The sequence below is a fragment of the Aneurinibacillus uraniidurans genome (genome assembly GCF_028471905.1).
Taxonomy (GTDB): Bacteria; Bacillota; Bacilli; order Aneurinibacillales; family Aneurinibacillaceae; genus Aneurinibacillus; species Aneurinibacillus uraniidurans.
Window position 1 is genome coordinate 2836424 of the sequence record NZ_CP116902.1, and the last position, 57671, is coordinate 2894094.

The 57671-nt window shown below is 44.5% G+C and carries 64 protein-coding genes and 1 pseudogene (2 of these 65 running past the window's edge); 17 read left to right on the forward strand and 48 right to left on the reverse strand.

Translation table 11 applies throughout. From position 1 onward, the window contains the following. Window positions 1-10 carry the 5' end (the start) of an ammonium transporter gene (locus tag PO771_RS14155; protein ID WP_272560337.1) on the reverse strand. Its footprint begins 1340 nt before the window's first position, so 10 of the gene's 1350 nt are visible here — the first part of the coding sequence; the start codon lies at window positions 8-10; the stop codon falls past the left edge of the window. A 312-nt stretch (window positions 11-322) separates the two neighbouring features. On the opposite strand from PO771_RS14155, the gene PO771_RS14160 reads away from it, so the two are divergent. Continuing rightward, window positions 323-1222, forward strand: a complete 900-nt coding sequence (locus PO771_RS14160; RefSeq protein WP_272560338.1) for a phosphatase PAP2 family protein — start codon at window positions 323-325, stop codon at window positions 1220-1222. Window positions 1223-1266: 44 nt separating this feature from the next. Here the strand turns inward: PO771_RS14160 and PO771_RS14165 are convergent, their stop codons facing one another. From PO771_RS14165 to phaQ, 6 genes are all read right to left on the reverse strand, one after another. After that, on the reverse strand, window positions 1267-2058 hold the full coding sequence (locus PO771_RS14165; protein ID WP_272560339.1) for a hypothetical protein: 792 nt from the start codon (window positions 2056-2058) through the stop codon (window positions 1267-1269). A gap of 86 nt (window positions 2059-2144) precedes the next feature. Beyond that, the gene (locus PO771_RS14170) at window positions 2145-2501 is read right to left on the reverse strand and encodes a group I truncated hemoglobin (protein WP_272560340.1); all 357 of its coding nucleotides are present in this window, start codon (window positions 2499-2501) and stop codon (window positions 2145-2147) included. A gap of 98 nt (window positions 2502-2599) precedes the next feature. Continuing rightward, window positions 2600-3667 carry an S-methyl-5-thioribose-1-phosphate isomerase gene (gene mtnA, locus PO771_RS14175; RefSeq protein ID WP_272560341.1) on the reverse strand — a complete coding sequence of 356 codons (1068 nt, stop codon included), beginning with the start codon at window positions 3665-3667 and terminating at the stop codon, window positions 2600-2602. A gap of 376 nt (window positions 3668-4043) precedes the next feature. After that, window positions 4044-4487, reverse strand: a complete 444-nt coding sequence (locus PO771_RS14180) for a MaoC family dehydratase (RefSeq protein ID WP_272560342.1) — start codon at window positions 4485-4487, stop codon at window positions 4044-4046. An 85-nt stretch (window positions 4488-4572) separates the two neighbouring features. Next, the gene (phaP, locus tag PO771_RS14185) at window positions 4573-5145 is read right to left on the reverse strand and encodes a polyhydroxyalkanoic acid inclusion protein PhaP (protein ID WP_272560343.1); all 573 of its coding nucleotides are present in this window, start codon (window positions 5143-5145) and stop codon (window positions 4573-4575) included. 85 nt (window positions 5146-5230) lie between these two features. After that, complete coding sequence (phaQ, locus tag PO771_RS14190; protein WP_272560344.1) at window positions 5231-5650, reverse strand: poly-beta-hydroxybutyrate-responsive repressor; 420 nt, start codon at window positions 5648-5650, stop codon at window positions 5231-5233. 271 nt (window positions 5651-5921) lie between these two features. Here phaQ and phaR point away from each other — a divergent pair, with 271 nt between their 5' ends. The 3 genes from phaR (at window position 5922) to phaC (ending at window position 8387) form a co-directional block, all read left to right on the forward strand. Beyond that, a complete protein-coding gene (gene phaR / locus PO771_RS14195) occupies window positions 5922-6437 on the forward strand; it encodes a polyhydroxyalkanoic acid synthase subunit PhaR (RefSeq protein ID WP_272560345.1) in 516 nt (171 codons plus the stop codon). A 38-nt stretch (window positions 6438-6475) separates the two neighbouring features. Next, window positions 6476-7219 (forward strand): 3-oxoacyl-ACP reductase, encoded by a 744-nt coding sequence (locus PO771_RS14200; RefSeq protein ID WP_272560346.1) that lies wholly within the window; start codon window positions 6476-6478, stop codon window positions 7217-7219. Window positions 7220-7298: 79 nt separating this feature from the next. After that, window positions 7299-8387, forward strand: a complete 1089-nt coding sequence (phaC, locus tag PO771_RS14205) for a class III poly(R)-hydroxyalkanoic acid synthase subunit PhaC (protein ID WP_272560347.1) — start codon at window positions 7299-7301, stop codon at window positions 8385-8387. Between the two features lie 60 nt (window positions 8388-8447). On the opposite strand, the gene thiI is transcribed toward phaC, so the two are convergent. Further along, window positions 8448-9653, reverse strand: a complete 1206-nt coding sequence (gene thiI / locus PO771_RS14210) for a tRNA uracil 4-sulfurtransferase ThiI (RefSeq protein WP_272560348.1) — start codon at window positions 9651-9653, stop codon at window positions 8448-8450. 2 nt (window positions 9654-9655) lie between these two features. Continuing rightward, complete coding sequence (locus PO771_RS14215) at window positions 9656-10810, reverse strand: cysteine desulfurase family protein (protein WP_272560349.1); 1155 nt, start codon at window positions 10808-10810, stop codon at window positions 9656-9658. A gap of 316 nt (window positions 10811-11126) precedes the next feature. On the opposite strand from PO771_RS14215, the gene PO771_RS14220 reads away from it, so the two are divergent. Beyond that, the gene (locus tag PO771_RS14220) at window positions 11127-11288 is read left to right on the forward strand and encodes a hypothetical protein (protein WP_272560350.1); all 162 of its coding nucleotides are present in this window, start codon (window positions 11127-11129) and stop codon (window positions 11286-11288) included. A gap of 53 nt (window positions 11289-11341) precedes the next feature. Here PO771_RS14220 and PO771_RS14225 read toward each other — a convergent pair whose 3' ends face one another. From PO771_RS14225 to fabG, 4 genes are all read right to left on the reverse strand, one after another. Continuing rightward, window positions 11342-11692 (reverse strand): hypothetical protein, encoded by a 351-nt coding sequence (locus tag PO771_RS14225; protein ID WP_272560351.1) that lies wholly within the window; start codon window positions 11690-11692, stop codon window positions 11342-11344. Window positions 11693-11733: 41 nt separating this feature from the next. Next, window positions 11734-11952: a DUF1540 domain-containing protein gene (locus PO771_RS14230; protein WP_272560352.1), complete on the reverse strand. Its 219-nt coding sequence runs from the start codon at window positions 11950-11952 to the stop codon at window positions 11734-11736. 123 nt (window positions 11953-12075) lie between these two features. Then, a complete protein-coding gene (locus tag PO771_RS14235) occupies window positions 12076-13266 on the reverse strand; it encodes a M20 metallopeptidase family protein (protein WP_272560353.1) in 1191 nt (396 codons plus the stop codon). A gap of 83 nt (window positions 13267-13349) precedes the next feature. Next, window positions 13350-14090, reverse strand: a complete 741-nt coding sequence (fabG, locus tag PO771_RS14240) for a 3-oxoacyl-ACP reductase FabG (RefSeq protein WP_272560354.1) — start codon at window positions 14088-14090, stop codon at window positions 13350-13352. A 122-nt stretch (window positions 14091-14212) separates the two neighbouring features. Between fabG and PO771_RS14245 the strand changes: the two genes are divergently transcribed. Both PO771_RS14245 and PO771_RS14250 read left to right on the forward strand, forming a co-directional pair. Then, window positions 14213-15001 carry an SDR family NAD(P)-dependent oxidoreductase gene (locus tag PO771_RS14245; protein ID WP_272560355.1) on the forward strand — a complete coding sequence of 263 codons (789 nt, stop codon included), beginning with the start codon at window positions 14213-14215 and terminating at the stop codon, window positions 14999-15001. 48 nt (window positions 15002-15049) lie between these two features. Further along, entirely contained in the window at window positions 15050-15247 is a 198-nt protein-coding gene (locus PO771_RS14250; protein WP_422664954.1) for a DUF378 domain-containing protein, read from the forward strand. Between the two features lie 154 nt (window positions 15248-15401). On the opposite strand, the gene PO771_RS14255 is transcribed toward PO771_RS14250, so the two are convergent. The 3 genes from PO771_RS14255 to PO771_RS14265 all read right to left on the reverse strand — a co-directional run bounded on the left by PO771_RS14255 (window position 15402) and on the right by PO771_RS14265 (window position 18088). Then, the gene (locus PO771_RS14255) at window positions 15402-15524 is read right to left on the reverse strand and encodes a hypothetical protein (RefSeq protein ID WP_272560356.1); all 123 of its coding nucleotides are present in this window, start codon (window positions 15522-15524) and stop codon (window positions 15402-15404) included. A gap of 63 nt (window positions 15525-15587) precedes the next feature. Continuing rightward, on the reverse strand, window positions 15588-16964 hold the full coding sequence (locus PO771_RS14260; RefSeq protein ID WP_272560357.1) for a hypothetical protein: 1377 nt from the start codon (window positions 16962-16964) through the stop codon (window positions 15588-15590). A 380-nt stretch (window positions 16965-17344) separates the two neighbouring features. Next, window positions 17345-18088, reverse strand: coding sequence for a helix-turn-helix transcriptional regulator (locus PO771_RS14265; RefSeq protein WP_272560358.1), 744 nt, complete (start codon window positions 18086-18088; stop codon window positions 17345-17347). A gap of 150 nt (window positions 18089-18238) precedes the next feature. Between PO771_RS14265 and PO771_RS14270 the strand changes: the two genes are divergently transcribed. Further along, complete coding sequence (locus PO771_RS14270; protein WP_272560359.1) at window positions 18239-19174, forward strand: carbon-nitrogen hydrolase family protein; 936 nt, start codon at window positions 18239-18241, stop codon at window positions 19172-19174. Between the two features lie 317 nt (window positions 19175-19491). On the opposite strand, the gene PO771_RS14275 is transcribed toward PO771_RS14270, so the two are convergent. The 9 genes from PO771_RS14275 to PO771_RS14315 all read right to left on the reverse strand — a co-directional run bounded on the left by PO771_RS14275 (window position 19492) and on the right by PO771_RS14315 (window position 22710). Further along, window positions 19492-19698: a hypothetical protein gene (locus PO771_RS14275; protein WP_272560360.1), complete on the reverse strand. Its 207-nt coding sequence runs from the start codon at window positions 19696-19698 to the stop codon at window positions 19492-19494. Between the two features lie 62 nt (window positions 19699-19760). Next, window positions 19761-20066, reverse strand: a complete 306-nt coding sequence (locus PO771_RS14280) for a hypothetical protein (protein WP_272560361.1) — start codon at window positions 20064-20066, stop codon at window positions 19761-19763. A gap of 62 nt (window positions 20067-20128) precedes the next feature. Next, entirely contained in the window at window positions 20129-20446 is a 318-nt protein-coding gene (locus PO771_RS14285) for a DUF7957 family protein (RefSeq protein WP_272560362.1), read from the reverse strand. A gap of 42 nt (window positions 20447-20488) precedes the next feature. After that, on the reverse strand, window positions 20489-20842 hold the full coding sequence (locus PO771_RS14290; RefSeq protein WP_272560363.1) for a hypothetical protein: 354 nt from the start codon (window positions 20840-20842) through the stop codon (window positions 20489-20491). Window positions 20843-20876: 34 nt separating this feature from the next. Further along, a complete protein-coding gene (locus tag PO771_RS14295; RefSeq protein WP_272560364.1) occupies window positions 20877-21119 on the reverse strand; it encodes a 3'-5' exonuclease in 243 nt (80 codons plus the stop codon). A 43-nt stretch (window positions 21120-21162) separates the two neighbouring features. Beyond that, window positions 21163-21483, reverse strand: a complete 321-nt coding sequence (locus tag PO771_RS14300) for a hypothetical protein (RefSeq protein ID WP_272560365.1) — start codon at window positions 21481-21483, stop codon at window positions 21163-21165. Between the two features lie 78 nt (window positions 21484-21561). Further along, complete coding sequence (locus tag PO771_RS14305; protein ID WP_272560366.1) at window positions 21562-21948, reverse strand: hypothetical protein; 387 nt, start codon at window positions 21946-21948, stop codon at window positions 21562-21564. Window positions 21949-21996: 48 nt separating this feature from the next. Then, entirely contained in the window at window positions 21997-22314 is a 318-nt protein-coding gene (locus PO771_RS14310; RefSeq protein ID WP_272560367.1) for a hypothetical protein, read from the reverse strand. 138 nt (window positions 22315-22452) lie between these two features. Beyond that, the gene (locus PO771_RS14315; protein WP_272560368.1) at window positions 22453-22710 is read right to left on the reverse strand and encodes a DUF2651 family protein; all 258 of its coding nucleotides are present in this window, start codon (window positions 22708-22710) and stop codon (window positions 22453-22455) included. A 1030-nt stretch (window positions 22711-23740) separates the two neighbouring features. Here PO771_RS14315 and PO771_RS14320 point away from each other — a divergent pair. Next, window positions 23741-24190, forward strand: a complete 450-nt coding sequence (locus PO771_RS14320) for a hypothetical protein (RefSeq protein WP_272560369.1) — start codon at window positions 23741-23743, stop codon at window positions 24188-24190. Window positions 24191-24302: 112 nt separating this feature from the next. Here the strand turns inward: PO771_RS14320 and PO771_RS14325 are convergent, their stop codons facing one another. The 11 genes and pseudogenes from PO771_RS14325 to PO771_RS14375 all read right to left on the reverse strand — a co-directional run bounded on the left by PO771_RS14325 (window position 24303) and on the right by PO771_RS14375 (window position 33535). Next, window positions 24303-24617, reverse strand: a complete 315-nt coding sequence (locus PO771_RS14325) for a ferredoxin family protein (RefSeq protein ID WP_422664955.1) — start codon at window positions 24615-24617, stop codon at window positions 24303-24305. Further along, entirely contained in the window at window positions 24599-25894 is a 1296-nt protein-coding gene (locus PO771_RS14330) for an FAD-dependent oxidoreductase (protein WP_272560371.1), read from the reverse strand. Before PO771_RS14330 ends, PO771_RS14325 begins: the two co-directional genes overlap by 19 nt. Then, window positions 25887-26939 (reverse strand): electron transfer flavoprotein subunit alpha/FixB family protein, encoded by a 1053-nt coding sequence (locus PO771_RS14335; RefSeq protein WP_272563182.1) that lies wholly within the window; start codon window positions 26937-26939, stop codon window positions 25887-25889. Before PO771_RS14335 ends, PO771_RS14330 begins: the two co-directional genes overlap by 8 nt. A 135-nt stretch (window positions 26940-27074) precedes the next feature. Beyond that, window positions 27075-27218 (reverse strand): annotated as a pseudogene (locus PO771_RS14340) (4Fe-4S dicluster domain-containing protein); the annotation flags it as partial. A 2-nt stretch (window positions 27219-27220) separates the two neighbouring features. Continuing rightward, window positions 27221-28048: an electron transfer flavoprotein subunit beta/FixA family protein gene (locus PO771_RS14345; RefSeq protein ID WP_272560372.1), complete on the reverse strand. Its 828-nt coding sequence runs from the start codon at window positions 28046-28048 to the stop codon at window positions 27221-27223. A gap of 256 nt (window positions 28049-28304) precedes the next feature. After that, on the reverse strand, window positions 28305-28478 hold the full coding sequence (locus PO771_RS14350) for a hypothetical protein (protein ID WP_157738036.1): 174 nt from the start codon (window positions 28476-28478) through the stop codon (window positions 28305-28307). Between the two features lie 89 nt (window positions 28479-28567). Further along, window positions 28568-29419 (reverse strand): acetyl-CoA carboxylase carboxyltransferase subunit alpha, encoded by an 852-nt coding sequence (locus tag PO771_RS14355; protein WP_272560373.1) that lies wholly within the window; start codon window positions 29417-29419, stop codon window positions 28568-28570. Then, the gene (gene accD / locus PO771_RS14360) at window positions 29409-30260 is read right to left on the reverse strand and encodes an acetyl-CoA carboxylase, carboxyltransferase subunit beta (RefSeq protein WP_272560374.1); all 852 of its coding nucleotides are present in this window, start codon (window positions 30258-30260) and stop codon (window positions 29409-29411) included. Before accD ends, PO771_RS14355 begins: the two co-directional genes overlap by 11 nt. Window positions 30261-30263: 3 nt before the next feature. After that, complete coding sequence (locus tag PO771_RS14365) at window positions 30264-31448, reverse strand: iron-containing alcohol dehydrogenase (RefSeq protein ID WP_272560375.1); 1185 nt, start codon at window positions 31446-31448, stop codon at window positions 30264-30266. Window positions 31449-31476: 28 nt separating this feature from the next. Further along, complete coding sequence (locus tag PO771_RS14370; protein ID WP_272560376.1) at window positions 31477-32319, reverse strand: SDR family NAD(P)-dependent oxidoreductase; 843 nt, start codon at window positions 32317-32319, stop codon at window positions 31477-31479. Window positions 32320-32728: 409 nt separating this feature from the next. Next, the gene (locus tag PO771_RS14375) at window positions 32729-33535 is read right to left on the reverse strand and encodes a DUF169 domain-containing protein (protein ID WP_272560377.1); all 807 of its coding nucleotides are present in this window, start codon (window positions 33533-33535) and stop codon (window positions 32729-32731) included. Window positions 33536-33699: 164 nt separating this feature from the next. Between PO771_RS14375 and PO771_RS14380 the strand changes: the two genes are divergently transcribed. From PO771_RS14380 to PO771_RS14395, 4 genes are all read left to right on the forward strand, one after another. Beyond that, window positions 33700-35019, forward strand: coding sequence for a BaiN/RdsA family NAD(P)/FAD-dependent oxidoreductase (locus PO771_RS14380; RefSeq protein ID WP_422665011.1), 1320 nt, complete (start codon window positions 33700-33702; stop codon window positions 35017-35019). Between the two features lie 4 nt (window positions 35020-35023). Beyond that, window positions 35024-36931 (forward strand): DUF294 nucleotidyltransferase-like domain-containing protein, encoded by a 1908-nt coding sequence (locus PO771_RS14385; protein WP_272560379.1) that lies wholly within the window; start codon window positions 35024-35026, stop codon window positions 36929-36931. 225 nt (window positions 36932-37156) lie between these two features. After that, entirely contained in the window at window positions 37157-37510 is a 354-nt protein-coding gene (locus PO771_RS14390; RefSeq protein ID WP_272560380.1) for a DUF485 domain-containing protein, read from the forward strand. Between the two features lie 3 nt (window positions 37511-37513). Beyond that, window positions 37514-39046, forward strand: coding sequence for a solute symporter family protein (locus tag PO771_RS14395; protein WP_272560381.1), 1533 nt, complete (start codon window positions 37514-37516; stop codon window positions 39044-39046). Between the two features lie 280 nt (window positions 39047-39326). Here PO771_RS14395 and PO771_RS14400 read toward each other — a convergent pair whose 3' ends face one another. The 7 genes from PO771_RS14400 to trpB form a co-directional block, all read right to left on the reverse strand. Beyond that, on the reverse strand, window positions 39327-41546 hold the full coding sequence (locus tag PO771_RS14400) for a septation ring formation regulator EzrA (RefSeq protein WP_272560382.1): 2220 nt from the start codon (window positions 41544-41546) through the stop codon (window positions 39327-39329). 99 nt (window positions 41547-41645) lie between these two features. Next, on the reverse strand, window positions 41646-42269 hold the full coding sequence (refZ, locus tag PO771_RS14405; RefSeq protein WP_272560383.1) for a forespore capture DNA-binding protein RefZ: 624 nt from the start codon (window positions 42267-42269) through the stop codon (window positions 41646-41648). Window positions 42270-42297: 28 nt separating this feature from the next. Then, complete coding sequence (locus PO771_RS14410) at window positions 42298-42960, reverse strand: TVP38/TMEM64 family protein (RefSeq protein ID WP_272560384.1); 663 nt, start codon at window positions 42958-42960, stop codon at window positions 42298-42300. 109 nt (window positions 42961-43069) lie between these two features. After that, window positions 43070-44050 (reverse strand): MBL fold metallo-hydrolase, encoded by a 981-nt coding sequence (locus tag PO771_RS14415; protein WP_272560385.1) that lies wholly within the window; start codon window positions 44048-44050, stop codon window positions 43070-43072. A gap of 84 nt (window positions 44051-44134) precedes the next feature. Then, a complete protein-coding gene (locus PO771_RS14420; RefSeq protein ID WP_272560386.1) occupies window positions 44135-46411 on the reverse strand; it encodes a sensor domain-containing diguanylate cyclase in 2277 nt (758 codons plus the stop codon). A gap of 37 nt (window positions 46412-46448) precedes the next feature. Beyond that, the gene (locus PO771_RS14425) at window positions 46449-47051 is read right to left on the reverse strand and encodes a histidine phosphatase family protein (RefSeq protein ID WP_272560387.1); all 603 of its coding nucleotides are present in this window, start codon (window positions 47049-47051) and stop codon (window positions 46449-46451) included. Window positions 47052-47164: 113 nt separating this feature from the next. Beyond that, the gene (gene trpB, locus PO771_RS14430) at window positions 47165-48361 is read right to left on the reverse strand and encodes a tryptophan synthase subunit beta (protein ID WP_272560388.1); all 1197 of its coding nucleotides are present in this window, start codon (window positions 48359-48361) and stop codon (window positions 47165-47167) included. A 186-nt stretch (window positions 48362-48547) separates the two neighbouring features. Here trpB and PO771_RS14435 point away from each other — a divergent pair, with 186 nt between their 5' ends. From PO771_RS14435 to PO771_RS14450, 4 genes are all read left to right on the forward strand, one after another. After that, a complete protein-coding gene (locus PO771_RS14435) occupies window positions 48548-49462 on the forward strand; it encodes a DMT family transporter (protein ID WP_272560389.1) in 915 nt (304 codons plus the stop codon). A gap of 236 nt (window positions 49463-49698) precedes the next feature. After that, entirely contained in the window at window positions 49699-50295 is a 597-nt protein-coding gene (rpsD, locus tag PO771_RS14440; protein ID WP_272560390.1) for a 30S ribosomal protein S4, read from the forward strand. 93 nt (window positions 50296-50388) lie between these two features. Continuing rightward, window positions 50389-50835 (forward strand): MerR family transcriptional regulator, encoded by a 447-nt coding sequence (locus tag PO771_RS14445; protein ID WP_272560391.1) that lies wholly within the window; start codon window positions 50389-50391, stop codon window positions 50833-50835. Window positions 50836-50837: 2 nt separating this feature from the next. After that, window positions 50838-51995: an MFS transporter gene (locus tag PO771_RS14450; RefSeq protein WP_272560392.1), complete on the forward strand. Its 1158-nt coding sequence runs from the start codon at window positions 50838-50840 to the stop codon at window positions 51993-51995. 56 nt (window positions 51996-52051) lie between these two features. Here the strand turns inward: PO771_RS14450 and PO771_RS14455 are convergent, their stop codons facing one another. From PO771_RS14455 to PO771_RS14475, 5 genes are all read right to left on the reverse strand, one after another. Continuing rightward, window positions 52052-53113: an HD domain-containing phosphohydrolase gene (locus PO771_RS14455; protein ID WP_272560393.1), complete on the reverse strand. Its 1062-nt coding sequence runs from the start codon at window positions 53111-53113 to the stop codon at window positions 52052-52054. Between the two features lie 5 nt (window positions 53114-53118). Further along, window positions 53119-53823, reverse strand: a complete 705-nt coding sequence (locus PO771_RS14460; protein WP_272560394.1) for a sensor histidine kinase — start codon at window positions 53821-53823, stop codon at window positions 53119-53121. Between the two features lie 141 nt (window positions 53824-53964). Further along, a complete protein-coding gene (locus PO771_RS14465) occupies window positions 53965-54618 on the reverse strand; it encodes a response regulator (protein ID WP_272560395.1) in 654 nt (217 codons plus the stop codon). Between the two features lie 28 nt (window positions 54619-54646). Then, a complete protein-coding gene (locus tag PO771_RS14470) occupies window positions 54647-56737 on the reverse strand; it encodes a methyl-accepting chemotaxis protein (RefSeq protein WP_272560396.1) in 2091 nt (696 codons plus the stop codon). A gap of 128 nt (window positions 56738-56865) precedes the next feature. After that, window positions 56866-57671, reverse strand: the 3' portion of a protein-coding gene (locus PO771_RS14475) for a sensor histidine kinase (RefSeq protein ID WP_272560397.1). The gene runs 751 nt beyond the window's last position; the window shows 806 of its 1557 coding nt (coding positions 752-1557); its start codon lies off the right edge, out of view; the stop codon is at window positions 56866-56868.

A 57671-nucleotide genomic window follows, 5' to 3' on the forward strand; every position in this document is an offset into this window, starting at 1 on the left:
AAGCGTCCATATTCACGTCCCCTCTCCTGTAATGTTAACTTTCATGACATAAATATATGTTCATCTGTAGAATTGTGCAACTGATGTAATATAAATTGACATTAAATATCTCCAGAATCAACCGCTTACATCTGTTATTTCTTGATTTTTCTCACTTTTTTATTCATGTTAACTATCCTCTCCTAACCTAGATTAGAAGCCTAAAAATTCTTCATGAAAGTTAAAAAAAACAATAGCCAGCACGAAATGATTTTCAGTATAATGGGGTGAATATAAAACTTTATTAAAGATATCGTAAAGAAAGGGTTAAGAGGTGTCTTACATGCGGCGTGCGATTCTTGTCGTATTGTTTTTGTTACTAGGGGCAGTTGTTTGGCAAATTTCCACGGTTGAACACTGGATTATTTTCAACTGGATCTTTCTTGCTCTGCTTCTTCTGGATTTTCGTAAAGATCAAAAAGACATTGATCTCCTTACCTTCCTCCCTAAAGGAGTTGCGTTGCTGTTCTGTTTGTATTACGTGTATCAGCACGCACCTAAACTGTGGTACTACCTTGCTAGCTGGGAAACATCAAACGTTAAACACCTTTTCAACTGGAACGATACATTCCGGAAAATTCCGTTTAATAACGGGGCGATTTTCCGCCTGTACCAGCCTGAATGGTTTACGATTTTCATGCGCTGGGTATATGGCTATGGTTTTTCACTTGCACTTTGGGTAGCGGTCATCCGAAGCTTAATGACACGAGATTTGGCTAAAATGCTTCGCTATGTACTGTCTAGTCATACCCTGCAGTTACCGATCATCGTGCCATTTTATACGCTCGTCATGTTACAAGAAGTATGGTATGTACTCGGTGACCCGGATGGTATGGCACGCGGCTTCACACATAACCAAGCACTGCTCTGGGTTATGAACTGCTTCCCAAGCATGCACACATCTGTTTCTTTCGCGATTCTTCTGTTGGCACTCCGCGAGAAGGGCAGCATCTTCCGCTGGGTGATGGCAACCTACTGCGGCCTGGTTATTTTCTCTACGCTTTATCTGGAGATTCACTGGGTGCTTGATGTACTTGCCGGCATGGTGCTTGGGTACTCCACTGTTAAACTGACCGACTTCCTGTACGCTTTTGCAGCACGTCGAATGGAAGCTCGGAAAAAGAATGCGGAACTACTTCCGATTCCAACCGCCGCTTCTACACAGGATACATCGAATCTATAGTTTCTCTCATTCAAAAAGACTTTTCGCTCAAAGCGAAAAGTCTTTTATTTCTTCCTCACGATAAACCCATATACATCCGCTGGATACTCTTCAATCTCACATGTCAGCCTTCCTGCCTTACTAATCTCCAACTCACCATTACGGTTGCAGCACCGCTGCAGTAGCTCATATGACGCCTCTGCTTCTCGTTCTCCCTGATTGGCAATCCATAATTCGCCTCCACTCTCCGTCAATGCAAGCGCCCGATCATATATATCCTGTGGGCGGTATGCACCAAGAGACAACCCCCATAACAAAAGTGGCTCCGCAAATACAAACGGAAACAATAATGTCACTGTTCGAGCAGATGGCAGCTTCGCTTCGAGCACATCGCCTACCATATACGTACTTTCTGTCCGCGTCGCATGATACATCGCGTGATCATACCGACTATACCCATCTCGATATACCCGATAACCGTCCAGCTCAATACCAGAAAGTGCCGCAGATGCATCATCGCCTGCCACCTGCACTGCCCGAAAGGCATATGCATAGTCAAAATTTTTACTTCCAATATCTAGCCACGAACCCGACTGATGAACCCCTCCCGTCTGGCATCTAAATTGATCCAACCAATCTAGCACAAGTACATTACGTCGAAATAACGCCTCATCCATCTCCCGCGTCCATGCTTGTACCTCTGGATACGTCATACATAGCTGATCAAACCGGCGACGTGCTTCTCCTGTATAAGAGACATGCACTCCCGGATGCACAATCCGATAGCCTGAACGGCTCCAGCGTATACGTGAGCGCAGCGTAAAAAACAGCGGATTTAACAACCGATACAAAAACATTTCCTCACCTTCCTCCTCTAGGCCCATCTCCACAAAAAAACCGGAGGCGATATACGCGCTCCGGTTGCCTGCTTTCTATTATACAATTATTGTCCAACTATGGAAGGTTCCATCGGTGCAAGCTTTGCCACTAATTCCTGAATATCTTCCTCACCTACATTAAACTCTTTTAACGATGCGACAAGATGATTCACAATCGCCATAAAATGCTCATGTTGAATGTTCATACCTTTATGTGCCTTCTCCATACTTTGGCCACTGTATTGATTCGGGCCACCCGTTGCGAACGAGATAAATAACGCCTGATGTCGGCGCTGCTTCTCCATATCTGTGTTATCAAAAAAATGAGAGACAGTCTCATCAGCTAACACACGTTTATAAAAAACATCCACAACCTGCTGAATGACTTCCTGTCCACCGAGTCTTTCATATAAAGATGCCATCTATGATCGCTCCTTTTCACCGTTTACTATAGTGTTTACCTTTGTAGTGTACCCATAGAACCACATTTATACAGTGATATTTATCACACTATCGTAGCTTACGACTTCTGTCCAAACAAATGGCGCAAATTTTCCGCATACGGCGCACGGACAATCCCTTTTTCCGTAATAATCGCCGTCACATATTCATTCGGCGTTACATCGAACGCTGGATTATACACATTAATATCAGCTGGAGCGACCTGACGTCCAAGGCCGCGAATGATTTCATCTGCCTCACGCTCTTCAATCGGGATTTGCTCCCCAGTTGGGGTACCAAGATCAATAGAAGAGAGAGGGGCCGCCACATAAAATGGAATGTTATGTGCCTTTGCCAGCACAGCAAGCCCATATGTGCCGATTTTATTCGCTACATCACCATTTGCTGCCACACGGTCTGTACCGACAATAACTGCTTGCACCCAGCCGTTCCCCATGACTTTTGCCGCCATATTATCACAAATAAGCGTGACATCAATGCCAGCCTGCTGAAGCTCATACGCAGTAAGGCGTGCTCCCTGCAATACAGGACGTGTCTCATCCGCGAACACTTTAATCTTCCAGCCTTTTTCATGTGCGAGGTACATCGGTGCTGTTGCTGTGCCATATTTTGCTGTCGCAAGCCCACCCGCATTACAGTGGGTCAGCACCCCCATACCATCTTCGAACAACGTAAGTGCATGTTCTCCGATCGAGCGACACACCTCTTCATCTTCTTTTTGGATACGTCTTGCTTCCGCAAGCAGCGTCTCTTTCATCTGCTCCGGTGTTTGCCCTTCTGCCTGCGCCTGTTTGGCAGCCGCTGTCATACGGTCAAGTGCCCAGAACAAATTAACAGCGGTTGGGCGAGACGTAGCAAGATACGCCGCCTGCTTTTTCACCTCTTCAAGTAATGCCTCTGCTGTTTCTGCTTCACTCTCACGCACCGCGACGTATACGCCATAGGCTGCAGTAATCCCAATCGCTGGTGCACCGCGCACGTTTAGACGTTCAATCGCATCCCACACCTGCTTGACACTTGTAAGTGTCATGTAATCTGTTGTTTCTGGAAGTTTCGTCTGATCAAGCAGCACAAGCTCCCCATTCTCCCATTTAACCGACTGAAGCGGTTCGTATGTTTTGGTCATCGTAACTCCCCCTTCTTGTTTGCAAGTCTCTTTCTGCCTCTTCCTATCTGTACCTTTTTTCAGCAAAAGTGTATAGAATATGGAATAAAACTGACAAAAATGGGTAAACTACTATCAAGTACACTAGATGCAAATTACACCTAGATGAATTTCGTTTGTAGTCACCGTGCAGGTTTGTACTCAAATTGAGTATACGTTGATCTAAACTAGACTGCAAGAAAGGAGGAGAACCCATGACTTTAACAGAATGGAACGAATGGATTTTCCCAAGTGTATATGAAATTACACGCATCCTTGCAGAACACGCATAAAATATCACCCACAAAAAAGGCTCTCTCGCACATAACGAGAGAGCCTTTTTTTGTGGGTGTGTAGGCTATTCCATTTTCATAACCATCGCTTCACCTTCTACTACAACTTTGCCACTGCCATTGAGAACGTTCGTCTGAAGTTTAATCAACTTTTTATCATCGCGTTTCTCTACTACTTCCGCAACTACCGTAATCGTATCTCCAATTTTAACTGGTGCTTTAAACTTTAAGTTTTGCGACAAATAAATCGTATTTGTCCCTGGCAGTTGTGTCCCTAGTATCGTAGAGATATAACTCGCTGTCAGCATACCGTGCGCAATCCGTCCTTTGAAAAACGTTGTCTTTGCAAACTCATCATTCAGATGAATCGGATTTACATCTCCCGTCAGTTCAGCAAATGCCACGATATCTTGATCTTCAATTTTCCGTACAAACTCTGCTTTATCTCCTACATGAATGTCTGCATATAACTTCTCCACTACGTTTTTCGACTTTTCGTATATATTCATGTTCTCTCTCCTTGTTCCTATTTCTTAGACAAAATTCGACAAAGTGGCACGGAAAATCCCCCTGACTCTCAGGGGGAACTAGTTGTTACTTAAACATGTTTATTGTATTGTTTTTATTCGCTTCAAAAGACTCGATCAGGCCTTTTTGTGTTGATTTTACCTGGTTTAGAAAATTGTCCATCAGATTCTGAACTTCTTCTCGTGTGCGTTGCTGTTGTTCAATCAAGCTTTTCACAGACAATTCAACTTGTTCTTGAGATTTGTTAATCACATTGATGCTTGCTTTGCCTGGTGTCCATGTAAGTTGCTGAATACGTGCAGAGATTTCATCAAGACGTCCCAGCCAATCTTGAACGATCTGCCCTGCTTGCTCGCCCCCTACATTTTTTATGTTGCTCTGATAAGTAACTCGCGCTTCTTCCAGGAATTTTTTCAACTCCTGCTCAGTTTTTTCGATATTTTCTGCCGTCTTTGTCCATAGATCTTTTTGACGATCCAGCGTTTGCAGTGTAATATTCTCAATCTCACGCTGATATGCATAGATTGTCTTTACACTATTCATCCAACCATCCCACACCGCATCTACAATATTAGGGTTCTGTTGCACTGTCTCTTTCACGATAACCGACTCCTTCTCCGCTTTTTTGTTCACTGCCATCAGATTAAATCCTCCTTACTAAAATAAGTGAGTACTAACATGTATATGGTAACTGCAGCAAAGCTGCGGACCCGCGTATGGCGACTTACTTCTCTTCTTTCGACTGGTCTGGTTTCGATGGCATAAAGAACCCGGCATACATGTTGAAAAAACGATCCAGCATGAGCTGGTACTGCTCAAGTGATGATGCCCAGGTGTTCAAGTATTGTTCTCCAGCATCCGTCAGGGAATAAATTCGCTTAGCAGGCCCTCCGGTGGAAGTATCCCATTCTGACTTCACCATATTCTCTTTCTCCAACTGCCGAAGCGTCCGATATACGTTACCCTGATCAATAGAAGGGAAGCCAAACTTAATGAGTTGTTGAATCAATTCATAGCCATGCACATTCCAACCACGCAGACTAAGAAGAAGAAACGGAACCATCAAATTCTTCGGTGCACCGGTAATAGTTTTTTCTTCCTTGGCTGATCGATCAGGCTGAGCATTCTCTTCATGAGCTGACATGTGTATCACCTTCAAATCTGTAAATATCTCTTATGTGTAATTTACACCTATGGAGTGATTTTGTCAAACATTTCTAAGGAAAAATTATCTTTATTACTTTAGTCCTGTGTGTGACAAAAATGTAAAAATATATCGTAATTTATCGAATATTTTCATTTGAGTTGTCTTCCACCATTATCTATACTTTATATGAAAATGTTTTTTATACATATTTTCCCCTATCCCTCATACAGATAATAGGGTGAACCAATTCAGGAAAGGAGATGAAGAAGTGACCAACAAAATGCCGTTTGACCCGTTTGCCATGTGGAAAGACATGTACGACAAAACTGAATCGCATTGGAGTAAAGTTGTTGACGAGTCGATGCGCAAGGAAGATTTCTCCGAATGGATGGGGCAATTCCTTACTATGTATTTGCAGTACCAGAACATGATCAAGCAATCAACTGAGAATTATCTGGAACAGGCAAACATGCCATCACGCGCCGATATTTCTAATCTCGCTTCCCTTATTGTTAATCTGGAAGCAAAAGTCGATGACTTAGAAGAAATGATCGAGGAAGACCTTTCTCACCAGATTAACAACTTGAATGTAACCCGTGAAGTAAACCGTTTGAAAACTGATGTTAAAAACCTCGATAAAAAACTTGATGCGGTCATTGACCTGCTTAAGGAACACATGACCCGCGAACCTATCTCTCCGGAAGCAACAGAAGCTGCAATCGCAAAAGAAGCGGCAACAGCCGAAATTGCAGTTGCAAAAGAAGTAGTGCAGGAAGAAAAGTAGCGTAAGCATACAATTCATCTAAGGGGTGTTAATAAGTTATGGTGAAAATAGACGGTAAAGTAGCGATTGTAACAGGGGGATCCCGCGGTATCGGAAGCGCGATTGCAAAGGAGTTGGCGGCACACGGGGTAAAAGTGGTCATCAACTACAATAGCAGCAGCGTGGCAGCCGAAGCGGTTGTTAAAGAAATCGAGCAAGCGGGCGGTACTGCATTTGCTTCGCAGGCAGATGTAGCCGATCCGGCTCAGGCACGCGTACTTGTCGAAGAAACCATCAACAAATTCGGCCAGCTCGATATTCTGGTAAACAATGCGGGCATTACTCGGGACCGCACTTTCCGAAAGATCACCGAGGAAGATTGGAATAGCGTAATTGATACCAATCTGAGCAGCGTCTACAATACGACGGCTGCTGGACTTGAACACATTCAGAAATCAGATGCAGGACGCATTATTAATATCTCTTCTATTATTGGTCAGGCGGGTGGCTTTGGACAGACGAACTATGCCGCAGCAAAAGCTGGTATGATCGGCTTCACCAAATCTCTGGCATTAGAACTCGCACGCGGTACAACAACGGTAAACGCAATCTGCCCAGGATTCATTGATACCGAAATGGTACAGGCTATTCCGGATAACGTACGAGAACAAATCGTGGCCAAAATTCCGAAGCGTCGTTTTGGTACGCCAGAAGAAATCGCACGTGGTGTTCTCTTCCTCTGCCGTGATGGCGAATACATTACCGGACAGCAGTTGAACATTAATGGCGGCATGTACATGTAGTAAAATATTTTGGTTTATTTTTAATATTCTGGTATAGTTATAGAGAGAACTTATTTCCAGAGGTTGGAGGGAGTACCTAATGTCAACTCCAGTGTTGAAAGATTGGGAAGAGATCCTTAATTCTATGCCCGAGGAAGCAAAGCGTACATATCGCCGCTTCCAGCGTGCAACAGAAGTGCTGACAACCGAAGCAGAGCCACAGGTCGGTCTTACGCCAAAAGAAGTCATTTGGACCAAGAACAAAACAAAGCTGTATCGGTATATGCCAGCAGCGCCAAAACAGCACCGAATTCCGCTGTTAATGGTATACGCTCTAATTAACAAGCCTTACATCCTGGACTTATCCCCTGGCAATAGCCTCATTGAATACTTAGTAAACCAGGGATTTGATGTGTATCTGCTTGACTGGGGTACACCGTCTCTAGAAGATCGGAACATGAAGCTGGATGACTACATCATGGATTACATTCCGCGTGCTGTGCGCAAGGTGTTAAAAACATCCGGTGCCGATGAAATCTCGCTGCTTGGCTATTGCATGGGTGGAACGATGACATCCATCTTTGCTGCCCTGCATCCACAGCTGCCCATTCGCAACATTATTTTTATGACCAGTCCGTTTGATTTTGCGGATGCTGGTCTATTCACAAACTGGCTCGATGAGAAATACTTCAACCTTGATAAAATGGTTGATACGCTGGGCGTCATTCCACCGGAAATGATTGACTTCGGTAACAAAATGCTGAAGCCAATCGTAAATTTCTACGGTCCATACGTCAGCCTCGTCGATCGGGCGGAAAATGAGAGTTTCGTGAATGGCTGGAAGCTGATGCAGAAATGGGTAAATGACGGCATTCCGTTCCCGGGTGAAGCATTCCGCCAGTGGATTCGTGAATTCTATCAGCACAACAAGCTGCTGAAAGGTGAATTAATTGTCCGCGGACGTCCGGTTGACCTGAGCAATATTAAAGCAAATGTGCTTAATATTGCAGCAGAGCGCGACCACATTGCGATCCCGCATCAAGTAAAGGCACTAATGAATGTGATTTCCAGTGAAGATAAAACATATACTGAGATGCCAACAGGCCACGTATCTGTCTGCTTCGGACGTCAGGCAATCAACAAGACGTATCCGACTGTGGGCAACTGGCTAGCTGAGCGCTCACAATAAGAAAAAGAAAGGAGCTGTTTCAATCGTCTATACGACTGAAACAGCTCCTTTTCTATACTACTAGAAGAAATCATGCTCGGCTTCTGGTTCAGCCGGGTCAATCCACAGGCTCTCTACATTGTTAACCGCATCTTCTACCAGCTTCTCGACATCAAGCGGTACTTCACAGCGTTCCGCTACATCTACCTTTGGCTTTGTTACAGGTGATTTCGGTACGAACACCGTACAGCAGTCTTCAAATGGAAGAATTGATGTCTCATACGTACCAATCTTATGGGAAATTTCGATAATCTCTTCCTTATCCATCGCCACAAGAGGTCGAATAACTGGTGTGTCAATTACATGGTTAATTGTGTACATACTCTCCATCGTTTGCGATGCCACCTGCCCAAGGCTTTCGCCTGTTGCAATCGCAAGTGCGCCATTTTTCTCAGCAAGCTTCTCGGCAATGCGCATCATAAAGCGGCGCATAATCGTAATCGTATAATGTTCCGGGCAATGCTTGCGAATCTCCGTTTGGATCTCTGTGAACGGCACAATATGGAGCTTCATGCCACCGCTGTATTTAGATAGAATACGTGCCAGATCAATGACTTTCTGTTTCGCACGCTCCGATGTGAATGGGTAGCTGTGAAAATGTACTCCCTCAATCCGCACACCCCGACGCATCGTCTTCCAGCCCGCAACCGGACTGTCAATTCCTCCGGATAGCATTAACATCGCTTTACCGCCGCTGCCTGTTGGCAGTCCACCTGATCCCTTAATAGTACGGCAGGAAATAAAGGTACCGTCCGTACGAATCTCGACAATCAGCTCGACATCCGGGTTATGTACATCCACTTTCAAGTCTGGCATATTCCGGAGTACATAACCACCTACATGGCGATTCATCTCTTGTGAACGATGTGGGAACTGCTTATTCGGACGCTTCGTAATTACTTTAAATGTACGCGGAGCCGGATCAGCATCAAGCATTACATCAAGCGCTGCTTGTTGAATAGCTTCTAGCGCAAAATCTTCAACAAATCGGACCGGACTAAACGAGTGAATCCCAAAAATATTTTGCAGACGTTCGGCCACTTTTTCATACGGCTCACCATGCAAGGATAAATATAATCGGCCAAATGTACGCTCCACCTGTACATTTGGAAATGAGCCTTTCAAGTTTTTTCGAATATTGCGGACAAGCTGTGTTTCGAACTCTCCACGATTGCGCTTTTTCAACGCCAACTCACCATAACGGATTAAAATATGTTCATATTGCATCTTTATACCCTCATAATTTTCGCTAAATTTGGTACGACATCTTCGACTATTTTTAGAAAATAGTCGACTTCTGCTTCCGTATTATCTGCACAGAAGCTAACGCGAAGCGCACTCTTCGCACGTTCTTCTTCAATCCCTGCCGCAATCAAGACACGAGAGGGCTTATTCTGCTTCGACGAGCAAGCCGAGCGTGTTGACACATATATCTCATGCTTCTCAAGCGCATGCAGCACGACTTCTGCCTTTACACCCGGAAACGAAAAATTCACAATGTGCGGTGCTGCACATGTGTCATCACGCCCTGGACCATTCACCGTACAGTACGTAAGCGGCGTCAACCCATCAATCAAGCGCTGGCGCAGCTTTCTCATATGATTGGCGTGAGCGTCTATTTTATCGTGCTGCATACGCATCGCTTTCGCCATCGCTACAATCCCCGGCACATTTTCTGTACCGGAGCGGACTCCACCTTCCTGACCGCCTCCGATCACAAGTGGTGACAACGTAAGCCCACGTCGAATATACAATAGCCCACAGCCACGTAACCCATGAAACTTATGCGCGGATAATGACAACAAATCTATGCCCCATTGTCCCGGCTTAAGCGCTAGCTTACCGAAGCTCTGGACCGCATCCACATGAAAGATCACTTTTGGATAATCCGCCAGCAGCTTGCCAATCTCCTCAATGGGTTGTACAGTTCCAAGCTCACTGTTTACATGCATAATGGATACGAGAATCGTATCGTCACGCAGCGCTCGCTTTATATCCTCGACATGCACACGCCCCTTACCATCTATCGGCACATACGTAATACTGTATCCCATCTCTTCAAGCTGTCGACATGCTTCATACACAGACGCATGCTCAACTTGACTTGTAATAATATGCTTGCCACGCCCACGATACTGCCAGGCAATGCCCTTAAGCGCTGTATTATTACTCTCGGTACCTCCCGATGTAAAAACAATTTCACCTGGCTGTACACTTAGACAGTCGGCTGCTACTTTGCGAGCCTGCTCTAACAACTGAGCTGCCTTCCCGCCAAGATCATGCAAAGAGGACGGATTGCCAAAAAAACCGCTCGCCACATCAGCAAACGTACGAACGACATCCGGATGCGGCTTCGTTGTGGCACTGTTATCAAAATAAATCATTGCTTCTCCTTCTTTATGGCCAGCTTTTCTTACCTTAGTATAGCCGGAGTGTTTCAGAAAAAATTTCACCCTTTATCATACCATAATTTCTCGCTATAGGAAGTCACAAAGCAAATTCGACTCGATTGTATAATTGAAAAAAATTCCGCCATAATTGAAAACGATTACATCGTAAATTACTATTTACAATACAAAGTGCAACTGTTATTATAATTTTCAATCAATTATAAACATACATGTAGCTATGCCGCAAATTGAGCGGCTGCTCGCTATACTTATTTTTGTCAGAATATTATAACAAAAGGAGAGAGTACAAATGACAGTGATGGTGGAAGTAAAAAAACTGAAACAAATGGAAGAGGAAATCGCTCGCTTGCAACGAGAGTTACATGCGATGCAAGCCGCTCCGGCAAACGGATTTGAACCGCTCGAATCTGATCAATTTTTGACAGAAGCATACAATAAATTTCTTCGCTAGTATGAGGAATAGGCGACACCCTTACTCAAGGATGTCGCCTGTTTTTGCTCTTTTTAGTAAAATGGCCTAAGCAAAAATGTCAGCACCACTGCAACAGCAGACAGCCCCATTGTCCACCGCCCCAGTCCCGCTGATCCCCGACGTACTGCCACATATCCGAGCACAAATGCCGAGATGCCAAGCACAAACGGCATCATTAGAAAAGCTAACAGCGCCAGAATCAACCCGAGTGTCCCCGGCAGAGTTCCACCTTCCCGCTGCGCTTCATTTGATTCCGTATGTGTCCTTGATTCGAATTCACGCTCTGATCCGTACAAACGTGGTGTTATCTCACCAGCAATTTCTTCCCGGTATGGATAACGAAAAGGAATAACGTTGTTACGTCGTTTTCGGTGCTTCGCCACCGGTTTATCCCTCATTTCAGCTCAGGATCATGTAGATCACGTTACAAGCCACTTTTCGGTCTAAACGTATGACAACATGTCCCGCTTGAGGTACTTGCGAGTTCCTTGCGATCGGTAGAAACCCCAATATCACCGAATTCTTCCGTATAATTCACTCGTGCGTTCTGATCAGTATCGACCATAATCGCACTAGCCGCACAGCTATTCCCTTGCTTCCAGAAGTCACAATTTGATACGCTGCATTTAACGCCCTGTGGCATGCGCAATCCCTCCTCTATAATACCCCCTGAAAAGATAAGACAAACACAAGTAAGCCCCATCTCCTCGTACATAGAGTGTGTCGCCGTCTAGCTCAGCATGCGCTCATGTTATTCCCAATCTGTTTAGCTCCTGTTCGCACAGGTGATGCCTATTCCAGCCAACAGTTTACTTCCTACTGCAAGCATCGCCTCATCAATTGTAAAGCGTGGATGATGGTGGCTGTATGCTGCTTCTTCATTGCGAATACCCAGGAAAAAATAAGCACCCGGAACTTGCTGTAAATAATAAGAGAAGTCCTCTCCTGCCATACTTGGCACTGCTGTGTCCACTTTATCCGCTCCCATCACCGCATGCCCAACCTGTTCGACAATCGCATTCATCTCCGGGTCATTAACGACAGACGGATCACCTTTTACATATTCAAACGATGCGGACGCTCCGAATGACGCACAGGCCCCGTTCATCACTCGTTCAATCAAACCTGGAATCTGCTCCTGAACATCCGGATGAAAGTAGCGAACTGTTCCCTGAATCATCGCGGTGTCCGGAATAATGTTATACGTATCGCCTGCGTGTATCTGCCCGACACTAATGACAGCCGGATAGAGCGGATTTAGCGAACGACTTACAACCGTCTGCAATTGTGTGACAAGATGTGCCGCGATCACGATCGGGTCCGTCGTCAGATGCGGCATCGAGCCATGCCCCCCAACTCCTTGAATACGAATCGTAAACGAATCGGATCCCGCCATAATCGGACCTGGACATGCCTCCATCCGACCGCTGTCTACATTTTGCCAGAGATGAAGCCCAAAAATCGCATCTACGTCTGCAAGTACTCCCGCTTCTACAAGCTCGCGTGCCCCACCTGGCACCACTTCTTCCGCATGTTGAAACACAAGCTTAATGCGACCCGCAAAATCACCTTCCAGTGCAACAAGCGCTTTGGCTGCTCCAAGTAAAATCGCCGTATGTCCATCATGGCCACACGCATGCATCACGCCTGGTGTCTGTGAAGCAAAGGGGAGTCCTGTCTCCTCCTCAATCGGAAGGGCGTCAATGTCCGCCCGCAATGCCACGGTTTTACCGGGGCGATTGCCATCAATGTAGGCAATCACATCTTTGCCCGTATATGTGCTTGTCGTAAGTCCCATGCTCTCAAGCTGCTCCCGGATATATACCACTGTTTTCGATTCCTGATGCGACAATTCCGGGTAGCGGTGAAGATAACGACGTACCTCTGTAATCCATTCTTTATGTTCATTTACTACTTTCTCAATCCGAGCCTGTACATCTTTTATTGTCTCTGTCATAAGAAAAACCTCCATCCATTTTCTTTAATAGTAGTGGATGGAGGCCGACTTGAAAAGCATATAGGGCACATCATTATGAATTTTTATAACACAAGACCACCGTCTACAGACAATACCGCTCCATTAATGTATGAGGAAAACGGGGAGGCGAGGAATGTATAGGCACGTGCGATATCTTCCGCTTCGCCTAAGCGTTTAACAGGCACTTTTTCACGCATCATTTCAAGAACTTTCTCTGGAACGGCATCCAGCATCGGTGTGCGAATAAAGCCAGGTGCGACAGCATTTACAGTAATGCCTTTATGTCCTAATTCTTTCGCCCATGTTTTGGTCAGTCCGATTACACCTGCCTTAGTCGCTGCGTAATTCGTTTGCCCGATGTTGCCGTATAACCCGACGACTGAAGAAGTACTGATGATGCGTCCGTAACCGTTTGCAAGCATAAGCGGAATCGCTGCCTGCGTGCATAAATATACACCAGTCAGATTAATGTTAATGACCTGATCCCATTTCTCTTTTGTTAGCTTATGCACCATTCCATCACGTGTAATGCCAGCATTGTTAATCAGCACATCAAGGCGTCCGGCCAGCTTCTGCACGTTCGCTGCCATTTGCTGCACCGACGTTTCATCTCCAACATTCACCTGGACAAAATCCGCTCTACCGCCTGCTTCTCGCAGCTCCGCTACTGCTTCTGTTCCCTGCGCTTCATTAATATCTGCTACAATGACATGTGCACCGCGCTCACACAGTATACGTGCCGCCTCAAGTCCAAGTCCGCTCGCTCCTCCTGTAATGACGGCTGCCTGGTTTTGGAATTCCATGCAGTTCCCTCCTCCTCCACTGTTCTTGTATAATGTATTCGCCCACCTATAAAATGTGACACCTACTGACAAAAATCCAGTAGTGAATATTTACACTTACCTGCAAAGGAGCTTAATGCATTATGAATACATGGCACGGAAAAATTATTGTAATTACAGGAGCTTCAAGCGGCATCGGCCAAATGACAGCTCTACTTGCAGCACAGCATGGGGCCATCCCGATATTACTCGCCCGTTCCGAAGATGCCCTTGCCTCATTAGCAAACCGCATCCAGTCTCTACAGCCGGATGTCTCATACTATGTTTGTGATGTGACCGATGAAAATCAGATTCAAGATGTAGTCGCCCGGATTATCGAGCGATATAAAAACGTTGATGTTTGGGTGAATAACGCTGGGTACGGGGTATTTGACAGCGTACTTACTGCGCAAATGGACGATATCGTCGGAATGGTGGATGTGAATTATCTCGGGGTTGTTCGCTGTACAAGAGCCATTTTGCCTCATATGAAGGCACGAGGGCAGGGAAACATCATTAATGTTGCTTCCGTCGCTGGAAAGCTGGCCACCCCGAATTCAAGTGCATATTCTGCCAGCAAATTCGCCGTCATCGGCTACACACACAGCGTTCGAGCAGAAGTAAAACCATTCGGTGTATACGTATCTGCAGTGAATCCTGGTCCAGTACGTACCCCATTTTTTGAGCGGGCGGATACAAGTGGTAATTACCGTCGGAATGTCGAAAAATTTATGATCGATCCAGAAACCGTTGCTAAAGGGATTTTAATGGCAGCTACCACCGGACAGGCAGAAGTTACTTTGCCCCGTTATATGCGAGTCGGCGTTGTGCTCCACCATGTATTTCCCCGTTTGTTTGAACGATTGCTCGGTCCGTTTTTGAATCGGAAATAATACACACGGACATACTACATGTACAGATACAGAAAGGAGTTGAATGGTATGGATCGTGTTGCTCTTATTTTGGTTATTATCGGGGCAGTGAACTGGCTGCTTGTTGGCCTGTTTCAATGGGATCTAGTGGCAGCTCTGTTCAATGGCGGAGGTTCCTTCCTGAGCCGTACTGTATATTTCCTCATTGGTCTAGCGGGTCTGTACTCCATCAGCCTGCTATTCCGCGAACGTAATACCGCTTCCTAGCCCATACGCCAAAGCGCCGGAACTCCGGCGCTTTTTTTCTCCCTTATTGCACGCCAGCTTCTTCTCCTGTAATAATCAAAAGACACACATTAACCGAGTGTGTCTTTTGACTGTTACTCTTTTATTCGTCCTTCGCTTCCTTTGGACGATTCAGCTATTTAGCACCTTTTCTCTTCTTCCTTCCGAGAATTTTCTTATACAGGGGAAATAAAACAATAGCACCTATAAGCAATACGGTCATTAACACCAAATATAAAATCGCTGATAAATTTAACATTTCACTCCCTCCTCTTATCACTTATCTTACCCGTTTTGACACCGATTCACACTTTCTACCGTGCTACCAGATCAGAACAGCACACACTGTCGCAACGACTAACCCCGATATAACCGGGATAAAATTACGACGTGCCAGCTCCAAAGGAGAAACACCTACAAAAGCCGCGACCGCAATAAGCGATGACCAGGCTACAATCGTTCCACCACCTGACCAGATCGACCCCATCTGTCCAACCGCTGCCAGCATGGACGTATCGATACCATTTCCGTATGATAATGCACCTGCTAGCGCCCCTGTAATCGGCAGACCTGCAAACCCGGAGCCATCAATGCCGCAGATCAAGCCGATCAGAAGCACGCTGAATGCGGCAATCCATTCATTTTGTGGAATATATGCTTTCATGCTGTCTACAATATCAAACAAAAAACCAGGTGCCCCATCTCCAAGCACCATAATCGAATGTTGCTGATCCCCAAGAAAGAAGAACGCCGCAATTGGAATAATGGCACCCATAATTTTGATCGCAAATACAAACCCTTCTGACAATCGCTCCCCTACCGCTTCAAATGCATTTCCTTTATGTTTCACACCTACAGCTGCAATCATAATCAGTGCAGCCGTCCCACCGATAATCGCGCCCGCATCTCCACCTTTAATATTAAAAACAATCATGCCAACTACATCGAGCACAAACAAAAGCACGGTCAATATCGCAAACCACCCCGCATACGGATGCGCCTCGGTATCGCTCACTCTTTCTTCACGATGAGAAAGCAGCACAGGCTTTTTTATGGTTTTCCAGATTGTAAAATAAGATAGCACACCTGCGACCACACCAACGATTAACGTGAGCACAATCGATTTAAGCCAGATCGCTGATACAAGTTCCGGTGCCCCGGCCGCTTTCGCCGACAAAGCAGGAGCCACCTGCATGAGCGCATCTGCCGCCAGCGCCATTCCCTGCCCGGCCAGCGTAATCGCAATCGCCGCTCCCATGGGTGGTAATCCGGCACGGAGAGCAGCTGGAAGAAGCACGGCAGCCACCAGCGGAATTGCCGGTGTTGGCCAAAAAGCGGTCGATAATACCGCTGTAACCGCAAACAAAATCCAGTACGCCGCATGACCATTGACGATAATGCCCTGTACTGGCGTAATCATTTTGCGATCGGCCCCGATTTCTTTTAACGCATTTAGCATCCCAACCATGAATGCAATAAGCAAAACAATGCTGAATAACTCTTTCGCCGCCATAATATTCGCGTTATATACGGCCGCCGCACCCGCCAGCATCCCTTCACTAAAGCCGCCTTTATACGCCCATCCGAGCAAAAATGTCGTCAAAATAGATGGAATGATAACGCCTTTGCGAAACAACATCGCTGCAATAACGGTAACTGCCCCCGCTGCATAAATCATATGTGCCGCATCCCAATGCATACAGCTGCCCCCTTATGGTGCAATTTGTACTTTACCGTATGCATCGAGTTATCATTTGGGCACCGGGCTTTACTTTGCATAACAAAATAAAAAGAAGCACTCGATCAGAGTACTTCTACGTACCGGTTATGTTTGATCTAATGATTGATGTATTGATACCAAAAAATAGGGATTGAATACACAAGGAACGTTGTCAACAAGGCACCAAAAAGTACATACAAATCAGTGATTTTAAACTCAAAATTCATTAGATTCATTTTTGCACCTGCCTTTTTCTTTTATGACACGTGCTCAGTATAACAAGGAAATGTCTATTTTTTATCTGAATACAATTAATATTTAGTAAATTAATTTTAAAGATGTTGGACGGACTGGCACACTCACTTCACGTCGGTATGAATCTTATAACAGAGACTGGTCCTGTTTGTGACATCAAACTTTCGGTATATACTTTGCAAATGTTTTTTTAACGTATTGACGCTGATAAACAGCTGAGCAGCAATCGCTTCATTGCCATACCCTTTCTGCACCAACTCCAGCACCTCTTTTTCCCTGGAGGTCAATCCATGTTCACTTTGCGGCGCAAGGCTCTCATTCTGAGCGGCAAGGTACTGTTCCAATCGCTGCGACAAAAAACGGGAGAGAATCTCCAGACACATCACATCGCGAGTGTGAAACGGTTGCTCCTTTTTGGAACGTATGAATGCTATACTTCCAAACATTTGTTTACCATTTGAGAGATAGGCCACCATCTGATGGTAGTAGCCGTACCGTAACATGAAATCATTGTAATAGTCGCTCTGTTCGTATGCTTGCGGTGACAGAATATCATGGATTCTCAGGACCTGCCGTTTAGCCAAGCGGCGGCTTACTTTGCGCGGAAGCGTGATATCCAGATGATAGCAGGAGGCGAGGTATTGATTCATCGCATGGCGATCTATATTTCGCATCACAGGATTAACGGGATCGGTTTGTTCATTGCACAGCCAGAAATTGGACTGGTGATAGCCAAACCATTTTTCGAAGGCGTGCAGAGTCTGATTGCGAAAATCCTGCTTGGATTCCGTCATTTCATCCATAAAAGCCAGCACTTTTTGATAATCCTCTTTTGGTAGCGCTTTCAATAAATGCCACTTCCTTTCGAATCAGTCTCCTGCTTTTCGGGAAATTATATCATATTTTTTCCGCCCAAATATGGCCCAATCGGGTAATTGTACAGAAGTCGCACATTTTCGATAATAGAGCTATCAAATCGCTTAACAAGGAGTGAGTTTATGAGCTATCTGAATCTGGCTTTGGTCCAAATCGCATCTCCTAGCACAAATCCTGATCTGGAGGTACGGAAGCGTGAAAATTATGAGAAGCTGGTCTACTATATCGATACCATCTCCTGGATGAATCCTGCAGTAGATCTGATCGCTTTTCCTGAACTGTATCTAAACGGCTTGGATCCAATAAACTGGCTCCAGATGGCTGAGACAATCCCTGGGCCGTTGACCGATCTGCTTTGTGAAAAAGCAAGGCAGCACCGCAAGTGGCTTGCCCCTGGCTCTTTCTTTGAAAAAGCAGAGCAGGAAAACGAAGCCTATAATACAGCGATCCTAATCTCTCCTGATGGAGAAATCGTGATGAAATACCGGAAAGTGTTCATTCCCTATCCATTGGAGCAATCGACACCGGGCAACGACTTTCCGGTCTATGAAATCCCTAATATCGGAAAGGTCGGATTCATGATCTGCGCCGATGGCCACTACCCCGAAGCGGCCCGCAATCTTGCACTCAAGGGAGCGGAGGTAATCATCAAGCCTACCTTGCAGGGGGACTGGATTGGTGGAACACGAAATAACCTGCCGATTGCCATTACCCGCGCTATTGAGAATCAGTGCTATGTTGTCAGCATTAATCACCCCAATCCGATTGGCATGGGGCATTCAGTTGCAGTCGACCCTGAAGGAAGGATCATTGAGGAGCTTGGAGATTCCGAATCATTTACGATTGTCTATTTGAATCTGGATGAAGTAAGGCGCGTCAGGGAGAACGGCTCAATGGGGATGTTCGGTTTTCTTAAAATGCTTAAGGGCTTTAAGGAATCAGGGATCGAGGTGGACGAAATGTATACTGGAGACCTTGTGAAAGCACCCGTTTACCAATCGTTGAAAACACCGTATGCAAAAACGCCCGCAGATATCCGGAAATATACTGCCACATAAAAAGATTCACAAGAGAATAAATTAGTTTGGATGAACAAAAAGAGGGCGTTAACGTCCTCTTCAGCGTGTGAAGAAACTCCTTGTTTCTCTACACTCTGTAAGGGTTTCAACCCTTTATTGTTAGATAAAAGTTATATTTCATTTAACCACTTCCACAATGCTTGCTAGAGTATTTCCGGAACAAAACACGTATGATAGAATGATGCAGATTGGCATACAGAGGAAAAATTTAGGTTTATAATAACAAAAATAAAAATTCGTGACCACCTTATATACGATAGGGCTTTCTTATAGATAGAATTTCTCCTTTATTTAGATTACTCATTTAATAATAAAGTAAGCATTTTAATCTCCTGCTCTAAATCACTTGTTGTGATTTCCTTATATCCACCTTCAACTGTTTCTCTAGTGGGACAGTTCTTTTTAAAAGATATGTAATGTTTCAATTTTAAGAAGTTACTAAGAGGAAAATCAAAGCGATACCAAGTGCTTTTATAACCTACAATCCCATACTTTTTCAGCATATTTTCCATACACTTTATAAGTTCGTCTAGAAAATTACTCAAATTACACACAGTATCTAATTCTACTTTAGAGTACCAATATCCCTATGGTATATATCTTCATAATAAATAATCTTTATCCCTAATTTTTCTCCATCTAAATTCTTCATATTCCAGGCAATACCACTTGGTTCAAGATGCCACTCAAATGATATTTCTTTTTTGACTTCATCTGGTGGAATTAGTTCTGGAATAAGTTGTATTAACCCATCAGTTAGGTCAATAAGTGGTTCAGAAAGATAACTCACAGAATAAAATTTTTGTTGCCCATTAATCTCAATCTCAACATCTGTCCAACCAATACTTGTAGGTTCATATGTAAATTTCACATTATCATCTACCCTGTCCGTAATGATAAAATCCATGTTTTATTTAATATCTATGCATATGATTACTTTGTAAATGTTTTACCAATAATCTGTCCACTGAGTGGATTCATTACATATTGCGTACTCATAAAGGTATTTATCACTAGGCTATTTTCATCACGACGACAATGAACAACACAGATGCTACTACGACCTTCATGAATACAGTCTTTGATATTCCATAAAATTTCACCCTTCTTACTAATTGCGTAAAGATTGTTAATAGGTTGTTTTGACATATCTGTCCCATTTGGATGGCTGTTACTATTCCATAAGCGAACTATTAGTACATTTCCAAAATCAATAATATCTTCTATAATGCACTCGTATCTTTCTTGCATTATTATCTCCCTTGATAAAATTGCTCTTCTATTCTCAACCACTTATACAAAAGGATTATTCATCCAATCCTCTAGGGTATCCCTTATCTCAAATCTATTATTTGAATATTTCTCCCTAATAACTTCCCAATGTTCATTAACCAGAACTAATTTGTAGTGACCATATAAGCTTGAATCTGGATACCATCCTAAATCAAGTATCACTTTATTTTCCTTTGGTATTACCCATTCACCATCTTTAATCTGCATCTTTACTATCTGTAAAATATCCTCAGTGAAATACCCCCAGTTATCAATTAATCCATCACTGTCTTTGCATGGGACTGGCTCTACATCGGAAAATTTGTTATAGCAGACAGCATAGCCCATTGGAATCCTTAAGGGGATAAGAGACATTAAAAACACCTCTATTCATAATAAAATCGTGCTTCTATTTATACCATTCATATTCTAAATCAAAGAGTTGCACATCATTATAAGAAAGACCATTTCCATCTAAGAATGTGCTAAAGTCTTGAAAAGAATTTAAGGTGATTATACTGTGTTCTTGCCACATAGCTTCACATTCATCACATAAAAATACATTTATATCTAACTCTCTAATTTTCGCTTTATAAATAAGCCCATTACCATCACATCTTGGACATACTACTTTCCCCTTAAACAGTTCCATCTTTATTTCCCCTACTCAATAAAATCATTCTTCCATTCATTTACTAATCATCACACTTATTAAAAATGAGTTCAAACTCTTTCTCTTCAATTAGATGATTGACTATTTCCTCAATACGATTACGACTGCATTCGTCTACAAGCACCATATCACTAGCCCAAAAATATCCCCCTCGCAGACACTCACCTGTATTTCTATTCTTTTCGGTAAGCGTTTGTATATTTCTATATGTAAAAAACGATGCTATCCACCTAGAACCATCTTGATATGTAACAATTACATCAGTGTTACCATCGTATATATTCCATTCACCTTCTGCCCATTGTTCTGCTTCAATCCAAATAGAATAACACTTTCCCTCCATTACTAACCTCCTTCATAAAAGATAGTACATACTTTCCTAACATAATACTTTATAGAAAACTGTGTACTATACGTAGTTCTAGTCTCTTGCTTGATTATCAATTCTATAAGCAAAACCTCCATCACACCATAATTCGTAGTTGAATGTTTCTGGTTTTTCTATAAGTACCTTAGAGCGTTCAATCCATTTTCTAATATGAGGTTCATTAATTTTCTCTGCTCTATTAAGCAATTCAATAATTTCATTTACACTTTTTTTGGAACGTATAGCATCCCCGACTAACAAATATATGCAATTGAGAAAAAAACTTTGACTGGGGCAAGACGAATCACTTGCTAATGATAATAATACATCTGCATTTTCCATGTCTGTAATTGCTAAATCCCAATCCTGTTCACATAATGAATCTTTATCATAAGCCCATTCTATTATTTCCTCATGTGTTGGATTCCATGGGTCTTTCATTTGTACAATCCCCTTCCAAAGCAAGTCACTCTAAACATAATTGCTCTTTTACTCAAAATCCTCATTGAATTGAAATGTTTCATTGCAATACTTAATAAAATCCTCTAACTCAAAGAAAATCTTGAAGACAGGATATTGACTACTCTGTTCCTTAGCCCAAGTTAAATGCACAAGATAATAAAGATGGTTTTCTTTATCTTGGTATAAAACATCATCACACGACTCACTTCGAGCAATAGCATTAAGCAACTTACATGCTAATGGGTGGTACTGGTTTATCTCTCGTTTCAATTCATCATTTAGGCTTAATGCAGATTGCTCTTTAACGGATACCCATGGTTCTTTTAATAAGGATTGTATATCCATAGGTTATAATACCTCCATAAAATCGTGGTTCCATTGCTCATTTACACCAACTGAACCAGAAACAGTACACAGTTTCCTATAAAGATTTATCTTAGAGAACTATGTACTATCTATAATTGTTGGTTATGTCTAGATAAGTCATTTCCTTATAACCCATCCACTTACATAGGCAAATATCATATAAATACTTCCCCATAAAAGCCATGCATCAATATTAGCTTTAAAAGTTGCCCAATTAACTGTAGTAGAAAGAAGAGGAAGCAAGAAAGCAAGTAGCAATGCAATTTTTTTATCTAAGCGCAATAAAGCAAACGCTGCCCCCAAAACTAAAGAAAGAACTGGACAAATTATTAGTACAAAAAAAAAAGGATTAACTTCAATAAAATGATAAATCAAAACAAAATCCCTCCATCTATCTCAAAAACAACTTCAAATAAAGATTTACCTTGCAAACTATGTACTATCCACAACTAAAAGAAAATTGTCTTTCTTGGCGAAACATCAGGCTGTCCTACAAATTTCGCTACCGTTCTTCTCTTCTTAAATCTGTAGTTGTTTAGCCAATAAATCAAAGCATCCGCATCATAGCAAAGCCCATAATTCTCGCTATCTTCACAAACCCAGTATGGATGGTCAATGCTTCGGTCATATAACCAAGACAGGAACTCGTCTCTTAACTTGTTTATTTTTCTGCCGACTTTGGACGGACACTTCATAACCTGTTGGTGTTGGTGAAAATCAATAACAATATACATGTAGCTGCCCCATCTCGAATAAAATTATCATCTATCCATTTTGCTTCACCGTTTTGATACAAAAAATCAGGAGCTGGGGAATCAACCAAAGACATGATTCAACAACTACTAACGTTTCTGATGTAAAAGGTTTAAAGTAAGATTTTGTACCTTGAAGCAAGAACCTATTAAATACGAATGAACTTAAAAATGATAGGAAATTTAAAAGTAACATATTTCTAATAGATGATTGAAAAAAGGTTATTATTATAAATGCACACAACACAATAAAATAACCAATTCCCGACCCCCAATAGAAATCAACGGACATACCTATAAAAGTGAATGGAATAAGAAAGAAAAGAAATAATAGCCACTTCTTTCTGAACATCTACACACCACCTTACACAATAAACCAATACTTTAACCTAATCACAATTATACTATTTTCAGGGAATTTAATCAGTTGGAATTTTTGAGTTGATTTCAGGGACGGGTGTTCGGAACCCCTGCAAGTTTATTTGTCTCTACTGCTAGCTAAGTGAATGTCACATCCTAATCATCACATATCAAAAAGAAGTTCAAATCATAAAAATATATTCTCTTAAAAAGTGATTTTATACCTTGTAACAAAAAGTATTTTAAGGTATTTTATTGTAAATTAATCAAAAAATATTAGGGGGGGTAACGAGATGAAATCTTTTAAGTATCTAGTACTAGGAGTTACTTCTTTAGCCGTAGTTGCTTCCACTCTATGGTATACTCCATCATCTGAAGCATCTAGTATTAAGTCCGTTAAGTCACAAGTAGCTACTAGCGAGTTACAAAAAGCTAAAAATGCAGTTACAAATTATATCCAAGCTGCTGAAAAGCAAGATGTTAACGAAATGATAAAGTGGGTAAAAGATACTCGGTTTCATTCAATAGAAGAACAAAAAAGAGAATATAAACAGATGTTTCAAAATGACCCCTTTGAAAAGATAAAAGTAACAGGTATAAAAAAGGTTGACGATAAGAATATGATTGTCTCGTTGAAAATGATTAGAAAAGGTAGTGGAAAACCGCAATCTTTAGACTTACCTGTAATCAAAGAAAATGGTAAATGGAAATTACTTATTACTGGTGTAGAAACAAGAGAATAAAAAAGAGGGCTTAATCAGCCCTCTTTTTTGGTCACACAGGTGGTCACATCCATTGAATTAGGTCGAGTTTTTTAACAAAAATGGTATGACTTTAAAACATCATCTTTCTCTTCTACGCCAACCTAAACACAATCCCATGTCCGCCTTTTGGATACTCCCATTTAATATTTTCATATGGGCAGCCAATCCGGCAGGAACCACACTCATGACAGCCTTCATATCCAACCGACATCCGCTTCCCTTCCCATTTATACACCTCACCCGGACAGAACAATGTGCACAGCTTATCCGGGCAGCTTGTCGCACATACATCATTATCGAGCACATGCAAATGCGACTGGCTGTCAGCACGGTAGCGCAGCAAATACTGCTTTTCTTCCAGTGTGTTCGTACGTGGTACCAGACTCATTATCTCATCACCTTCCATGCACGATAAATATCTTGCACCATCCCCAGTTTGCTTTTGCCTTCTGTCAAACTGCGGAAAATCTTCTGCTGCTTATCCTTCTTCGGCATCCCATCAATCGTAAAGAACTGACTTGCTGCCTTGTTAATCATCGGAATGTAGTCATTAAAATATTGTGGATGCGTCTCAAACGTATGCGTTGCATCCTTGTATTTCTTCAAATCACGTCCGACAAAGCTATCAAGCAGACGAACCCGATACGTATCGAGCATATTCTCAGAGAAATCATTCGCTTGTTTCGCCAGAATGATCGTCTCCGCTGCCAGTCGTCCGGCCGTCATTGCCATGTTACTGCCTTCACGGTGAATGCCGTTTACCATCTGTCCTGCATCTCCGACCAGCACAACACCATTGCCAACAATTTTTGGCATGGCGTTATAGCCGCCCTCCGGTATGAGATGAGCCGCGTATTCTGCTGGCTCACCACCGCGAATAAGCGGACGAACAATTGGATGACTTTTCAAATAATCAAGCAAGTCATACGGACGAAGGCGGTGCTTAATCATGCCTGAGAGTGTAGCCCCTACACCGATATTGATACTTTCTTTATTCGTATAAATAAAGCCAGTGCCGAGAATTCCTTTCGTCGCATCGCCAAAAATCTCAATCGTTGTCCCCTGATTCGGTTCCAGATTAAATCGATCTTCAATTTTCTCAGCCGGTAGATCAATTACTTCCATAACAGCAAGTGCTACATCACTTGGCTTAAATTCCTTATGGAAACCAAGTGACTTGCCGAGCAGCGAATTCACGCCATCCGCTATGACAACGACGTCTGCATACACATCTCCATCCGGACGATCCGTGCGTACACCGATGACGCGTCCGTCTTCGACAATGCATTCGGTTACAACCGTTTCATTAATGAGCAATGCTCCTGCTTCAACCGCCTTGTTCGCATACCACTGGTCAAACTTGGCACGCAGTACCGTAAAATTGTTATACGGCTCTTTGCTCCACTCAAGTCCCTTGTAGCCGCTTGTAAAAACGGATTCTTCTCCCATCATCCAGAAGCGCTGCTCTACAATCGGGCGTTCGAGCGGTGCTTCTTTATAGAAGCCAGGAATGATCTCGTCCATCTGGTGGCGATACAATACGCCTCCCATTACGTTTTTCGAACCTGGATACTCCCCGCGCTCAATAAGCAATACGTTCAATCCGGCTTTAGCCATCACATAAGCGGCTGAAGTACCGGCTGGACCAGCTCCTACAACAATCGCATCAAATTTCTCAGACATGAACTTTTTCACCGCCTTTGACTGCTTTTTTGAATGCTTCGATCAGCTTTGGCACTACTTCGAATGCGTCACCGACAATGCTGTAGGTCGCAACATTGTGAATGGCTGCATTCGGGTCCTTATTAATCGCAATGATAAATTCCGAGTTCTGCATGCCTACAATATGCTGCACAGCCCCGGAAATCGCAATCGCAAAATAAATTTTTGGCGTTACCGTTACACCTGTCTGACCGATCTGGTAATGGTGGTCGATCCAGCCTGCTTCTACCGCATCACGGGTCGCTCCCACGCTCGCATTGATTACTTCTGCAAGGTCATAGCAGAGCTGGAATCCTTTCGCATCACCAAGTCCCTTACCGCCTGCAACAATAATATGTGCTTCATCCAGCTTAACGCGCTGGCTCGTCTCACGGACAATCTCAAGTACACGCGTCTGCAAATCTTTCTCATGCATACCGAGCGGCTCATGAACGATTCGCCCGGTACGACCTACCTGTCGCTCGAGCGCCTTCATCACTTTAGAGCGCACAGTTGCCATCTGCGGACGATGATTTTTACAAAGAATGGTTGCCATAATGTTTCCGCCAAATGCCGGACGGCTCGCTTCGAGCAATCGCTGCTCAGCATTCACATCCAACATCGTGCAGTCCGCTGTCAGTCCAGTCGCAAGCTCAGTGGCTACTGCGCTCGACAGATCTTTACCATTCGGGGTCGCACCATATAGAATCATTTCTGGTTTATACTTGTTGCACAAATCAACTGTGCCTTTCATATATGTCTCGGAGCGATAGTTGACAAGCAACGGATCATCAATCACATACACAATATCGGCCCCATATTCAAAGCATGTCTGGGCTAGCGACTCCACATGATGTCCAAGCAGAAAACCTGCAAGGGGCGCATTCATCTTATCAGCAAGACGACGGCCTGCTCCAAGAAGCTCAAGAGATACCCCAGCAATCTCGCCATCCATATGATCAATGTACACCCATACGCCTTCATGATCAGCAAACTTGTCAGTCCGCTCCTGCGTCGCAGGCTTCACTTCTGCTGCCGGTGCTGCCGAAGATGATTCAGCCGCTGCAGCAGGAGCTGCCTCCGATTTTTTCTCCTCTACAGCAGGAGCTGGATCAGCTTTCTTCGCTTTCACCGGATTCGGCAGACTAATCGCCTCAGTCGGACATACTGAAATACAATCCTGGCATTCCTCGCATTTTGCAGTATCAACCTCGCATTTGTCCGGTCCAAGGTAAAGCGCACTTACCGGGCATGTATCTACACATGTGCCGCATGAAATACAAGCGGCGGAAATGGAAACTGCCATGTTTATCGCCCCCCTCCTTGTACGAGCAATTCACGTTTCTCCGTCAACAATATATCAACTAGCTGGTTCACCTGCTGGTCTGCATTTCCTTCAAGCCGCTTGCCGCCTTCAGGCTTCGGAGGGCTGAACATTTTACCTACAATGGTCGGCGATCCCTTCAGACCGAGCTGTCCCCGATCTACATCTTCGAGATCGTTCACGGTCCAGACAATCGGTTCAAAACGAGCAGCTCGAATCATATTCGGGAGCGGAGAATATGGCACTTCATTAATATCCTTCTCTACAGTTAAAAGACACGGAAGAGAGGACTGTAACACCTCATGACCATCTTCAATCTTACGGTGGACAGTCATCTGCCGGGATTTTTCATTAATTTCTACTACTTTTTTGATTCCTGTCAGCGGAGGAATGCCAAGACGGCGGGCAATGCCCGGCCCTACCTGACCTGTGTCTCCATCGATAGCCATTTTGCCGCAGATGACAAGATCGATCGGCTCCTCTTTTGTAATTCGGTTAATGGCACGAGACAGCGCATAGCTTGTCGCAAGCGTATCAGCTCCGGCAAATGCGCGGTCTGAAATCAGGTACCCTGCATCAACACCAATCTCGACACATTTCTTAATGGCCGCTACAGCCTGCGGTGGACCCATCGATAAAACAGATACTTTTCCGCCATAGCGTGCACGCAGACGTACCGCTTCTTCCACCGCATGTGTATCATACGGATTCAGAATCGCCGGTACCCCTCGTCGGTCGAGCGTGTTCGTTTTCGGATCGATTTTGATGATTTTTGTGTCTGGCACCTGCTTGACACAGACCAGAATGTGCATAAGTGACTCCTCCTTCTGCGGAATATGAATTCACAAGGAAGTATGTCGTCGCTGACTGACTGAAGCTGCAAAAGGCAAGCAAATACAGAATATTTATACAGAATATTCAGATATTAAAAACTATATTCCTAGTTTTTACGATGTTGATAACCAAATGCACATCGCTGCCTTTTACACCGCCTATGAATGTGTATTCGCTTCATCTCCTGAAATTTCCTTCTTTATAAAAAAATAAAGACAGGTATAAAACCTGTCTTTATTTCTGAACCGTGCTGTGTTCATCCAGCGCCCAGTATATTTTCTTAATTTCATCTGTACGTTCCTTCGGAGAAAGGCTAGCATCAAATGTAATCTGACGAATCAGTTCAACGACAAACCGATGTGCCTCATGACCGTGACGCCCGGCTAGCATCTTTAAATATCTTTCCATAAAGCTCCCTCCTAAATGATTGTTGTGTGGAACTTGTATCTCTTATTATACCACCCAATAATCACCAGAAGAAAACCTTTTCTTTTTGACTATTCCGCCAAAATATTATACTCCCCTAGACGACGCAATCTGGCATACCGCTCTTCTAGGATTTCGTCCATACTTTTTTGCAGCAGGATGTCGAGATGGTAAGCAAGACGGCGCCCGGCATAGTATACAGTCTGCTCCAAATCCGTATGTGCTCCCTCTAGTGGTTCCGGAAAAATCTCATCGATTACCCCTAGTCGAAGCAGTTCATCTGCCGTAATCTTGAGCGAGGCCGCTGCCTCTTCCCACTTGCTGGCATCTTTCCAAAGAATCGACGCGCAGCCTTCCGGGGTGATCACCGAGTAGTATGCATTCTCTAGCATAAACAGTCGGTCACTTACACCGATTCCAAGCGCGCCACCACTGCCCCCTTCCCCAATGACGACACTAAGGACAATCGTCCGAAGTCCGGCCATCTCCAGCAGATTACGAGCAATCGCCTCCGCAACCCCTCGCTCTTCCGCTTCAAGTCCCGGATACGCTCCCGGTGTATCAATAAACGTAATGATCGGACGACCAAACTTTTCGGCCTGCTTCATCAGGCGCAGTGCCTTTCGGTACCCTTCCGGCTGTGACATCCCGAAGTTGCGCATAATTTTATCGCGCGTTCCCCGACCTTTCTCATGCCCGATAATCGTTACCGGCAGCCCTTGAAATGTAGCAAGTCCAGCAATGAGCGAGGCATCATTCCCGTACAAACGATCCCCCTTGAGTTCGATAAAGTCAGGGAACAAGTACGTAATATAATCGCTTGTCAGCGGTCGCTCGGGATGGCGCGATAGCTTTACTCGTTCTCCAGCCGAGCGGGGCGTGATGCTGACAGGCGGATAGCTGGTTGGTTTCTCAACTTCCATACGCTTTCCATTCCTTCTGTTTCCGGTGCAAGGCCACAAAGCGGGCAAGCGTCTCACGCATCTGCTTACGTGGTACGATTGCATCAAGCATACCATGCTCAAGCAAAAATTCAGCGCTCTGGAAGCCATCCGGTAACTTTTGTTTGATCGTCTGTTCAATGACGCGCCGCCCGGCAAAGCCAATGAGCGCCCCCGGCTCAGACAAGATAATATCACCAAGCATCGCGTAGCTCGCGGTTACACCGCCAGTCGTCGGATGTGTAAGAATCGAGATGTAGAGAAGTCCTGCCGTACTGTGTCGCTGTAGAGCTGCACTCGTTTTGGCCATCTGCATAAGCGACAATACACCTTCCTGCATGCGGGCACCTCCTGAAGCAGAAAAAATGAAAATAGGTACCTGCTCTCTAGTTGCCCCTTCAATTGCACGCGTGATTTTCTCTCCGATCGACGAACCCATACTCCCCATCATAAACAGCGGCTCCATTACCGCTACGACTACACGCTGACCGCGCAATGTACCGATCCCGGTAATAACCCCTTCCTTCACCCCACTTGTAAGCATTGCCTTTTGCAGCTTATCATCATAGCCTTTGAAATCAAGCGGATTCTTACTTGTGATCCCTGCATCCCACTCGATAAAACTGCCCGGGTCGAGCAATGTTTTAATGCGGTTTTTAGCTGTTAGCCGGAATTGAAAGCCGCATTCACATGTATACACTTCCTCTACAAGCCGTGATTTCTGGTACAGCTTGTGACAGGTCGGACAGACGATAACCTGCGGAGGTCGTGTAGTGACCTCCGCAAGCTTATGAAACCGAAAGTGGGGAGTTGTAGACTGCATTCGTCATGCCCCCTCGGAAACGTATGATTTTTCGACTAACTCCTTATATAGTTGAACAATTTCGTCAGCTGTCGCCAAGCGCGGATTGTTACCTGGACTCCCGCTTTCAAGTGCGTCATGTGCCATTTTAGGCGCAGCTTCCATAAACTTTTCCGGATCAATATTCAGCTGCTTAAGCGTCGGCAATTGAAGGGCTGCGCATAACTGCTCCGCCATTTCTACAGCTAACTCTGCCGCTTCTTCATCGGACATGCCGGTTGTATCCGCCCCCATAGCGCGGGCAATATCAGCAAACCGTGATATCGCTGCAGGCATAGAATACCGCATAACACTTGGAAGTAGAATCGCATTCGAAATCCCGTGCGGCACATGGAACAAGGCACCGATCGGGCGCGACATGCCATGTACAAGTGCTACGGATGCGTTGCTAAACGCAAGACCTGCTTCCATGGCACCAATCAGTACTTCTTCCCGGGCTTCTATATTTTTACCATTCAGCCAAGCACGCTCTAAATTCGGATAGATGCGGCGGATGGCTGACAGTGCCATCGAATCGGCCAGCGGCTGCTGTTTGCGCGAGATGTACGCTTCAATTGCATGCGTCAACGCATCTACCCCGGTCCCGGCTGTTACCCCTTTCGGACAGCTTACTGTAAGCTCTGGATCAAGAATGGCCACACGCGGAACGAGGAAGCGGCTTGCGATCATCATTTTGACATCCGTTTCCTCATCTGCAATTACTGTTACACGTGTTACTTCCGATCCGGTTCCAGCTGTTGTCGGAATCGCAACGATCGGCAGACCTGGAGCTGGTACTTTTTCCATGCCCATGTATTGAGCCATTGGAGGCTGGTTGTTATACATCAGCGAGATGGCTTTGGCTGTATCAATAGCGCTACCGCCCCCGATCGCTATAAGCACTTCACAGTTTACCTCTTCACAGAGCGCAAGCCCACGATTGACTTCACTCAACGTTGGTTCGCCAGAAATATCAGAGAAGATCGAAAATTTAATCCCAGCTTTTTTCAATACTTTTTCAAGCGGTTTGGTCATGCCCAGATCAGCAAGAATGCGATCCGTTATAATGAGCGCATGCATGCCGTAGCGCAGCGCATATTCTCCTGTTTTTTGAAGCGAGCCGGCACCTGTTACAATAACTTCCGGCGATAAAAACTGATGAATCGACATATGTGTGCCCACCTTTTCGTGTTTGTTGTTATCTCATTTCTGTTCCGCATGATACATTCAGGGACTGCCCCGTCATACTTGCGGAATCATCGCATGCGAGGAACAGAGCCACCTTGCCAACTTCATCTTCTGTCGGAATACGGCGAAGCGCCGCCATCCGAAGCATTTTATCCTGAATCACTTCCCACGGCACATTGCGAATTTCTGCACGTTTCTGCCATACACGCTCAATGCGTGGTCCCTGTACCGGGCCCGGGCAAATGCAATTGACACGAATGTTGTGTTTGCCAAGCTCCGCCGCCACACTCTGTGTAAAGCCGATCATACCCCACTTCGCTACCGCATACGGAGAACGATACGGGTACGCGCGCTTGCCAAAGATCGAGGATACATTGATGATATTGCCTGAGTTCTGCGGAATCATCAGTTTCGCTGCTTCTTTCGTGCAAAGGAATGCGCCTGTAATATCAATATTCAGCGTCGTATTCCAGTCTTCGAGCGACAGTTCTGCAACAGATCCTGTTGGACCGGAGATGCCTGCATTATTGACGAGAATGTCGACGCGACCAAAACGCTCGATTGTTTTTTCAAACAGATTTTTGCAGTCACTTTCACTAGCTACATCTGTCGCAACGCTCAATACGTCTGCGCCCAGTTCTTCGATTTCTTTGTGAACTTTGGCCATGGTTTCTTCATTACGAGCGGCAAGAACAACTTTTGCGCCTTCTGCAATGTAAGACAGCGCAATCGCACGGCCAAGGCCGCCATTGCCGCCTGTTATTACTGTAACTTTATCTTGCAGTTTCCGTCCCCCGTTTACTGCTGGCTGTGTGCTTGTCGTTGTCTGGTTTTGAGCCGTGCTGTTCGTCATGTTAACCTCTCCTTTTGAATTGTATTGATACAGATTGTTTAATCTCTCTTGTGTTATATAATAATCAGGCAAAACTTGTCTGTCAACAAAAAATTCAGAAAATTTTTTTATAGTGGAAAACAAAAAAAAGACACAGACACAATTGGTCTGTATCTTTTATTTACGAGTGATCAGCGATGTGTGGATACGCTGTTTCAGCTTCTTCTGTGCTGTACCTGCTGGTAGTACAGCGAATTCCAAACATGTTCTCTTTTTAGTCTGATTCATAAAAATCCCTCCACTTTTGTATTAATACAGATGAATGATAACTCCCTTGTGTTATATAATAATACCGAAATCAAAAAACGTCAATGAAAAATTCAGAAAAAACAAAAAAAGGCGAGCGATAAATTCGCTGCCTTCTTTTGTGTTACTCTTGTTCTTTCCACATATCATTTAATTTTTCGTATGTGGCTGGATATTTAGCCTGATAGTGCAGGAACGATGGGATAGGATAACGCACACCACCTCGATGTGTACCCGCAAATCCCTCCATTACATCGCCTGCCATGCGATACGGAAATGAAAATGCCATCTCATGATCATATGTCTGACCGAACACTCGATCACCATAGCATGGCAAAATAACCTGCGCACTGTCCGCCTGCATCGTACGAATAATTAACTCTGCACAGTCAGCACGTGCTGAGAACTCGGATGTAATCGCTCCACCTGTTTTATAAAGAGAAGCCGCTACCATTCGCATCACTTGTGCCGAGTTTCCATACACAACCACAACATCTGGTTCAAACTCTGCACGGTTTAGCGGACTGACTACAATCGTGCCACTCTCTTCTTTCGTAAACTTCGGAACAGCTGCTTCAGACAGTTCCCCACACGCCTGTGTTTCTGCATACATCCCGTGGGCTAAATTCCCTTTTGTATAAAATTCAAGCGGCTCTTCAAAATGAAAAACAGCTTTTGCAATCGGACAAGATACATCTTCTCCACCTAGTGCAATCGCCCAACCATAGCGACGTGACATCGTAACAGCTTGACAGATGCTCAGTTGTACGTGTAGATCACGCATCGGACGCTTTGCTTTTGCCGGAACCTCTTCCCCTGGGCGCAGTACCCGAATCGCCAGCGGAAATGTGTCAGGACGGACATGCTTTTCAATTTCATTGTGTAATAAAACACGTTGCTCTTGCCCGGAAGCTTGGATTGTTTCGCTCATACTTTCCCTCTCTTTTCTGTATTAAAATAGTAATCATGCAATATTTCGTAATATTCTATACAATGAATGAAAACCCTTTCTTTTTGCGAATATTTCTTTATTTACCCGCTTTCTTGCAATTCCCCCCTACTCTCTTCAAAATATAGAGAGGAAAAGGAAGGTGGATACTTGTGTCTTATTGGGATGTAATTGTAATTGGAGGCGGGCCAGCTGGTCTTATGGCCTCTGCAGCGGCAGCCGCACAGAACGCTCGTGTACTGCTTATCGATAAAGGAGACAAACTAGGTCGTAAGCTGATGATCTCGGGTGGTGGACGCTGCAATGTGACGAACGCCAAACCCCTGGAAGAATTGATGAAGAACATTCCGGGTAATGGTCGCTTTTTATTCAGCGCATTGTCCCATTTTAACAATACACACATTATCGAGTTCTTTACCGGACTCGGCATTGCGCTAAAAGAAGAAGACCGAGGTCGGATGTTTCCGGCAAGCGATAAAGCCAAAAGCGTAGTAGATGCTTTGCTCGGCGAGATTCGTCGCCTTGGCGTTACCATTCGGACGAATGAAGCAGTCGAGTGTCTACTGTTCGATGATGAATCCGTTACTGGCATACAGCTTTGTTCTGGCGAGATGATACGGACTGGCGCTGTCATTGTAGCGACAGGCGGTGCTTCTGTTCCCGCAACCGGTTCGACAGGAGATGCGTACCCCTGGGCAGAAAAAGCTGGTCACGTCATTACCGAACTGTTCCCAACCGCTGTTCCACTCACAGCAGATAATGCTTATATCAAAGAAGGAAAGCTCCAGGGACTCTCGCTCCAAAATGTTGAGCTTACGTTATGGAATCCAAAAGGAAAAAAGGTATGCGTCGAAGAAGGCGACATGTTATTCACTCACTTCGGCATTTCTGGTCCGGTAGCACTTCGGGTTAGCCACTACGTTTCTGTTACACAGCGCAAGTTTGGGTCTATCCCATTATCTGTAACAATTGATATAATGCCAGAAAAAAGCATCTCAGAGATCGAACAGGAAACACTGGCTCTCATGCAGGCAGAGCCGAAGAAAACAGTTAAAAATGTCCTGCGTACGTATGTGACTGAACGTCTGCTGCGTACGATGTTCGAAGAGGCTGACATCAGCGAAGATACGACATACGCTCATATCAATCGTGCGGCCTGGACAGATTTCACCCGTTTATTCAAGCAATTCCCGGTACATGTTACCGGCACCCTGCCACTTGAGCAGGCTACCGTCACTGGAGGAGGTGTGAGCATCAAGGAAATCGACCCGAAAAGCATGCAATCCAAACGCAAGAAAGGTCTTTTCTTCGCTGGGGAAGTTCTTGACGTGCACGCACATACGGGCGGATATAACATCACGGTTGCGTTTACAACAGGACATGCCGCAGGCTGTGCTGCCGCAAATCAGTCCCTCGGAGTGGAGGATCGCTTTGTTCCGCTAAAACAAAAAGACAAGGGGCGCTGATGAAATGAAGGCAAGAGTAAAAGAAATGCTACGACAAAACGAGCTGTTTCGCGTACTTCCAGAATCAATCATAACGGAAATCGTTGATGATTCCACAATCGTTTCTTTTCCAAAAAACCATTTTGTCATCCATGAACGCGACCGTGACAATGATCTATTTTTCCTGATTACAGGACTTGCTAAAAATACGGTTATCACAGATGAAGGAAACGAATTTTCCGTTCGCTTCTATCATCCGGGTGAACTCGCAGGTCTGATTAATACACTGGCAGAAGAGTCATCTCACTTTTCTATCCAAACCGTCGAGAATTGTGAATTCCTACGAATTTCCAAGTCACTATTTAACCGACTCATTCATGAACAAACGTTATTTGCTGAACAGCTTACACACGATATTAGTCGACGCTTACAGCACATGTACCAGGCGCTGGCCGCAGAAACCTCTGAACACAAGCAGGGGTTTGAGACATACCCATACCGCAAGCGTGTAGGCGAGATGATGGAGTACACGATTACAGCCGTACCGCCAGAGGTTGCTGTAATCGAGGTTACTTCTATCATGCTGAATGAAAAGGTTAGCTCCGTACTTGTCATGGAACACGATAAGCTTCTTGGTATCATCACAGAACGTGATTTAATCAAGCTAATTCCTGCTCACACTACCATCCCCACTCTCCGGGCATGCGATATTATGACGGAGAACGTTATTACAGTGGAAGATGATGCCTTCTTCTATGAGGCGATGCTTCTGATGATGAAACATCAGGTCAAACACCTTCCAGTCGTATCTGCAGGCAAAGTGGAAGGCATCATCACCCTGCGAAAACTGTCTGACTTCCGTGGACAGTCTGTACTCAGCACGGTAAAAACGATCGATCAGGCTGATACAATCGAAAAACTTGCGGAGCATCATACAAATATTACTGCCTTTCTAGATCGCATGATGAAAGAAGGAGCAGCAGCACACGAGATTTGCACCGTTATCACAGAACTGAATGATCGGGTGCTCCGTAGAATTATCAAACTTGCTGAGCAAGCCATGGTCGAAGAGGGACTCGGTACTCCACCGACTGATTACTGCTGGATTACGATGGGCAGTGAAGGCCGTAAAGAACAGACACTCAGCACCGATCAAGATAATGGCATTATTTACCCTGATATCGATGATGATGCCCACCTTGCTGAAGTGGACGCTTATTTCGCCGCCCTTGCCGAAAAAATTGTCGCTGGACTCGAACAATGTGGGTTCCCTCGCTGTAAAGGGGATGTAATGGCAACCAATAAAAAATGGCGCAAATCACTCGCCGAGTGGAAATACATGGTGGAAGCCTGGTTCAATCATATGCAGGGAGAAGAAATTCGGATGTTTACCATTTTCCTAGACTTCCGCCCGATATATGGACAGATGGCACTCGCTCATGAATTGCGCCAATATTTTATGATACGCAAAAAGAATTTCCCTTTTATGTACAATCTACTTGCGGAAGACGACGCATCATGTGGTGTACCGCTTGGTATGTTTGGTCGTATTGTTTACGACAAAAAAATTAAAGATGGGATTGATATAAAAGGAGGAGCACTTGTCCATTTTGTAAATGCCATGCGTCTGCTCGCAATCTTTGAAAATATTGATGCTGTCTCGACACTTGAAAGACTTGCAGAGCTCACCGACAAAGGAACATTTACAAAAGAAGAGGAAGACGAAGTACGCGACTCCTTTAACACACTTCTCTATTTCCGCATTCGTGAAAACATGCGCCAGCTACAATCTGGCATATCGCTTTCTAATGAGTTGCATGTGGTATCTCTGCCAAAAGATGAGCAGATCCGGTTAAAAAAAGCGCTTAATACCGCAAAGTGGCTGCAGCAAAAGCTTATTCGCCAATTCCAGGTACGCGGTATCCGAATTTAGTAATAAGAATCAAAAAGAAGCACGTCTTTACACGACGCGCTTCTTTTTGTCAAGTAATTACACATAAAAAAAATTCTTGCAAATTTTCTCAAATATTTTAATATTTTAAATAGATAGCGCTTACAACACTTTGAAAACGCTTTATTTATAAGGAGGTGGCATTCTCGTACTACTTTATTCGTATACATGTACAATAATCATACTATAAGGATTGGAGTGAAAGGAATGGCAGGATTTGCAAAAAGCAATTCTTCGACACCAGGAGGCTCCCACGGAAAAAAAATCAATTACACCGCGATTGTCCAGTCAGCAAAGTTTAAGCAATTAATGGCAACAAAGCGCAGCTTTATCATTCCGATGTGTATTTTTTTCTTTACGTTTTACTACGTCCTTCCTATTATGACTTCATACAGCAAGGTACTTAACACCCCGGCAATCGGTTCTATTACTTGGGCATGGATCTATGCCTTTGCACAATTCATCATGACATGGGCACTCTGCATGATCTACTCAAGTAAAGCGGCCTCCTTTGACAAAATTTCTGATGAAATCATTGAAGAAAACAAAGGGGGAAAATAATCAATGAATACAACGGCATTTATATTCTTCCTTCTCATCGTAGGTGCCACTCTTCTGATTACGTACTATGCTTCTAAGAGAACAAATTCAACAAGTGAGTTCTATACAGCAGGTGGAGGCCTGACCGGTTGGCAGAACGGCCTTGCAATTGCTGGCGACTATATGTCAGCTGCCTCATTCCTTGGAATCGCCGGTTCAATCGCTCTAACTGGATTTGACGGCTTCTTCTTTAGTATTGGATATCTTGTGGCGTATCTTGTTGTTCTCTACATTGTAGCCGAACCACTTCGCAACCTTGGTAAATATACGATGGCTGATATGATTGCAGCTCGTTTTGACAACAGTAAAGTTCGTGGTGTTGCTGCGCTTAGTACCATTACAATCTCTACGTTTTATATGATTGCTCAGCTCGTTGGAGCAGGTGCACTTATTAAACTTCTTCTTGGTCTTGACTATACGACATCCGTTTTAATTGTTGGTACACTGATGACCGTGTATGTAATCTTCGGTGGTATGACTGCAACGAGCTGGGTACAGATCGTTAAAGCCGTTCTGCTGATGGTCGGTACATTCATCATTTCCGTTATGGTATTTGCGAAGTTTAACTTTAGCTTCGTTGAGATGTTCAACCATATGAAAACAGCAACACCGCTTGGCGAAGCTTATCTAAATCCAGGCGTAAAATACAAAAACGGTCTTGATACGATTTCGATTAACATTGCACTCGTACTTGGCACAGCTGGTCTTCCGCACATCCTCATTCGTTTCTTCACGGTTAAGGATGCGCAGACGGCACGCAAATCCGTTGTATACGCAACATGGCTGATCGGTTTCTTCTATATCATGACGATCTTCCTTGGCTTCGGAGCAGCTGCATTCGTAGGTAAAGAAGCGATTGTAAAAGCAAACGCAGCTGGTAACATGGCAGCTCCTCTGCTTGCACAATCACTCGGTGGTGATCTGCTGATGGCATTTGTTGCAGCCGTAGCATTCGCAACAATTCTTGCGGTAGTAGCTGGTCTTGTACTGACAGCAGCCTCCGCTTTTGCTCACGACTTCTACAGTCATATCCTGCGTAAAGGCCAGGCAACAGAAAAAGAACAAATGGTAGCGGCTCGCTGGGCTTCCATCGGTGTATCTATTATCTCTGTTATTCTTGCTCTGGGCGCACAAAAAATGAACGTAGCGTTCCTTGTATCGCTTGCATTCTGCGTAGCGGCAAGTTCTAATCTACCAGTTATCATCTTTACGATTTTCTGGCGCCGCTTTAATACAGCCGGAGCAATTACGGGAATGTTCGTCGGTCTCTTCACCGCTCTTATCCTGGTAGCCGTAAGTCCAAACGTATTCGGTCCTCCAGGCAAAGCGATCTTTGAAGGTACTCCGCTGATCACTCTAACTAACCCTGCACTCATTTCCGTACCGGTCGGCTTCCTTGCTGCCTATCTCGGCACATTCTTAGGACGCCGTGAGAGCGATGAGAAATTTGATGAAGTGCTGGTTAAAGCCAATACTGGCATAAAAGAAAGTGCGTAATATTTTTAATTCAATTGGTTTAAGAGCGTGTGAAATAGGGAAGTATAATAGTGAACCTACTCCCCTTTGAAATTACAACTGACTCTCACACCTCTACTCCCTGACTTGGAGCGCATCGCACGTCGATGTGCTCCCTTTTTTATACCTGAAATGTTCATGATTCTCTCTCATCTCGACAAACCAAAGGTAAGAAGAACAAAAAACAGGAGAGAATACGAAAGAACGATTCATCGTCCTTATGTTTTCTCTCCCGTATCTTTCATTTCCCTACTTACCGTCGTTAGTCTAATCCATAACGTTCTACAGCAAGATTATATGCCTGATCTGCTAGCTCGTTCGCTTCTTCATAACGCACAGCGTGAAAGGCAGCTTCCGAAGCTTTCAGAAGCTTGCTGATCTCTGGATCATTACGACGAAAACGGTTGGTCCGTTGAATTTTATCTTCGGTCTCTCGCACATCCCGCACCATTTGCGCAGCTTGTTCAAGCGCTTTTTCTACTTGTCCTTTGGCCTGCTTTAGCAGCATTTCAGCTTTTTGAATATTAAGCGGACTTTCGGCAAGCGCATCTTCGACGGCAGCAATCGCCTGGCGACAGTGGTGCAAACTGTCGGATACATACAATGGAACATCCGGAAGATACAACCGCTTCAGCTGCTGTTCCACACGTGCTACGCTTGTACGTAAATCTTTAACTTCCTCAAGAGCTGTCGTCTCTCCTTTACGAAATTCATTCAGCTCTCTCATAATTAATTCCCGCCGTTCCATAAACTCTGTTACTCGTTCTGCTACTTGCGTGAGCATTTGAGAATGTCGTTCATACGCTTCTGGAACTTCCGCCGCAGCGATTTGTTCAAGTGCATCTTGGGCATCAGCTACAAGCGCAGGAATCTGCTGATAATAACGGAAAGCTTCTCCCTCTTCTACCTGATAACGCTGAGCAAGATCCTCTAGCTCTTCGGCAAGGAACTGCTCATCCTGGCGCAATACCGTCACATAATGCGGCAGTTCAGTTATGTACTGGCGATAACGATGGCGACTCGTCACAATCTCTTCCATCGTCTGATACACAGCTTCAATATCTTCCCGCACTTTACCAATCTCTTCTTCTGTCTCTTCAATTTTGCCCTCTTCGAATAACTGCGGCAAAACCTCCGCCCTACCTCGAATTTTAATAATCCGAGCTAAGAAAAACTCTTCTCCAGACGTGTACCCGCCTGTGACCATTTCTTTCGCATCCTCATCCAACTGGCGAATTTCCTGATCGATATCTTTCATAATCGCCTGGCGAATTAGCGGGATATTCTCCAGCTCTTCCTCCATACGGATCAGATTGTCACGTACTTGCTGCAGCAGATCACGCGCCTCATGAAAGTCTCCTTTTTCTTCGGCTTCCTTGATCTCTCCAACTTCACGATCTAACTGGTTCAATCGTTCTTTTAATGTATGGAATGAAACTTTGTATTGGATTTTCAACTCGTTGAAGCGACGTTCCACTTTTTGACGCATTTCGTTCGTTTCTTCTTTAAAGCTTGAAACGTCCTGCAACGTTTCTTTCAAATTCTCAAGGCGAATATGCAGCTTATCCAAGTCAGATTCAATATGCATAAGTTTACCACTCGCTTCTGCGAGAATATCCCGACTGCGTCGGAAACGGAACCGGGCCGTCATTTCTTCCGCGTCCGCCAGAATAAGTTCTACGTCTACAATGGCGTCTTTTTTGAGATCATCTAGCGATGTTAAAATGGCCAGATATTTCTCTTTAATCCGACCTGGCTCTTTCTTCCACGATGGATCAATCGTAAACAAGTTCAGTTGTTCCGATACGCGAATACGCCATTCATCGACCTCGTCAATTGCTTTTAGCGTGCGCTTACGCAGGGTAAAAGCAACAAGCAGTCCAATCCCAAACACCGCAACCAAAATCATTCCAATGAGCAGCCAAACCGGGAAAACTTGTACATCTTGCGGAGCATTCGCCGCCGCTGTCTTCGCTACGATTTCCGTTGGTTTTGCATCTTTTACTTCAGTGTCTATCGACTGAACAAATGACAAAACACCTTTCATTATCGCACCCTGCTTAGCATATGGACTGAAAAAATTATCTACTTTACGCGTTATTACTTCCCCGGTAATGCCTCGCTCTGTAAAATATTTACCGCTAACCGCTACCATTTTTTTATCATTAAATGATACTACAATTACCATTGTTGTATCATTGATCGTAAAATTATCTGGAAGCTGCTGTGCATACTGCGTCAGTGTAAGGGGTTTCGGATCTGCAATAACAAGTAGCTTATACGTCTGGGCAAGATCAGCAGCAACCCGGGTAAACTCCTTCTTCTCATCGTCTTTTAGTAGATTTTGTGTATCAATAACCGGCTTGTTAATCGAAGGTGGGAATCCTTCTGCCCAAACGATAGGCGGACACAGCACTGTCATACACAGTACTACAATAACAAGGGTAAAACGGGACATTCGTCGTCCGGCGTCTCTCATCATGCTATACTCCTTTGGCCTTAATCAAACTTTGTTCTTTACTAAATTAGGTACAACGTGATAAAATTCCTGCTTTTCTCTCCTTTTTCTACAAAAAACCTACTAAGATGTAACAGCAGGTGTCAAAATCTGTCGTACAACTGTATGCACATGCTGTATGGTCTGTTGAATAAACGACTCTTCGAGAGGTTCTAGATAAAATACCTCCCGCACAATCTGCGGATATGTATAGGGAAACCCAGCTATAGCAAACAAATAAATAATGACATGATCCACGTCAATCAACTTAAATTCCCCTGTCTCCATCCCCTCTTCCAAAACAGAAACAAAATAATGTTTTAGACGTGTCAAATATGTACTCATAACCTCTCGCCCAAGCATAGATTCTACAGACAGTTCTCGCTGAATCAAGCGAGTGGTCTGACTCATCTCACTCTGAAACCGAATGTGTACCTCTATCATACGATATAGCTGCACATTTGCCCCACCTTGCTCATCACAAGCCTTGCAAGTATCCAAGCGTGCAAAAAGCAATTCATAATAGTCCATCATGATCACTTCAAGCAGCCCTTGTTTATGTTTAAAATAATAAGAGATTAGCGCTACGTTCACATCTGCCGCACATGCAATCTGCCGCACGGTTGTCCTGTCAAACCCCTGCGAATCAAACAACGCAGCCGCTGCGTCAACTATTTTCTGCTTCGTATGCTTCGGTGAACGTTTCACAGCCTACCCCCTTAAAAAAACCTTGCGTCTATGACAGCAAGGTTGGTTCTTTCTTCTTTTTTAGGTAATGAAGTCCAAGGACAAACAGAACCAAGCCGATGATAATGATCGTCAACTTTCCTTTATGGTGCTCCCAATTCATTAAATAATGACCAAGAAATGATTCAAAGAGTACAGCCGGGACTTTCCCAATCAGAGTAGCTAACACAAACCAGATAGTCGGAACCTTGGAAATTCCAGCCGCCGTATTAATAACACTGGAAGGAAGCACCGGGACCCAGCGTGCCAGAAGAATAATTAAAAATCCACGTTTTTCTGCGTGGCGGTTCAAGTTTTTTAGAAAAGAGTGATGGCCGATTTTCTTCTCAGCCCAGTCACGTGCAGCATAACGAGCCAGAAAAAAGTTGGCCAACGCAGCAGCAACCGCTCCTACCCAATTCACCATAAATCCCGTCCACAGTCCGAACGCCATGACATTCGCACCAGCTAATAGCACAAAAGGAACGATCGGAAAAAAAGTCTGGATAACAACCGCAAGAATCGCAATCAAAAACGCGATCCAGCCGTACGATTGAATATACTCAGCTACTTGCTCTACATTTCCTGTACGTACGAGCTGTCCAAACTCTGTCTGCATGACAAAATAAATCATGATAGCCAAAAAAAGGACAGAAAAAATAATACGCTTCAATTGGCTGCCTCCTGTTTTCACATGCTTACTATCTTGCCTATTATACCACAAATCGACAAAAAAACCCCTCTTATAACAAGAGGTCCATAAAAATATCGCTTTTTTCTGATTATTTATTCTGGCATTGATAGCGAACGATTCCATCACATACAATACGCTGCACTCTCTCAGTTCTCTCTAGCAAATCCAAATGACCAAGTGTCTCAGAAAATGTGAGCGGCATCTCTTTTTTATACACTTTTGGAAATAGACGCGCCGACAGTTCAAAAGCCGTCAGCGGGCCCTCTTCTAAAAGCGCTGCAATGCGAGTAGCTCGTTCCTCCTGACGCTGCAGACGGAGTTGAATCAGTCCTTTAGGATCGTTAATCTCACTTCCATGCGCTGATAGCATCCGCTGTATCGGCATGGATGCGATGCGACAAAGCGTGTCACGATACACCAGCAGCGGTTTGGGACGTTCTTCTTCTCGGGTTAGTGCTGGCTCAATAAAGGCATTCGATGAAATTTCTTGAATTAAAAAATCTCCTGACAGCATGAGACCGTCTTCCTCACAATACAAAGCAATATGATTTTGTGTATGTCCGGGTGTATACACAACCTTCCAGCCAGGATGTCCCGGGAGCTCATCTCCATCTGCAAGCGTTCCATGTACAAAAGCAGGGTCAGCATACATATCCATCATCTCTTGAAAACGCTCCACAGTAGACAGCATCTCCTCTGGTACCCCATTCTCCCGATACAACCGGTGAAAAAATTCATGATGCCAATTCATAAAGGCCGAATCTCGTTCTATATAAGGAACAGCACCTTCATGTGCTAAAATGGAAGCTCCTGATTTTTCGGCAATGACCGCAGCCAGTCCGCTATGGTCTACATGCTGATGAGTCAATACAATACGAGCAATGTCCTCAAAACCAAACTTATGTGTCTGCATAAATCTTTCTATACCACTTAGAGCATCTGAGGTTTTCGGGCCAGTATCTACAAGAGTCCAACCATCTTCTCCTTTCAGCCAAAAGATATGAATCGGACCTACGTTGAATGGTGTTGGAACTGTAAGACACTCAAGAATGCTAGGTATAATACTCATTCTTATCCCCCCCAAGCTGACTGAATAATCATTCATATCATAAGATAAATAAAGCTTCCATACTCGGAAGCTTTATTTATTTCATTAATCTGCTTCACACATACGATTGCGACCGCTGCGTTTTGCACGGTATAATGCTTCATCAGCTTTCTGAAATAGCACTTCTACAGCAAGCTCATTATTATCACGCGACCAGACCGCAATACCACCTGAAATCGTAACTTTTGGTGCCGTCTCATTCATGACATTTATACGCAGACGCTCTGCAACCTGTCTGGCGATATCATCTCCAACACACGGCAAATATACCGCCATTTCTTCCCCGCCCCAACGAGCTGCTACATCGGACAGACGAATTGACTTGTTCAATATATCTGATACCTGAATAAGAATCTCATCGCCTACCTGATGACCATATGTATCATTGACATTTTTGAAATGGTCGACATCAAGCAAAATTAAAGCTCCGCAAGCATCCCGCTGATACGATTGACTAATAACATCATACAAGTATTTACGACTGTATAAGCCTGTCAAATTATCTGTGATCACCATACGCTCAACTTCCGCATGAAGAGATGCGTTCGTTACAGCAACTTTAACATGACGTGCAAGCATCTGCAGGCGTTTAAAGTCATCAAAAGTATAGCGATTTGGCTGCGAGTCCGTAAGCACAATTGCCCCTTCTACCTTATTGTTATCAATGAAAGGAACCGCCATAAGGGACCGACAGGCAAATACCGATACAATTTCCTCCATACCACTAGCATCAGCGAGCAGAAGAGACTCTTTATTGAGAAGCAGGTCGCGCAGACGACTGTTTTCTGTAATTTCGAGAACGTTATCCTCTTTCTTATCGGTTGAAGCCTGAATAATAAATTGAGGACTATCATCGACGCGGGATAGAATACAACAGTGTTCAGCACGAAACGTCTCTGTGAGTTTATGAATAATGGAAGCAAGCAAATCATCTAGCCGAATGTTTTTGTTAAGTTGGCTGGTCATTTCATCAATTAGCAGGAGTTCTTTAATAAGGTTTTGCGACTGCTGGTATAGCTGCGCATTCTCAAACGCACTTCCCGCCGTATCCGCAAGCATCGTGATATATTCAATTTCCCCTGGATGAAGGGACAGCGATTCTTTCGTGTACAGCTCAATAACCCCGTATACTCCCTGTTTACCCCGTAGTGGAGAAGCTAGTGTCAGTGCTCGATCTCCCTTTGACTGCACAAGCATCGTCCGCCCCTCCATAAAAGCCCGTGAACTGACATCATTTACATCAAATGTAAATTGCTTAACAGGAAGCTTGGAAAATGTATCGTGTGACAGCCATAAATCGACCTGCATTTTCGGATACAGCTTTTTTGTATTTTTAATTACAGCTTCAAGCACATCCTCTACATTAATAGAAGAATGGATTTTTTTCGTTACTTCAAACAGCAGTGTGCGCTTTTGTTCATCTCTTTCGAGGCGCATATACATCATGGCATTGTACACAGCTAGACTCAAATCTTTAGCGAAGCGCTCTACAAACAGCTTCTCTCGCTCTGAAATCGGCTGTGCTTTCGAACGAAGGACAGCAATTACACCAATAATTTTCTCCCCATACCGGAGCGGAGAAATCACATAGCTTTCTTCAAAAGCATCGGGATTATCAAAAAGAGTTCGAATATTCGAATTTTCATTCGTGAGCTGCGTTCGCTTATTTGTAAATAAATGTGTCACCTGTGTATACACAGTATGAATATCCCGAATCATATGACGATCCCAACGGCGAATTCTCTTTTTACTGACGGTCCAGTGCGGTGATATATCTTGCTCAGCATCATATACCATTGCCCAGCACTCTGTCTGATCCAGGCTTGCAGCAAGTCTTTCTGAAATAATTTCCATAATCCGGTCCAGATGCAGCGTCTCATTCACTGCTTTTAAACAAGCAGAAATGCTCTTAGCTACGTATTGTTCTTGCACCATACGAAATAACGAAGCAGTCCCCTGTACAAATGAAAACCCACATTTTGAGTCAACCTCCTGAGAAAAAGTCGCCCCGATATAGCCCGGAAACCATACATTTTCTAGAACCGGAACACAGATTGTATAGTTCCCATCCTGCTCCGCAATATAAGGTTCCGCTGCTAAAACCGGATACGATTTCTCTAACGAACAGAGTGGATCGCCGATTCTGCGCCCTGCAACAGTACGTCCCATCTCATCTACTACAAACAACCAGCCTACATCAGCCGGAAACGATGAAGTAGAGAGAAACGTCTGACTGTACCGAAATACCTCCATCAGGTATCTGGCATAAAATGAATCTGCTATAACCTGCTTATCTTCAACATACACAAGGTCATTATTCACAGTTCCGCCCTCTTTCTATCCCACTACACTATGGCTTCTATAAATGACTTCCATCATTAATCGTATGCACGATCCAGGCATCTACTCGATACTCTACATGAGCAAGTGCCGTATTCGCCCATTTCGTTTTTCCGGTTCCGTATTTCCCGCTACTCATATAATGGAGCAAAGCATTAAGCATCCCTCCGTGACTAATCACAGCAAGATGTTTAGAGGTATTCTCCTCAAGAATGGATTGCAGACAGCTCATCCCCCGCTGCTGCATGGATAGAAATGTCTCAATATTGTAGCGACGATTCTGTTCCGTCCATGTATTTACATCCGGTATCTCTGCCTGCACTTCCTCATAATGCTTCCCTTCCCACTCTCCGTAATGTCGTTCACGAAACTCACGAAAGCAATGAATAGACAAGCCCAGACGTGTTGCGAGTGGACGTGCTGTCTCAACTGCACGCTGCAGGTCACTCACGCAAATTCGATCAATTGGAATATGCTGCAGACGTTCTGCTAGGCAAAGCGCCTGTTCTCTACCTGCCTGATTAAGTGGGATATCACTATGTCCCTGAATACGACGTCCTACATTCCAATCTGTTTCTCCATGTCGGATGAGATAAATGTGCGTACTTGAATGAATGTCCATGAAACATCCTTCCCAGTTTTTTTCCTATTTCCAATTATACGCAATATTAAATTAGGTTTCACGCATTATTTTACGGCTCATATAAAAAAGCCTGGAGAACCAGGCTTTTATGCCTATATTTTAGCTTGTTGCATCATGTCGAACACCTGCTGTACGTCCTTATCGCCACGCCCGGATACATTGACAACAATCGTCTGTTCCGTGGATAACGTCGGTGCGAGCTTCAATGCATAAGCTACCGCATGTGAGCTTTCAATTGCCGGAATAATTCCCTCCGTACGTGAAAGCGTATGGAAAGCATCTAGCGCTTCCTGATCCTCAATGGCTACATAATCAGCTCGACCTATTGCTTTGTAGTAACTATGTTCCGGACCGACACCCGGATAGTCTAGTCCAGCTGCAACAGAATGAGTAGAAGCAATCTCACCGTTCTCATCTTTCATCATATAGCATTTGAAGCCGTGCAGGATTCCTGGTTCTCCTGTATTTAGTGGAGCTGCATGCTCTCCCGTAGATAATCCGCGCCCGCCAGGCTCTACACCCACGATTTTAACATCGCGGTCATTAAAAAATGGCGCGAACAGTCCAATTGCATTGCTACCGCCACCAACACATGCTACGACATAATCTGGTAGGCGTCCTTCTTTCTCCAAATGCTGTGCACGTACTTCCTGGCCGATAATAGATTGAAAGTGACGCACAATTGTCGGGTACGGGTGTGGGCCGACAGCAGAACCAAGCAAATAGAACGTATTCTCATAGTTTTGTGCGTAGTCTGTAAGGGCCGCATCGACCGCCTCTTTCAATGTCTGCGCTCCATCTTGTACCGCTACAACTTGCGCGCCGAGAAGCTCCATCCGAAATACATTTAATGCCTGCCTTTTAGCATCAACTGCTCCCATATATACTACACATTCCATGCCAAACATTGCGCAGGCAGTAGCCGTTGCTACACCATGTTGTCCAGCACCGGTCTCTGCGATTACACGTTTTGCACCCATCCGCTTAGCCAGTAGAACTTGGCCCATTACATTATTAATCTTATGAGAGCCAGTGTGGTTCAAATCCTCACGCTTCAGATAAATTTTCGCGCCGCCAAGCTTCTCTGTCAGGCGCTCCGCATAATACAGCGGGTTTGGACGACCTACATATTCTTTCAGGTAATAATTTAATTCTTCAATAAATTCCGGATCTTCCTTATACTTCTCGAATGCAACTTCCAAGTGGTCAAGCGCTGCTTGAAGTGGTTCCGGTACGAAGCTGCCGCCAAATTCCCCAAAATACCCTTTTTTTGTTTCAACTTTGCTCATCTTTTCTTTTCTCCTCTCAAACTATGCAATATGCTCGATCATATTGCCTATGATATGCTATGTTTGTTATTGTACTATATTTGTACATATTTTTTCAGTGTTTTTTTGTTCATTTTTACCAAAGTTTCTGCCAGACTACCCAGATTATTTCTGCTTCTGGCAACACAGAAAGGATTCGACTGTCTTATGAACGCCCGCACATTTTTTACTTCACGAGCTGGACTCGCCAGCACCGCTGCTTTTGTCTGCCTGCTGTGGGGCAGCGCATTTCCCTTTATTAAGCTCAGCTACCCGCTGCTTGATATTCGGCCAGGCGAAATGTCCGAACAGATCTTGTTTGCCGGCTACCGCTTTTTTCTCGCTTCCCTTATGTTATGGTTCTTCCTGATTCTAACCAGGCGCCCTCTTCGCATTACACGTGCAGCGCTGCCTGCCCTGCTGCAAATCGGATTATTTCAAACGACCTTACAGTATGTACTATTCTATATCGGGCTCAGTTACAGCACCGGTATTCAAGGGTCAATTATTAGCGGTTCCGCTACGTTTTTCTCGATTTTGCTTGCCCACTATTTATATAGCAATGATCGGATGAACACGCGGCGTATTATCGGTCTCACGCTCGGTTTCGCAGGGGTACTGCTTGCAAGCGGCACAACAGGTACACTGACCTTCTCCTTTGGTCTGGGCGAGTTTGCTTTGCTCGCTTCTGCTTTTTGCAATGCATTCGGTGGCATTCTGGCTAAAAATCGGGCCGCATCGTTTGACACCGTATATTTGACTACCTATCAGATGATGATTGGCTCGCTCTTTCTACTTGGATTCGGAGCAATGGGGGCAGGAGTTGCTCCATTCCATTTCAATGGACAGGCACTTGTATACTTACTTTATTTGTCGTTCCTATCGGCAGCAGGATTTTCACTCTGGAATACACTGCTTTCCTATAATAAGGTCGGACGCGTATCCATGTATTTTTTCTTAATTCCGGTATTTGGGGTACTGCTATCAGCACTTTTGCTGCACGAAACCCTGCATAAAATTGTTTTCATCGCCCTTTTATTAGTCACAGCCGGAATTTACATTGTTAATCGTGAAAAAAGTTGACTTTTCTTTTCTAAACACTATAATATAGGTTATGTGCTTAATCAGGGTAGCAATGATTGCAGGTACAAACGTCTAGTCTTTTTCATAGCTTCCTCCCTTCAGGGCGAACGTGATTCGACTCCGAACGGAGCATGCGGCGGAAACGCTACCGTCCGAAGAGCATGGCGACAAGTAAGGAACTAGCTAGGCGGAAGTAAACACCTGCTTAATCTTAACGCAAAGGGGAACGAATTAATATGGCACGTTATACTGGCCCACGCCACAAACTGGCTCGTCGTCTGGGTATCTCCCTCGACGGTACAGGCAAAGACATCAAACGCAACTTCCCACCGGGACAACACGGACATGCTCGCCGTAAAATGAGCGAATATGCGCTGCAGCTTACTGAAAAGCAAAAACTGCGCCACATGTTCGGCATGATGGAAAAACAATTCCGCAGAACTTTTGACGATGCAGGTAGAATGCAAGGCGTACACGGCGAGAACTTCATGAAGCTTCTCGAATCCCGTCTTGACAACCTCGTATACCGTCTTGGTTTCGCGACAACTCGTCCGGCTGCTCGTCAGCTGACTACACACGGTCACATCACTGTAAACGGCAAGAAAGTAAACATCCCTTCTTACCGTGTAAAACCAGGCGATGTAATCGGCCTGCGTGAAAAAAGCCGTAACCTGACAATCGTAAAAGAAGCTATTGAAGCTCGTGTATTCCTGCCGAACTTCTTAAGCTTTGATGAAGCAAAAGTCGAAGGTACATTCACTCGTCTTCCAGACCGTGAAGAAATGCCGGCTGAAATCAACGAAAAACTGATCGTTGAGTACTATTCTCGTTAATAGATTACTTGACGTCAAAATCTCACCGCTTAGGCGGTGGGATTTTTTTACCCCAAAACATTTACGTTTACGTAAAAGTTAAGGAGAGAGATTATGGAATATAAAATTGAAGATGTAGCACGCAAAACCGGATTGACCAAACGCGCTCTTCGCTACTACGAAGAGCTTGGTCTTATTACCCCATCTACCCGAAGCGATGGAGGCTACCGGATGTACACCGATGCAGATATCGATCAGATTATACATGTAAAAAATTTACGTGATCTGCTGGGCGTGTCGCTATCAGAAATTAAAGAACATGTCGATCTTGAACAGCAGGTGGCCACCCTGCGAACCGTTTATTTCAGCGCAAAAGATCAGCAAAAGGTAGAAGAGTCCCTATGTTTGCTAACACAATTAGAAACAACGATTCATAAACAGCAGATTTTGTTACAACATAAAATAGAAAGTATGAAGCAAATTTTAGAGACTTATGAAGAAAAATTGACACGGATTCATGTAAAAAAGCAGGAGCTAGAAGCTCTTACACGGAGGGAATAGTCATGCAAGTACAACAACCAAGTTCGTCCTCTCGTTCCATGTATATCACGATATTTTCAACGTTTCTTGCTTTTATGGGAATGGGCGTCGTCGATCCCATTTTACCGGTCATCGGTGAAGAAATCGGTGCTCTGCCATGGCAAGTAGAAATGCTATTTACCGCCTATATTTTCACAATGGCCTTCACCATGATTCCAGCCGGAATTTCGGCCGGGCACTTTGGGGAAAAACGCATTATGGTCATCGGCATGACGATTGTTTCTTTATTCTCCTTACTCTGTGCCCTGTCACATACTATTCCAGAACTATCGTGGTTCCGGGCAGGCTGGGGTTTTGGGAACGCCCTGTTTTTTGCTACCGCGATGCCCCTGCTCATCAAGCTGTCGCCTAATGCTGGACGAGCGGTTGGTTTTTTTGAGGCAGCAGTCGGCCTTGGAATGGCAGCTGGCCCGCTTGTCGGGGGACTGCTAGGCCAGATGAACTGGCGCTATCCGTTTGCCATTACCAGTCTGCTTGTATTTTTTGCTTTCCTGCTCACGACATTTTTTGTTAAACCACTCCCGCGTCCAGCTGACAAGAAAGTTCATGGATTTGCCGAATTGACACATCTGCTCAAATATCGACCTTTCCTTATTGTGGCGCTATCCGGGATGTTGTATTACTTCGGATTCTTCACCGTGCTTGCTTACTCGCCACTTATGCTTCATCTTTCTGTTGTGCAGCTTGGTCTTGTATTTTTTGGATGGGGTCTTCTGCTTGCCTATGGCTCTGCGAAGCTCGCACATAAGGTAGAAGAACATGTTTCACCACGCACAGCACTTGCTTACTCTATAGGAGCCTTTGCTCTTATTTTACTCGGTATTTTCGTTATTCCGAATCATGTCGTTCAAACTGCACTCATCGTTGTATCCGGGCTTGCCTGCGGAATGTGTAATGCTCTATTTACTGCCTACAGTATGGAAATTTCACCGTATGAACGCAGTATTACATCAAGTGCCTTCAACTTCATGCGCTGGCTCGGTGCCGCGGTTGCGCCGGTGGCTTCTGGCCTTATCGCTAATCAGATCGGCCTAGTATATCCATATGTCATCGCTTTTGTTCTTGCGGTTGCCGCTCTTGTTCCATTCCTTATCCGAGAAAAAAGAACCGTACAAGCATAATTTAATGATCAAAAAAGAGACTGCCAGCTATCGGACAGTCTCTTTTTCATTTCCACTTATACAGAAGCCACCTTTGTGACCAAACATTCGTTATACTGCTCTTTAATCGAAACAAGTTCGTCAAATGTATCCACAAAAAGGGCGACTAAATCTGGATTAAAGTGTGTGCCACTTCCTCTAATAATTTCAGCCCGCGCTTCCTGTACGGTCCACGCCTTTTTATATGGCCTATCAGATGTTAAAGCATCAAACACATCACCAATCGCTGTTAACTGCCCAACCAATGGGATTTCATCCCCTTTTAATCGATTGGGGTATCCACTTCCATCCCACTTCTCATGATGCGTGAGTGCAATTGTTTCAGCCAGCTGCAACAAACGATACGAGCTTCCCTCCAAAATGCGTGCTCCAATGATCGTATGCGTCTGCATGATCTTCCATTCTTCCGCAGTCAACGCTCCTTTTTTTAGCAGAATAGAATCTGGAATGCCGATCTTGCCAATGTCATGGAGGCTGCTCGCCTGAAGTAGAAGTTCGCATTCAATTGCCGGAAGTCCAGCTGCCGCTCCAAGACAGCTTGTATATCGGCTCATACGTGTCACATGGAGTCCGGTGTCATTATCACGGTATTCAGCTGCGTTTCCGAGAAGACGTACTAGTTCACACTGACTCTTATACATGTTATGCGTGCACATTTCAAGCTCTCGTTTTTGCATCTGAACTGCCCGGTTTAACCAGCGTATCTCTAACGCATTTCGAATGCGCAGCATCGCATCTTTTTCTTGTATTGGCATACGAATGAAGTCTCTGACTCCTTTATCAAGCGCCTCTAAACAATACGGTTCATCCTTCTCTTCTCCAGCCATAATGACCGGGATATATTCATCTGGATAGCAATTGTATATACGAGAAAGCCAAACTGTATGTCCAGCCCATTTTGTCTGTATATCTAGCAGCAGAAGATCCGGGCAAGAGTTGGGGAGTTCTACTAGTATGTTAGTATCATGTATCGTTATGATACGCTCATATCCATAACTACCTAGCAACTGCTTCCACTTCTCTCCATTCACACTTACAATCAGAATGGAAGCCTCCTTGTATAATACTGGTGCCCTCACTCGAATCATTCTCCTTCTCTGTTTAGATCAGGTAGCGGAATGGTGATCGAAAGCTTAGTCCAGTTATCTGCATCCGCATGAATATTCATCGACCCATTCACTTGTCTAGTCCGAATGTCTATCGCTCCAAATACATACGAAATTTTCTCGCTCTCCTGCCCATACAGACGCGAAACAGAGCACCCCATGGCCGTAATGTCAAGCTGTATAGAGTCTTCATAGATATGGAACTGAAAGGACAGACGCTTGATTCGTGAACAACCAATGCTAAGTACAACAACATCCTGGCAGATCCGATATAGCATCGTTTCAATCTTTGTACTGTAGCGCTTCGCTTCTCCGATTACTTTAAGATCAATTTCCCTCTCATACTTCTCTCTTGCCATCTCTATATAAGAACGAACAGCCGGAATGATACCAAGATCATCAAGCATAAGAGGCCGAAGCTCGAATACGATGTCCTTTACTGCATGAAGCGCTTTGTTAGCAACCCCTCGCATGTCTGCTAGGTGCTTTGCTGTCTGTGTATCCAGATCGTTCTCTTTAATGATTTGCAGACCGAGCACAATGCTGTACAGCGCCTGACCGACGCCGTTATGAAGCTCATGCGAAAGACGCGTCCGTACTTCTTCTTGTGTTTCTATGAATGTATGTACGGTAACAGTAAGATCCCGACAGTCCTTACTTCGCTTACATACTTTCTCGTTCATTGTACTCCCCTGCTTTCGTCCAATTTATATATTTAGTATGCCGGATACCATTCTCTTCCTCCATAAGGATATTCCCTACAAGTCTCTGCCAAATTCCCTAATTCGCACAAACACACAAAAAAAAGAAGCCGCAGGGGCTTCTCAAAAATCAAGCAAACCTTTTGTAAAAGCATAACGTACAAGTTCAGGCCGTGTTTTCAACTGGAGCTTATCCATGATTTTGGCCTTATGTACCTCAACCGTTTTGACTGATAGGTGAAGTAACTCTCCGATCTCCTTATTCGAATACCCTTTGGCAATCCACGTCAATACTTCCTGCTCCCGTGCGGTCAGCTGCTGATACTGATCCGTGTTTTCCCCGAGCGAAACCCGATTCAAAAAATCCTCAATGAGTGACTTAGTTGCCTTCGGATACAAATATGCCTGCCCACCACATACCGTTGTTATCGCCTGAAGCAAGTCCATATCATCTGCATTCTTCAAAATGTAGCCGGATGCCCCGGCTTTGAGCACACGGAACAAATATTCACTATCGTCATGCATTGTCAGAATTAAAATCTCAATTTCAGGTGCTGCCTCTTTCAAATGCCCGGTTGCGACGAGTCCATTTTGCCCGGGGGGCATATTTAAATCCATCAGCACTACATCAGGCTTAAGCTGAAGCGCCTTTTGAACTGCTTCCGCCCCATCAGACGCTTCTCCAATCACTTCCATATTCTCCTGCGCATTAATCAGCATCGTTAATCCTGAACGTACAATCGTATGATCATCCGCAATTAACACCCGAATTTTCATCCCTACTCCCCCTGACGGTTTGTACTGACTATACTGCAAATTTTCCAATACAGCTGTTCAATTCCCCTGCGAGACGGTTCAATGCTTCCGCTGTTTCCGTAATGTCTTCCATCGATGCGAACTGCTCTTCGGATGCGGATGCGATGTTTTGCGACATATCGCACGATGTAGTCGCAATGTGCGCCATCTCCTCGACAGAAGCCATAATTTGTTCAGAACCTGCTGACATCTCCTGTGCTACCGCTGACATCTCCTGCATCTGCAGCGAAACACTTTCAATGGAGGCCTGAATATGATCAAATATACGCCCGACTTCCTGAACTGTCTGCATTCCTTGCTCGGTTTCCGTAATACCTGCTCCCGTAGCATGCACAGCTTCCTCTGTTCGCTCCTGAATCGCTTCAATCAAACGTTGGATTTGCTCAGCCGATGAAGCAGTTTGATCAGCCAGCTTGCGAATCTCTCCGGCTACGACTGCAAATCCTTTCCCCGCCTCCCCAGCACGTGCCGCTTCGATTGCAGCGTTGAGCGACAGAAGGTTCGTCTGAGAAGAAATCCGGGCAATTAACTGCAAGATTTCCCCAATCTTCATGGAATCCTTTTGCAATTCTGCCATGACCGCATACGTATGATGAGCGCCTGATTTGATTGAATTCATCTGCTTGACTGCCTGTACGACCGATTCGTGTCCACTTCGTGCCTGTTCACTCATTTCTACTGACGTACTGGCGATCATAGAAGAGGCATCAGCGACGCGCTGAACGCCCACCGTCATTTCCTGCATTGCATGAGAATTTTCGCTTGATGCTCTCGTTTGCACCTCCGCACCGCTCGCTACTTGCTGAATCGATTCCGCAATCTGCTGCGATGCCTGTGTCGTTTCTTCTGCTACCACATACATCTGCCCAGCTGACTGCGAAACAGCGTCTGCACCTTGCTTAATCTCTGTAATGATGCCACGCATACTCAACGTAATATGATCGAATACACGTGCCATATCTCCAATCTCATCGGGACGCTGTACTAGTTCCTTCGGTACGTCCGTCTGAAAATCCCCCGCTGCCAACTTCTCCCCATGCTGTACAGCCTGCTCAATGGGACGTGTAAGACTACGTATGATCCATATAATTACGAGTGTTAGAATAAGCAGGCCCACTGCGCCCACTACTACGATGGTATACAGCATTTCATTCGAGTCTGCTAGTACTTCATCTGTCGGAACATTAATAACGTAAGACCAGGAGTTTTCTTCCTGTCCGGTTTTGATCGGAAGTATCGTACGGAAAATATTCGCCTCTTTATCAAACTCTTCATACACTCTTCCCTGCTCGATAGCGCTAATAATAAGCGGCAGGTTTTTTACATCTTTGCGGTCTCGTACATTTTTCCCTACTAATTCCTGCTTCGGGTGGGCAACATATGTCCCATTATGAGAGAGAATTGCCCCAAACCCGGTCTCATAAATCTTTACAGCTTTGTTTTGCTGCTGTAAGGATTCAAGTGACATATCAATACCAACGATCCCGAGGAATTTTCCATCTAGTATAATTGGGACCGAAACAGTTGTGATGAGCGTATCCTTGCCGGCTATTGAATAAACATACGGATCAAGCAGCACTTCCTTGCCAGTGTGCTTTGGAATAAAAAAATCCGGGCCATCCTTCTCATTCGCATAACCAGTACATGCTTCTACAGCTATATGACCTCCCTGACGTGTCCAATATGGAATAAAGCGTCCAGTCTGATCATGCGCTGCCTTCCCTGCATATTCTCGGTCTCTGCCATCCAACTGATTCGGCTCCCATACTGTATAAATACTAAGGATCTGACTGTTCTGCTTAAGCACATCTTGCAGAACAGCATTATATGCATCACGGGATACGATGTTTGCTTTTTTCATGCCTTCAAATGTCTGAGCCACTGTCTTAGAAATATTCAGACTATTATTAAGTGTCTTTTCGGCCTGTGCAGCTTTTTCAGCAGCAATCGACATAGCTAGATTCTCTGATTCAGCAATCGCTTTTGTTCTCGTTTCCATTGCAATTAGACTGATCATCGATACGACAATAATGGTGACTGTACTCATAATCATCAGAAGTATTTTGGCTCGCAATCTCATATTTCCCATCTCCTCATCCACTGTAAAATCGTGTATAAGGAGAGTATCACAAAATTAGGAACAATCTTCCATAAGGGTACTCCCCACATCCCCTCGGGATAATTCCCTATGTCACAGTTGCATATTCCCTACTTTATCCCCGCTGATTCATAATCAGCCATCGGTACATACGTGTTTTCCCTAACCGGGATATAGGTGTGAATAGAAGTTCCACTTCCTTGCTGCGAGCGAATGACTACTTGTCCATGCAGCAAAGTAGCACGTTCCTGCATACTGAACATACCAATTCCACCGCCACCTTCCTTGAAAATACGACTTGCATCGAAGCCGCATCCATAATCTTGTACGGTCATATGAATATGCTCATCTTTGTGGATCAGGGTAATATCGATTACATCTGTACCCGAATATTTTACCGCATTCGTAAGTGCTTCCTGGCAAATGCGGTATAATGCGGTTTCAATTTCCGGGGCAAGTCGCCCACGAATGCCATCTACTTGCAGCGTAATTTGAATTCGATATGTCTCACGGCAGCGAGTGATGTAAGAACGAAGTGCCGGAATAAGCCCAAGATCATCAAGAGTGCTCGGGCGGAGCTGTGTTGCAATCTCTTTCACTTCTGTCATCGCCTGCCCTACCATGCTCTCGGTATCCTGTAACACTTCTTTCATCTGCTGATCTTCTATGCCCCGCTTCGTCATTTTCAATCTCACAATGATGCTGTATAAAGCCTGTCCGACTCCATCATGCAGTTCGCGTGATACACGCTTGCGCTCATCTTCCTGAGCCTGCATAACTAACGTCGTCATTTTTTTCTCGCTTTCTTGCAATTTCTCTGCCGTTTCCTGCCATTTTATCTCCACTTCTTCTTTCTCTTCATACACCTGCTGGAACTGTGGGTAGAAGATGCCTTTCAGCAAAAAGAAGTAGCCGA

Coding starts and splice junctions, on each gene's coding strand:
- PO771_RS14160 (WP_272560338.1), top strand. CDS start 323: ATGCGGCGTGCGATTCTTGTCGTATTGTTTTTGTTACTAGGGGCAGTT.
- PO771_RS14165 (WP_272560339.1), bottom strand. CDS start 2,058: ATGTTTTTGTATCGGTTGTTAAATCCGCTGTTTTTTACGCTGCGCTCA.
- PO771_RS14170 (WP_272560340.1), bottom strand. CDS start 2,501: ATGGCATCTTTATATGAAAGACTCGGTGGACAGGAAGTCATTCAGCAG.
- mtnA (WP_272560341.1), bottom strand. CDS start 3,667: ATGACCAAAACATACGAACCGCTTCAGTCGGTTAAATGGGAGAATGGG.
- PO771_RS14180 (WP_272560342.1), bottom strand. CDS start 4,487: ATGAATATATACGAAAAGTCGAAAAACGTAGTGGAGAAGTTATATGCA.
- phaP (WP_272560343.1), bottom strand. CDS start 5,145: ATGGCAGTGAACAAAAAAGCGGAGAAGGAGTCGGTTATCGTGAAAGAG.
- phaQ (WP_272560344.1), bottom strand. CDS start 5,650: ATGTCAGCTCATGAAGAGAATGCTCAGCCTGATCGATCAGCCAAGGAA.
- PO771_RS14200 (WP_272560346.1), top strand. CDS start 6,476: ATGGTGAAAATAGACGGTAAAGTAGCGATTGTAACAGGGGGATCCCGC.
- phaC (WP_272560347.1), top strand. CDS start 7,299: ATGTCAACTCCAGTGTTGAAAGATTGGGAAGAGATCCTTAATTCTATG.
- thiI (WP_272560348.1), bottom strand. CDS start 9,653: ATGCAATATGAACATATTTTAATCCGTTATGGTGAGTTGGCGTTGAAA.
- PO771_RS14215 (WP_272560349.1), bottom strand. CDS start 10,810: ATGATTTATTTTGATAACAGTGCCACAACGAAGCCGCATCCGGATGTC.
- PO771_RS14220 (WP_272560350.1), top strand. CDS start 11,127: ATGACAGTGATGGTGGAAGTAAAAAAACTGAAACAAATGGAAGAGGAA.
- PO771_RS14230 (WP_272560352.1), bottom strand. CDS start 11,952: ATGCCACAGGGCGTTAAATGCAGCGTATCAAATTGTGACTTCTGGAAG.
- PO771_RS14235 (WP_272560353.1), bottom strand. CDS start 13,266: ATGACAGAGACAATAAAAGATGTACAGGCTCGGATTGAGAAAGTAGTA.
- fabG (WP_272560354.1), bottom strand. CDS start 14,090: ATGGAATTCCAAAACCAGGCAGCCGTCATTACAGGAGGAGCGAGCGGA.
- PO771_RS14245 (WP_272560355.1), top strand. CDS start 14,213: ATGAATACATGGCACGGAAAAATTATTGTAATTACAGGAGCTTCAAGC.
- PO771_RS14250 (WP_422664954.1), top strand. CDS start 15,050: ATGGATCGTGTTGCTCTTATTTTGGTTATTATCGGGGCAGTGAACTGG.
- PO771_RS14255 (WP_272560356.1), bottom strand. CDS start 15,524: ATGTTAAATTTATCAGCGATTTTATATTTGGTGTTAATGACCGTATTG.
- PO771_RS14260 (WP_272560357.1), bottom strand. CDS start 16,964: ATGCATTGGGATGCGGCACATATGATTTATGCAGCGGGGGCAGTTACC.
- PO771_RS14270 (WP_272560359.1), top strand. CDS start 18,239: ATGAGCTATCTGAATCTGGCTTTGGTCCAAATCGCATCTCCTAGCACA.
- PO771_RS14275 (WP_272560360.1), bottom strand. CDS start 19,698: ATGCTGAAAAAGTATGGGATTGTAGGTTATAAAAGCACTTGGTATCGC.
- PO771_RS14285 (WP_272560362.1), bottom strand. CDS start 20,446: ATGCAAGAAAGATACGAGTGCATTATAGAAGATATTATTGATTTTGGA.
- PO771_RS14290 (WP_272560363.1), bottom strand. CDS start 20,842: ATGTCTCTTATCCCCTTAAGGATTCCAATGGGCTATGCTGTCTGCTAT.
- PO771_RS14295 (WP_272560364.1), bottom strand. CDS start 21,119: ATGGAACTGTTTAAGGGGAAAGTAGTATGTCCAAGATGTGATGGTAAT.
- PO771_RS14300 (WP_272560365.1), bottom strand. CDS start 21,483: ATGGAGGGAAAGTGTTATTCTATTTGGATTGAAGCAGAACAATGGGCA.
- PO771_RS14305 (WP_272560366.1), bottom strand. CDS start 21,948: ATGAAAGACCCATGGAATCCAACACATGAGGAAATAATAGAATGGGCT.
- PO771_RS14310 (WP_272560367.1), bottom strand. CDS start 22,314: ATGGATATACAATCCTTATTAAAAGAACCATGGGTATCCGTTAAAGAG.
- PO771_RS14320 (WP_272560369.1), top strand. CDS start 23,741: ATGAAATCTTTTAAGTATCTAGTACTAGGAGTTACTTCTTTAGCCGTA.
- PO771_RS14325 (WP_422664955.1), bottom strand. CDS start 24,617: ATGGAAGGTGATGAGATAATGAGTCTGGTACCACGTACGAACACACTG.
- PO771_RS14330 (WP_272560371.1), bottom strand. CDS start 25,894: ATGTCTGAGAAATTTGATGCGATTGTTGTAGGAGCTGGTCCAGCCGGT.
- PO771_RS14345 (WP_272560372.1), bottom strand. CDS start 28,048: ATGCACATTCTGGTCTGTGTCAAGCAGGTGCCAGACACAAAAATCATC.
- PO771_RS14350 (WP_157738036.1), bottom strand. CDS start 28,478: ATGGAAAGATATTTAAAGATGCTAGCCGGGCGTCACGGTCATGAGGCA.
- PO771_RS14355 (WP_272560373.1), bottom strand. CDS start 29,419: ATGGAAGTTGAGAAACCAACCAGCTATCCGCCTGTCAGCATCACGCCC.
- accD (WP_272560374.1), bottom strand. CDS start 30,260: ATGCAGTCTACAACTCCCCACTTTCGGTTTCATAAGCTTGCGGAGGTC.
- PO771_RS14365 (WP_272560375.1), bottom strand. CDS start 31,448: ATGTCGATTCATCAGTTTTTATCGCCGGAAGTTATTGTAACAGGTGCC.
- PO771_RS14370 (WP_272560376.1), bottom strand. CDS start 32,319: ATGACGAACAGCACGGCTCAAAACCAGACAACGACAAGCACACAGCCA.
- PO771_RS14375 (WP_272560377.1), bottom strand. CDS start 33,535: ATGAGCGAAACAATCCAAGCTTCCGGGCAAGAGCAACGTGTTTTATTA.
- PO771_RS14385 (WP_272560379.1), top strand. CDS start 35,024: ATGAAGGCAAGAGTAAAAGAAATGCTACGACAAAACGAGCTGTTTCGC.
- PO771_RS14390 (WP_272560380.1), top strand. CDS start 37,157: ATGGCAGGATTTGCAAAAAGCAATTCTTCGACACCAGGAGGCTCCCAC.
- PO771_RS14395 (WP_272560381.1), top strand. CDS start 37,514: ATGAATACAACGGCATTTATATTCTTCCTTCTCATCGTAGGTGCCACT.
- PO771_RS14400 (WP_272560382.1), bottom strand. CDS start 41,546: ATGATGAGAGACGCCGGACGACGAATGTCCCGTTTTACCCTTGTTATT.
- PO771_RS14415 (WP_272560385.1), bottom strand. CDS start 44,050: ATGAGTATTATACCTAGCATTCTTGAGTGTCTTACAGTTCCAACACCA.
- PO771_RS14425 (WP_272560387.1), bottom strand. CDS start 47,051: ATGGACATTCATTCAAGTACGCACATTTATCTCATCCGACATGGAGAA.
- trpB (WP_272560388.1), bottom strand. CDS start 48,361: ATGAGCAAAGTTGAAACAAAAAAAGGGTATTTTGGGGAATTTGGCGGC.
- PO771_RS14435 (WP_272560389.1), top strand. CDS start 48,548: ATGAACGCCCGCACATTTTTTACTTCACGAGCTGGACTCGCCAGCACC.
- rpsD (WP_272560390.1), top strand. CDS start 49,699: ATGGCACGTTATACTGGCCCACGCCACAAACTGGCTCGTCGTCTGGGT.
- PO771_RS14445 (WP_272560391.1), top strand. CDS start 50,389: ATGGAATATAAAATTGAAGATGTAGCACGCAAAACCGGATTGACCAAA.
- PO771_RS14450 (WP_272560392.1), top strand. CDS start 50,838: ATGCAAGTACAACAACCAAGTTCGTCCTCTCGTTCCATGTATATCACG.
- PO771_RS14460 (WP_272560394.1), bottom strand. CDS start 53,823: ATGAACGAGAAAGTATGTAAGCGAAGTAAGGACTGTCGGGATCTTACT.
- PO771_RS14465 (WP_272560395.1), bottom strand. CDS start 54,618: ATGAAAATTCGGGTGTTAATTGCGGATGATCATACGATTGTACGTTCA.
- PO771_RS14470 (WP_272560396.1), bottom strand. CDS start 56,737: ATGAGATTGCGAGCCAAAATACTTCTGATGATTATGAGTACAGTCACC.